At 71.6% G+C, this 54,409-nt stretch carries 56 protein-coding genes and 1 tRNA gene (2 of these 57 cut by a window edge); 35 read left to right on the forward strand and 22 right to left on the reverse strand.

Going from position 1 to position 54,409, the window contains the following annotated elements:
• Both ACWGJY_RS03745 and ACWGJY_RS03750 read right to left on the reverse strand, forming a co-directional pair.
• Nucleotides 1–591, reverse strand: the 5' portion of a protein-coding gene (locus ACWGJY_RS03745) for a serine hydrolase domain-containing protein (protein ID WP_453259155.1). It extends 585 nt beyond the left edge of the window; 591 of the gene's 1,176 nt are visible here — the first part of the coding sequence; the start codon lies at nucleotides 589–591; its stop codon lies off the left edge, out of view.
• Nucleotides 592–653: 62 nt separating this feature from the next.
• Nucleotides 654–1,865, reverse strand: coding sequence for a serine hydrolase domain-containing protein (locus ACWGJY_RS03750; RefSeq protein WP_453259156.1), 1,212 nt, complete (start codon nucleotides 1,863–1,865; stop codon nucleotides 654–656).
• A 140-nt stretch (nucleotides 1,866–2,005) separates the two neighbouring features.
• Between ACWGJY_RS03750 and ACWGJY_RS03755 the strand changes: the two genes are divergently transcribed.
• Nucleotides 2,006–3,247 carry a sensor histidine kinase gene (locus ACWGJY_RS03755; RefSeq protein WP_453259157.1) on the forward strand — a complete coding sequence of 414 codons (1,242 nt, stop codon included), beginning with the start codon at nucleotides 2,006–2,008 and terminating at the stop codon, nucleotides 3,245–3,247.
• Between the two features lie 82 nt (nucleotides 3,248–3,329).
• Entirely contained in the window at nucleotides 3,330–4,010 is a 681-nt protein-coding gene (locus ACWGJY_RS03760) for a response regulator transcription factor (RefSeq protein WP_030989748.1), read from the forward strand.
• 636 nt (nucleotides 4,011–4,646) lie between these two features.
• Here ACWGJY_RS03760 and ACWGJY_RS03765 read toward each other — a convergent pair.
• Entirely contained in the window at nucleotides 4,647–5,552 is a 906-nt protein-coding gene (locus tag ACWGJY_RS03765) for a SagB/ThcOx family dehydrogenase (RefSeq protein ID WP_453259158.1), read from the reverse strand.
• Between the two features lie 186 nt (nucleotides 5,553–5,738).
• On the reverse strand, nucleotides 5,739–6,077 hold the full coding sequence (locus tag ACWGJY_RS03770; protein WP_453259159.1) for an SPASM domain-containing protein: 339 nt from the start codon (nucleotides 6,075–6,077) through the stop codon (nucleotides 5,739–5,741).
• Nucleotides 6,078–6,650: 573 nt separating this feature from the next.
• On the opposite strand from ACWGJY_RS03770, the gene ACWGJY_RS03775 reads away from it, so the two are divergent.
• From ACWGJY_RS03775 to ACWGJY_RS03785, 3 genes are read left to right on the forward strand one after another with little or no spacing between them, the layout of a single operon-like run.
• Nucleotides 6,651–6,980: a type VII secretion target gene (locus tag ACWGJY_RS03775; protein WP_453259160.1), complete on the forward strand. Its 330-nt coding sequence runs from the start codon at nucleotides 6,651–6,653 to the stop codon at nucleotides 6,978–6,980.
• A gap of 1 nt (nucleotide 6,981) precedes the next feature.
• Nucleotides 6,982–8,118 (forward strand): WXG100-like domain-containing protein, encoded by a 1,137-nt coding sequence (locus ACWGJY_RS03780; RefSeq protein WP_453259161.1) that lies wholly within the window; start codon nucleotides 6,982–6,984, stop codon nucleotides 8,116–8,118.
• Between the two features lie 3 nt (nucleotides 8,119–8,121).
• Nucleotides 8,122–8,385, forward strand: coding sequence for a hypothetical protein (locus ACWGJY_RS03785; RefSeq protein WP_453259162.1), 264 nt, complete (start codon nucleotides 8,122–8,124; stop codon nucleotides 8,383–8,385).
• Nucleotides 8,386–8,556: 171 nt separating this feature from the next.
• On the opposite strand, the gene ACWGJY_RS03790 is transcribed toward ACWGJY_RS03785, so the two are convergent.
• The 7 genes from ACWGJY_RS03790 to ACWGJY_RS03820 all read right to left on the reverse strand — a co-directional run bounded on the left by ACWGJY_RS03790 (nucleotide 8,557) and on the right by ACWGJY_RS03820 (nucleotide 18,701).
• Entirely contained in the window at nucleotides 8,557–9,654 is a 1,098-nt protein-coding gene (locus ACWGJY_RS03790; protein ID WP_453259163.1) for a chitinase, read from the reverse strand.
• A gap of 690 nt (nucleotides 9,655–10,344) precedes the next feature.
• Nucleotides 10,345–12,000 carry an APC family permease gene (locus ACWGJY_RS03795; protein ID WP_453259164.1) on the reverse strand — a complete coding sequence of 552 codons (1,656 nt, stop codon included), beginning with the start codon at nucleotides 11,998–12,000 and terminating at the stop codon, nucleotides 10,345–10,347.
• Nucleotides 12,001–12,317: 317 nt separating this feature from the next.
• Complete coding sequence (locus ACWGJY_RS03800) at nucleotides 12,318–14,165, reverse strand: ABC transporter ATP-binding protein (RefSeq protein WP_453259165.1); 1,848 nt, start codon at nucleotides 14,163–14,165, stop codon at nucleotides 12,318–12,320.
• An 822-nt stretch (nucleotides 14,166–14,987) separates the two neighbouring features.
• Nucleotides 14,988–16,184 carry an ABC transporter permease gene (locus ACWGJY_RS03805; RefSeq protein ID WP_453259166.1) on the reverse strand — a complete coding sequence of 399 codons (1,197 nt, stop codon included), beginning with the start codon at nucleotides 16,182–16,184 and terminating at the stop codon, nucleotides 14,988–14,990.
• Nucleotides 16,181–16,963, reverse strand: a complete 783-nt coding sequence (locus ACWGJY_RS03810) for an ABC transporter ATP-binding protein (RefSeq protein WP_453259167.1) — start codon at nucleotides 16,961–16,963, stop codon at nucleotides 16,181–16,183. Before ACWGJY_RS03810 ends, ACWGJY_RS03805 begins: the two co-directional genes overlap by 4 nt.
• The gene (locus tag ACWGJY_RS03815; RefSeq protein ID WP_453259168.1) at nucleotides 16,960–18,066 is read right to left on the reverse strand and encodes a peptidoglycan-binding protein; all 1,107 of its coding nucleotides are present in this window, start codon (nucleotides 18,064–18,066) and stop codon (nucleotides 16,960–16,962) included. Before ACWGJY_RS03815 ends, ACWGJY_RS03810 begins: the two co-directional genes overlap by 4 nt.
• Entirely contained in the window at nucleotides 18,063–18,701 is a 639-nt protein-coding gene (locus ACWGJY_RS03820; protein ID WP_453259169.1) for a hypothetical protein, read from the reverse strand. Before ACWGJY_RS03820 ends, ACWGJY_RS03815 begins: the two co-directional genes overlap by 4 nt.
• A 133-nt stretch (nucleotides 18,702–18,834) precedes the next feature.
• Here ACWGJY_RS03820 and ACWGJY_RS03825 point away from each other — a divergent pair, with 133 nt between their 5' ends.
• The 3 genes from ACWGJY_RS03825 (at nucleotide 18,835) to ACWGJY_RS03835 (ending at nucleotide 21,597) form a co-directional block, all read left to right on the forward strand.
• Entirely contained in the window at nucleotides 18,835–19,521 is a 687-nt protein-coding gene (locus ACWGJY_RS03825; protein ID WP_453259170.1) for a winged helix-turn-helix domain-containing protein, read from the forward strand.
• Nucleotides 19,522–19,660: 139 nt separating this feature from the next.
• Complete coding sequence (locus ACWGJY_RS03830; RefSeq protein WP_453259171.1) at nucleotides 19,661–21,106, forward strand: ATP-binding protein; 1,446 nt, start codon at nucleotides 19,661–19,663, stop codon at nucleotides 21,104–21,106.
• Entirely contained in the window at nucleotides 21,103–21,597 is a 495-nt protein-coding gene (locus ACWGJY_RS03835) for a GerMN domain-containing protein (protein WP_453259172.1), read from the forward strand. Before ACWGJY_RS03830 ends, ACWGJY_RS03835 begins: the two co-directional genes overlap by 4 nt.
• 16 nt (nucleotides 21,598–21,613) lie before the next feature.
• Here ACWGJY_RS03835 and ACWGJY_RS03840 read toward each other — a convergent pair whose 3' ends face one another.
• Nucleotides 21,614–22,516, reverse strand: a complete 903-nt coding sequence (locus ACWGJY_RS03840) for an MBL fold metallo-hydrolase (RefSeq protein WP_453259173.1) — start codon at nucleotides 22,514–22,516, stop codon at nucleotides 21,614–21,616.
• A 127-nt stretch (nucleotides 22,517–22,643) separates the two neighbouring features.
• Between ACWGJY_RS03840 and ACWGJY_RS03845 the strand changes: the two genes are divergently transcribed.
• Nucleotides 22,644–23,216: a TetR/AcrR family transcriptional regulator gene (locus ACWGJY_RS03845; RefSeq protein ID WP_453259174.1), complete on the forward strand. Its 573-nt coding sequence runs from the start codon at nucleotides 22,644–22,646 to the stop codon at nucleotides 23,214–23,216.
• Between the two features lie 140 nt (nucleotides 23,217–23,356).
• Nucleotides 23,357–24,607, forward strand: coding sequence for an arsenic transporter (locus tag ACWGJY_RS03850; protein WP_453259175.1), 1,251 nt, complete (start codon nucleotides 23,357–23,359; stop codon nucleotides 24,605–24,607).
• 290 nt (nucleotides 24,608–24,897) lie between these two features.
• Here the strand turns inward: ACWGJY_RS03850 and ACWGJY_RS03855 are convergent, their stop codons facing one another.
• From ACWGJY_RS03855 to ACWGJY_RS03870, 4 genes are all read right to left on the reverse strand, one after another.
• Nucleotides 24,898–25,476, reverse strand: coding sequence for a chitin-binding protein (locus tag ACWGJY_RS03855; protein ID WP_453259176.1), 579 nt, complete (start codon nucleotides 25,474–25,476; stop codon nucleotides 24,898–24,900).
• A 304-nt stretch (nucleotides 25,477–25,780) separates the two neighbouring features.
• Complete coding sequence (locus ACWGJY_RS03860; RefSeq protein WP_453259177.1) at nucleotides 25,781–28,018, reverse strand: family 2 encapsulin nanocompartment cargo protein terpene cyclase; 2,238 nt, start codon at nucleotides 28,016–28,018, stop codon at nucleotides 25,781–25,783.
• A gap of 155 nt (nucleotides 28,019–28,173) precedes the next feature.
• Nucleotides 28,174–29,022, reverse strand: a complete 849-nt coding sequence (locus ACWGJY_RS03865) for an ATP-grasp domain-containing protein (protein ID WP_453259178.1) — start codon at nucleotides 29,020–29,022, stop codon at nucleotides 28,174–28,176.
• Nucleotides 29,019–30,089 carry an ATP-grasp domain-containing protein gene (locus ACWGJY_RS03870; protein ID WP_453259179.1) on the reverse strand — a complete coding sequence of 357 codons (1,071 nt, stop codon included), beginning with the start codon at nucleotides 30,087–30,089 and terminating at the stop codon, nucleotides 29,019–29,021. The genes ACWGJY_RS03865 and ACWGJY_RS03870 overlap by 4 nt, the downstream gene beginning before the upstream one ends.
• 436 nt (nucleotides 30,090–30,525) lie before the next feature.
• On the opposite strand from ACWGJY_RS03870, the gene ACWGJY_RS03875 reads away from it, so the two are divergent.
• The 3 genes from ACWGJY_RS03875 to rocD all read left to right on the forward strand — a co-directional run bounded on the left by ACWGJY_RS03875 (nucleotide 30,526) and on the right by rocD (nucleotide 33,350).
• Complete coding sequence (locus ACWGJY_RS03875; protein WP_453259180.1) at nucleotides 30,526–31,020, forward strand: Lrp/AsnC family transcriptional regulator; 495 nt, start codon at nucleotides 30,526–30,528, stop codon at nucleotides 31,018–31,020.
• Between the two features lie 270 nt (nucleotides 31,021–31,290).
• Complete coding sequence (gene ddaH / locus ACWGJY_RS03880) at nucleotides 31,291–32,112, forward strand: dimethylargininase (protein ID WP_453259225.1); 822 nt, start codon at nucleotides 31,291–31,293, stop codon at nucleotides 32,110–32,112.
• Nucleotides 32,112–33,350 carry an ornithine--oxo-acid transaminase gene (gene rocD / locus ACWGJY_RS03885; RefSeq protein WP_453259181.1) on the forward strand — a complete coding sequence of 413 codons (1,239 nt, stop codon included), beginning with the start codon at nucleotides 32,112–32,114 and terminating at the stop codon, nucleotides 33,348–33,350. Before ddaH ends, rocD begins: the two co-directional genes overlap by 1 nt.
• A 226-nt stretch (nucleotides 33,351–33,576) precedes the next feature.
• On the opposite strand, the gene ACWGJY_RS03890 is transcribed toward rocD, so the two are convergent.
• The gene (locus ACWGJY_RS03890) at nucleotides 33,577–34,119 is read right to left on the reverse strand and encodes a CGNR zinc finger domain-containing protein (protein WP_453259182.1); all 543 of its coding nucleotides are present in this window, start codon (nucleotides 34,117–34,119) and stop codon (nucleotides 33,577–33,579) included.
• 144 nt (nucleotides 34,120–34,263) lie between these two features.
• Between ACWGJY_RS03890 and ACWGJY_RS03895 the strand changes: the two genes are divergently transcribed.
• The 6 genes from ACWGJY_RS03895 to ACWGJY_RS03920 all read left to right on the forward strand — a co-directional run bounded on the left by ACWGJY_RS03895 (nucleotide 34,264) and on the right by ACWGJY_RS03920 (nucleotide 39,878).
• Entirely contained in the window at nucleotides 34,264–34,719 is a 456-nt protein-coding gene (locus ACWGJY_RS03895) for a VOC family protein (protein ID WP_453259183.1), read from the forward strand.
• Between the two features lie 12 nt (nucleotides 34,720–34,731).
• The gene (locus ACWGJY_RS03900) at nucleotides 34,732–35,616 is read left to right on the forward strand and encodes a pyridoxamine 5'-phosphate oxidase family protein (protein WP_453259184.1); all 885 of its coding nucleotides are present in this window, start codon (nucleotides 34,732–34,734) and stop codon (nucleotides 35,614–35,616) included.
• A gap of 124 nt (nucleotides 35,617–35,740) precedes the next feature.
• A complete protein-coding gene (locus ACWGJY_RS03905) occupies nucleotides 35,741–36,199 on the forward strand; it encodes a nuclear transport factor 2 family protein (protein ID WP_453259185.1) in 459 nt (152 codons plus the stop codon).
• Nucleotides 36,200–36,557: 358 nt separating this feature from the next.
• A complete protein-coding gene (locus tag ACWGJY_RS03910) occupies nucleotides 36,558–38,126 on the forward strand; it encodes an IPT/TIG domain-containing protein (RefSeq protein ID WP_453259186.1) in 1,569 nt (522 codons plus the stop codon).
• A 328-nt stretch (nucleotides 38,127–38,454) separates the two neighbouring features.
• Nucleotides 38,455–38,706 (forward strand): hypothetical protein, encoded by a 252-nt coding sequence (locus ACWGJY_RS03915; RefSeq protein ID WP_453259187.1) that lies wholly within the window; start codon nucleotides 38,455–38,457, stop codon nucleotides 38,704–38,706.
• 11 nt (nucleotides 38,707–38,717) lie between these two features.
• Entirely contained in the window at nucleotides 38,718–39,878 is a 1,161-nt protein-coding gene (locus ACWGJY_RS03920) for a flotillin family protein (RefSeq protein ID WP_453259188.1), read from the forward strand.
• A gap of 54 nt (nucleotides 39,879–39,932) precedes the next feature.
• Here ACWGJY_RS03920 and ACWGJY_RS03925 read toward each other — a convergent pair whose 3' ends face one another.
• Entirely contained in the window at nucleotides 39,933–40,430 is a 498-nt protein-coding gene (locus tag ACWGJY_RS03925) for a MarR family winged helix-turn-helix transcriptional regulator (RefSeq protein ID WP_453259189.1), read from the reverse strand.
• Between the two features lie 309 nt (nucleotides 40,431–40,739).
• Between ACWGJY_RS03925 and ACWGJY_RS03930 the strand changes: the two genes are divergently transcribed.
• On the forward strand, nucleotides 40,740–41,978 hold the full coding sequence (locus ACWGJY_RS03930) for a cytochrome P450 (RefSeq protein ID WP_453259190.1): 1,239 nt from the start codon (nucleotides 40,740–40,742) through the stop codon (nucleotides 41,976–41,978).
• Nucleotides 41,979–42,097: 119 nt separating this feature from the next.
• On the forward strand, nucleotides 42,098–42,304 hold the full coding sequence (locus ACWGJY_RS03935) for a ferredoxin (protein WP_453259191.1): 207 nt from the start codon (nucleotides 42,098–42,100) through the stop codon (nucleotides 42,302–42,304).
• A gap of 71 nt (nucleotides 42,305–42,375) precedes the next feature.
• On the opposite strand, the gene ACWGJY_RS03940 is transcribed toward ACWGJY_RS03935, so the two are convergent.
• Nucleotides 42,376–42,807 (reverse strand): nuclear transport factor 2 family protein, encoded by a 432-nt coding sequence (locus ACWGJY_RS03940; protein ID WP_453259192.1) that lies wholly within the window; start codon nucleotides 42,805–42,807, stop codon nucleotides 42,376–42,378.
• Nucleotides 42,808–42,908: 101 nt separating this feature from the next.
• On the opposite strand from ACWGJY_RS03940, the gene ACWGJY_RS03945 reads away from it, so the two are divergent.
• Complete coding sequence (locus ACWGJY_RS03945; RefSeq protein WP_453259193.1) at nucleotides 42,909–43,478, forward strand: PadR family transcriptional regulator; 570 nt, start codon at nucleotides 42,909–42,911, stop codon at nucleotides 43,476–43,478.
• A gap of 217 nt (nucleotides 43,479–43,695) precedes the next feature.
• Nucleotides 43,696–44,043 carry a hypothetical protein gene (locus ACWGJY_RS03950; RefSeq protein ID WP_453259194.1) on the forward strand — a complete coding sequence of 116 codons (348 nt, stop codon included), beginning with the start codon at nucleotides 43,696–43,698 and terminating at the stop codon, nucleotides 44,041–44,043.
• Here the strand turns inward: ACWGJY_RS03950 and ACWGJY_RS03955 are convergent.
• Entirely contained in the window at nucleotides 43,998–44,897 is a 900-nt protein-coding gene (locus ACWGJY_RS03955; protein ID WP_453259195.1) for a helix-turn-helix domain-containing protein, read from the reverse strand. The two genes, ACWGJY_RS03950 and ACWGJY_RS03955, sit on opposite strands and share 46 nt — an antisense overlap.
• A gap of 118 nt (nucleotides 44,898–45,015) precedes the next feature.
• Here ACWGJY_RS03955 and ACWGJY_RS03960 point away from each other — a divergent pair, with 118 nt between their 5' ends.
• The 8 genes from ACWGJY_RS03960 (at nucleotide 45,016) to ACWGJY_RS03995 (ending at nucleotide 51,050) form a co-directional block, all read left to right on the forward strand.
• Entirely contained in the window at nucleotides 45,016–46,071 is a 1,056-nt protein-coding gene (locus ACWGJY_RS03960) for an NAD(P)-dependent alcohol dehydrogenase (protein WP_453259196.1), read from the forward strand.
• Nucleotides 46,072–46,248: 177 nt separating this feature from the next.
• The gene (gene rpmF / locus ACWGJY_RS03965; protein ID WP_453259197.1) at nucleotides 46,249–46,419 is read left to right on the forward strand and encodes a 50S ribosomal protein L32; all 171 of its coding nucleotides are present in this window, start codon (nucleotides 46,249–46,251) and stop codon (nucleotides 46,417–46,419) included.
• Between the two features lie 460 nt (nucleotides 46,420–46,879).
• Nucleotides 46,880–47,443 carry an LPXTG cell wall anchor domain-containing protein gene (locus ACWGJY_RS03970; protein WP_453259198.1) on the forward strand — a complete coding sequence of 188 codons (564 nt, stop codon included), beginning with the start codon at nucleotides 46,880–46,882 and terminating at the stop codon, nucleotides 47,441–47,443.
• Nucleotides 47,444–47,476: 33 nt separating this feature from the next.
• Nucleotides 47,477–48,181, forward strand: a complete 705-nt coding sequence (locus ACWGJY_RS03975) for an RNA polymerase sigma factor (RefSeq protein ID WP_453259199.1) — start codon at nucleotides 47,477–47,479, stop codon at nucleotides 48,179–48,181.
• On the forward strand, nucleotides 48,178–48,927 hold the full coding sequence (locus ACWGJY_RS03980; protein WP_453259200.1) for a hypothetical protein: 750 nt from the start codon (nucleotides 48,178–48,180) through the stop codon (nucleotides 48,925–48,927). The genes ACWGJY_RS03975 and ACWGJY_RS03980 overlap by 4 nt, the downstream gene beginning before the upstream one ends.
• A gap of 194 nt (nucleotides 48,928–49,121) precedes the next feature.
• Entirely contained in the window at nucleotides 49,122–49,736 is a 615-nt protein-coding gene (locus tag ACWGJY_RS03985; protein ID WP_453259201.1) for a DUF4232 domain-containing protein, read from the forward strand.
• A gap of 218 nt (nucleotides 49,737–49,954) precedes the next feature.
• Nucleotides 49,955–50,251 (forward strand): type II toxin-antitoxin system VapB family antitoxin, encoded by a 297-nt coding sequence (locus tag ACWGJY_RS03990; protein ID WP_030084955.1) that lies wholly within the window; start codon nucleotides 49,955–49,957, stop codon nucleotides 50,249–50,251.
• A gap of 151 nt (nucleotides 50,252–50,402) precedes the next feature.
• A complete protein-coding gene (locus ACWGJY_RS03995; RefSeq protein WP_453259202.1) occupies nucleotides 50,403–51,050 on the forward strand; it encodes a LytR C-terminal domain-containing protein in 648 nt (215 codons plus the stop codon).
• Between the two features lie 79 nt (nucleotides 51,051–51,129).
• Here ACWGJY_RS03995 and upp read toward each other — a convergent pair whose 3' ends face one another.
• Complete coding sequence (upp, locus tag ACWGJY_RS04000) at nucleotides 51,130–51,765, reverse strand: uracil phosphoribosyltransferase (protein WP_453259203.1); 636 nt, start codon at nucleotides 51,763–51,765, stop codon at nucleotides 51,130–51,132.
• Between the two features lie 174 nt (nucleotides 51,766–51,939).
• Between upp and ACWGJY_RS04005 the strand changes: the two genes are divergently transcribed.
• The 4 genes from ACWGJY_RS04005 to ACWGJY_RS04020 all read left to right on the forward strand — a co-directional run bounded on the left by ACWGJY_RS04005 (nucleotide 51,940) and on the right by ACWGJY_RS04020 (nucleotide 53,710).
• Nucleotides 51,940–52,158: a hypothetical protein gene (locus tag ACWGJY_RS04005; RefSeq protein ID WP_453259204.1), complete on the forward strand. Its 219-nt coding sequence runs from the start codon at nucleotides 51,940–51,942 to the stop codon at nucleotides 52,156–52,158.
• A 188-nt stretch (nucleotides 52,159–52,346) separates the two neighbouring features.
• Nucleotides 52,347–52,892 carry a tRNA adenosine deaminase-associated protein gene (locus ACWGJY_RS04010; RefSeq protein ID WP_453259226.1) on the forward strand — a complete coding sequence of 182 codons (546 nt, stop codon included), beginning with the start codon at nucleotides 52,347–52,349 and terminating at the stop codon, nucleotides 52,890–52,892.
• 70 nt (nucleotides 52,893–52,962) lie between these two features.
• A complete protein-coding gene (locus ACWGJY_RS04015; protein ID WP_453259205.1) occupies nucleotides 52,963–53,544 on the forward strand; it encodes a nucleoside deaminase in 582 nt (193 codons plus the stop codon).
• A gap of 79 nt (nucleotides 53,545–53,623) precedes the next feature.
• A tRNA-Ser gene (locus ACWGJY_RS04020) sits at nucleotides 53,624–53,710 on the forward strand.
• A 119-nt stretch (nucleotides 53,711–53,829) separates the two neighbouring features.
• Here the strand turns inward: ACWGJY_RS04020 and ACWGJY_RS04025 are convergent.
• Nucleotides 53,830–54,409, reverse strand: partial view of a hypothetical protein gene (locus tag ACWGJY_RS04025; protein ID WP_453259206.1) — the 3' portion only. Its footprint extends 206 nt past the window's final position; the window shows 580 of its 786 coding nt (coding positions 207–786); the start codon falls outside the window, past its right edge; its stop codon occupies nucleotides 53,830–53,832.

Raw genomic sequence — 54,409 nt, forward strand, 5'->3', positions numbered from 1 at the left:
CGTCCCGGGGGCGAAGTCGGCCGGGTGCTGGAGGGCTGTGGCGAGCAGTTCGCGGGGGGTGTAGTACCGGACGTCGTCCCCGAGGTGGTTGCTGTAGTTGGGGAGTCCGCTGGTCTGCTGGAGGAGCTGGCGGACGGTGACGCGGCGCCCGTCGATCCCCTTTCCGCGAACGAGGCCGGGCAGGTAGGTGTCGACGGAGGCGTCCAGGGCCACCCTCCGCTCCGCGACGAGTTGGAGGACGACGACCGCGACGAAGGTCTTGGTGTTGCTGCCGATCCGTACCTGGCCGTCCCTGGGCACCTTCGAGCCGGTGGTCAGGTCGCCCACTCCTGCGGTGTAGGTGCGGATGCGGCCGTCACGGCCCTGGACGCTCGCCAGCGCGGCGGGCATCCCGTCGTCGCGCACCAGCGCGTTCAGGCTCTGCTGGACGGCGTCCGGCCTGGCGGCGGCAGCAGCGGAGGCGGCGGGCGGGGCGAGGGCGCCCAGTGTCATGACGCCGATGGCCACCGCGACCGCGGCGGGCAGGGCCCGTCGCCGCGTGCCCTGCTGCCGGCCCGGCGGGCGAAGCCCTTGCCGTGTCTGTCCACGCATGAGTCAACTCCTGAGGAATCGTTGGACCGTTGTTCGGGTTGCCGGGTTGCCGGGTGCGTGATTCAGCCGCACAGGGCCCTGTCCACGGCGTCCTTCACGTGCTGCGTGGCTGCCTTGTCCGTCGGGACGCTGGTGACCGCGACGTTGGCGGCGCGGCCGTCATCGGTGACACCGCCCCGGGTCTCGTACCCCGCGATGTCGCCGCCGTGGCCCCAGTAGACGCCGCCGCACGACAGCGGCCTGCTCGTGAGCCCCAGCCCGTAGCGGAGGCCGGAGGTCCCGGCGGGGACGGTCGTGCGCATCTCGGCGAGCTGGGCCGCCGGGAGGAGGCGGCCGGCGAGGAGCGCGGTGAAGAAGCGGTTGAGGTCGGAGTTGGTGGAGATCAACTGGCCTGCGGCCCAGCCTGCGGAGGGGTCCATCTCCGTGAAGTCGCGCAGCGGTGTGTTCGCCGGGTTGCGGTGGTAACCGTGGGGGTGCGGCTCTCGGATGGTCATCTCGCCGGGGGTGGGGAAGTAGGTGTGGCGCAGCCCGATGCGCTTGATGATGCGCCGGTCGATCTCCTCGGCGAGGGGGCGGCCGGTGACCTTCTGGACGATCAGGCCGGCCAGGACGTAGTTGGTGTTGCTGTACCCCCAGGTCGTCCCCGGAGCCGCGTCGGCCTTGTACCGGAGGGCGATGTCGAGCAGCTCGCGGGGCTCGAAGTACCGGTTCCTGATCTCGTCGTCGTCGACGTGGATGCCGTACTCGGGGAGTCCGCTGGTGTGCTGGAGGAGCTGGCGGACGGTGATGCGGCGCCCGTCGATCCCCTTTCCGCGGACGAGGCCGGGCAGGTAGGTGTCGACGGTGGCGTCGAGGCCGATCTTCCCTTCGCCGACCAGTTGCAGGACCACGACCGCCGTGAACGCCTTGGTGTTGCTGCCGATCCGTACCTGGCCGTCCCTGGGCACCTTCGAGCCGGTGGTCAGGTCGCCCACTCCTGCGGTGTAGGTGCGGATGCGGCCGTCACGGCCCTGGACGCTCGCCAGCGCGGCGGGCATCCCGTCGTCGCGCACCAGCGTGTTCAGGGCCTGCTGGACGGCGTCCGGCCTGGCGGCGGCAGCAGCGGAGGCGGCAGAATCCGAGGCGGAGGCGGAGGCGGCGGGCGGGGCGAGGGCGCCCAGCGTCATGACGCCGATGGCCACCGCGACCGCGACCGCGGCCGACACGGCTCGTCGCCGTCTGCCGCCCTGCTGCCGGGTCGAGGAACGAAGGCCCTGCCGGGTCTGAGCACACATAAGTCAACTCCTGGGGAATCGTTTCGTCGAGGCACGATCCTGGTTTCCAGGGCCCGCTGACCGCATCGCGGGAAGGCGGGAGAAATCGCTCCCCCGATCGGGGGAGGCTGCCGGGGGGCTGCCCGGCGATACTGGCGCCCATGATCAGGGGAATTCGGCCGCTGCTGCGCGGCTCCACGTATGCGGGTGTGCTGTTCGCCTATTGCGGCGCGCTGGCGAGCCTTCCGCTGCTGCCTTTCGCCCTGTTGCCGGCGCTGTCGTGGCGATCCGCTTCGGAGAGCGTGCAGATCGTCCTGGTCCTGCTGGTCTGGGCGGTACTGGTCGGCGTGGTCGGCCTGGCGCGCCCCGTACGACGGGCGCTGGTCGTGTCGGCCCGCCGGCTGCTGCGGGTGCCGCTGCCGAATCCGGTGGCCGGTCGCCGGCCCTCCGGTTCACTCGGCCTCGACCGCTGGCGGACCCCGCTCTGGCTGGTGCTGCACGTGGCCGTCGGTTGGACGGGGGCGCTGGCGAGCGGGGTGCTGTTCATCATGGGCCTCTCCCTGCCGGGGAACTGGCTCGGCGCCGAGGCGCGGGCGAGTCTGTTCGGCACGTCGGTCCGGGTGTCGGGCGGCTGGAGCTGGGTGGTGGCGGCCGTGTGCATCCTGCTGGCGGTAGCCATCTGCGTACTGGTGACGAAGGCCCTGCGGTGGGCGGCGCCACGGCTGCTGGGGCCGTCGGCGGCCGAACGGCTCGCGCTGGCCGCCGAGCGGGAACAGCTGCTGGCCGAACGCAACCGGATTGCCCACGAGTTGCACGACTCGATCGGGCACACGCTGACGGCGGCCACCATCCAGGCGGCGGTGGCGGGCGAGGCGCTCTCCGCCGACCCGGCGACGGCGCGGGCCGCCATGCGCAGCATCGAGGAGTCGACGCGGGCCGCGCTGGAGGACCTGGACTACGTGCTCGGAGTGCTGCGCGAGGAACAGTCGGGGACGGCGCCGACCCGGACCCTGGCCGACCTCCCCGAGCTGCTGGACCGCCTGCGGCACGCGGGCGCGGTGGTGGAACCGGAACTGTCGGGCGACCTGGCGCAGGTGCAGGGGACGCTCTCCCGGGCGGCGTACCGGATCCTCCAGGAGGGGCTGACGAACGCGCTGCGCCACGGAGCGGGCGGCCCGATCGTGGCCCGGGTGGCGGCCGGGCCGGGCGGACTGGATCTCACGGTGGTCAACCGGACCGGGGTACGGACGGACCCGGGCCCGGGGGTCTTCCCGACCTCCGGCCACGGTCTGCCCGGACTGGCCGAGCGCGTCCGGCTGCTGCACGGTGAGTTCCAGGCCGGCCCGGAGGGGACGCAGCACTGGCGGCTGGCCGTCCGGCTGCCGGTACGGGTGTCGGCGTGAGCGGATCCGACGCGGGCAAAGGCATGCCCCTCCGGCTGCCGGTACGGGTGTCGGCGTGAGCGGATCCGACGCGGGCAAAGGCATGCCCCTTCCCCCCGTCACCAGCCCCGCCGTCACCCTCCTGATCGCGGACGACGAGGAGGTGACCCGCAGCGGCCTGCGCATGCTGCTCGCCGCACAGCCGGGCATCACGGTGGTCGGCGAGGCCGCCGACGGCGTCGAGGCGGTCGAACGGGCGCAGAGCCTGCGGCCGGACGTGGTCCTGATGGACGTACGGATGCCGCGTCGCAACGGGATCGAGGCCACCCGCCAACTGCTGGCCGAAGCGGCCGACCCGCCGAAGGTCGTGGTGATCACCACCTTCGAGAACGACGGCTACGTCACCGCCGCCCTCAGCGCGGGCGCCAGCGGCTTCGTCCTCAAGCGCCTCCCGGTCCGTCAGATCGCTGAGGCGGTCCGGGTGGTGGCGGCGGGCGAAGCGGTCCTCTTCCCGGCCGCACTGGGCCGCATGGTCGCCGCCCGCCCACTGGGCTCCGCCGAGGCCCTGCCGCACGCCGCCCTGACCGGCCGGGAGGAGGAGGTGCTGCGCCTGATGGCCACCGGGCTCTCCAATCCGGAGATCGCGGAGTCCCTCACGGTGAGCCTGGAGACGGTCAAGACCCACGTCGGAAACGTGCTGACCAAGCTCGGCGCGCAGAACCGGACCCATGCGGTGGTGATCGCGTACGAGTCCGGCCTGGTGGTCCCGGGCTTCGCCGGCTGACCGGCTTCCGCCCCTCTGCGCGGTCGCCCGCAGGCTGCTCAGTACCGGCCGCGACGTAACTCCACAGCTACTCGTATCCTCCGCCCGGCCTCACCGGGCTGAACGAAGGCCCCGACCGGGAAACCTGTCCGGGCCTTCGTCGTCTCGTGGTGTGGGAGCCCGGCCACCCCGGACCGGCCATGCTCTGCCGGCAGGGCGTCAATGCTGCGAAGCATGGCGCGATCACCGGGCCTGCGGCCGGTCTCCTCAGCAGACCTCAGCAGAGTGAGGCCCCGCGGCGACCTCCTCCAGGCGGGCGAGGGCGGCCGGCGTTTCTGTCACGTCCCCGTGCGCGCTGTCGATGTGCAGGAGGTTGATCTGGACCTCCAGCGCCCACCAAGGGGCGTCGCAGCGCCCGGCCGACGCGCGCTGCAGGAGGGTGAACGCGAGCTCGACGCGGCAGAGCTGACGGGCCTCACCGACCCCCCGAGCCGGAAGAGCGCGAGTGCCAGGAGGTTGGCTGCCCGTGGGAGGTCCACGGGGGCGGCGTCCGGATCGGCGAGCAGGCCATGACACCGCGCATCAGGGCGAGTTCGTCCTCCAGAACCCGGCTGTCGTCGGCGAGGAACGCCAGGTGTCGCGGAGCAGTCGGTGCGTTCAACTCAGCGGCCAGGGCTCAGTGGGGAAATCGGAGTCGAGCGGCATGCCGTCGGCCCTGGTCCGAGGAGTGCCGCAGACCATAACAAAGGTGGCGAACTCTGAGCCTGGGTCGAGCCCGAGCGCCTGATCGACCAAGTCGTCCTGGAAGGCGCCGGTGATAGCAGCACCCAGACCCAGTGCGGTAGCCGTCATGGACACCACCTGTGCCACGTGGCCGACATCCTGCATGAGGAAACGATAGGCCCGTGCATGCCGGTACTTCCAGGACATCCGCTCAGCCACTGCGACGGTGATCAGGGCAAAGCTGCCTGTGGTGAAAAATCCCTGCCGCGACGTCAGCCCTTCCCAGGATTCCCGGTCGACTCGGGCATCGACGGGGAGGAGGCCGTGGCGGATCGCGTCATACCGGTAGAGGCCGGGTGAGACGTCCTGGACGTCGAAGACGGCCACGTAGGCGTCAGTCTCGTGCCGAGCGCCGCCCGTGGCCGCGGCCCGCAACTGGGTGACGCCCAGATCGCCGCAGTCGGAGAACCGGAGCGGGGCGAAGGAGTAGTGGAGCAATGTCGCGAGGGCGTCGAGCGACACCGGCTGATCCGTGAAGGTGCGATGGGTGCGCCGTTGTTCCAGCACGTCCTGGAAAGACATGGTCATCGGCTGGCGAACCCGGGGAAGCAGGAGCACCGGAGTCTCCGGGCCGGGGTGTGCGTAACCGCTCGGCCGGGGCCGGGTGTGCAACTCGCTCCGGAAGTCCCTGACCTCCTCCTCCGGGAGGAAGGCCACGTTCCTGGTGCGCTGGTGGAACCACCAAGCGACGGGCCCCCAGGCATCCCACGGGCTCGGGGCCGCCGGAACGGGTTCGTCGTCCGCCTTGACCAGAAAGCCCAGCGCGAGCAGCTGCTCCACCGCTGCCCGTAGGGAGGACGTGGTGCCGGACTCAGCCTCGGGGACAGACAGCGGGGTCCGCGCACTGATCAGGAGCTCGGCGGTTTCGGGCCCTACCCGGAGCCGGGCGGGCACCAGCGGGCTCGATACCTGGATCCCGGTGGCATCGGGTTGGATGAACAGCGGGTTTACCGCGCGAACCAGCATTCAGAGCTCCATTGTCGACTGAGGGATCGAAAACCCGACGCTCCGGCCGGTGGGTTGCAGCCCCATCCTGCGGGCGCCCAGGGAGAGCCGCTGGGGCAGATTGGCCTTCATGGAGGGGCAGGCGATCTCCCCGTCGCTCCAGCGCTTCGGGCAGTGACCGCCGCAGACCGGCAGCAGCCAGCACTTGGAGCACTGCACGGCCCCGTCACCCACGCGCTGCGCCCAGTCGTGGAACTGCCCGGCCGGCCGGAGTGCACTCTTTGCGAGGGACGTGAACGGGATGAGCGTCGCGTGCTCCTCGTGCTCCCAGGGCGACGGCACGAATGCTTCGACTGTCACCGGGGCTCCCGCCAGATCTGCGCATCAGGGCGGCTCGGGGCCGGTACCAGCCCCGCGCCGCAGTGCTGATGACGGTTGGTCAGCAGGGGTTGTTCTTGTTCAGCTGCAGGAGGAACTCGTCGTCGATGTCGATGACCTCGATCAGGAAGGTGTCCTGGTCCTGGCTGTTGGTCCGGTCTGCAGTGATCTCGGTGTGCATGGCCAGCCTCCTTGGTTTCTCGGTGCAAGGCCACCCGAGTGGTGGACCTGGCCAGAGTCAACTCGGTGGCGCGTGTTGGGGGCAACCCCTCACGAGTCCCCTCTCGTATCCTCCGCCGGTGCCTCATCGGGCACAACGTGGAAGGGAAATGCCATCCGCTGTCGTCTGCCATCGCCTTGCCCCGGGCCCTCGCGCCGACCGGGGCCGCTTTCCGCAACGATCGTGTCCAGATTTGGCCATGCCCAAGGTCGGATAGGCCCATGGAGGCAAAGCGCCCGCCAATCCTGTGTGCTGAACTCGTTAAGGTCCTTTCTGGCGGCCGCTCCCCGACGTACTACTCGAAGTCTTGTACGTATCTGAACGGGGGAAGCGGGATGAGTGGGCAGTTCGGTGTCGATCCCACGGCGCTGACGGATCTGGCGGGCACATTCGACCGGGAAGCGAAGGAACTGGCCACCCCGATCCATGCGTTCGCGGCGACATCGTCGGAGGTCGGAGAGGCCTTTGGCGTCCTCGGTGCCTGCGACGGCGCGATGGAGAAGTACCAGAAGCTGCTGAGCAGCACCATCAAGGCGCTGGGGCGCCTTCCCGAGGTGCTCACCAGCGACGCTGACCGGCTGCGGATCAACGCCTCCCACTACAAGGACGCGGACCAGGTCGCCCTCGGCCACCTGCAGTCCGTGACCCGGCGCCGGGAGGCGTGACGTGAGCATCAACAGCTGGATCGACGGCAAGGTCCTGGAGATCCTTGAGGCATTCGGCGTGGATCTCCCCGGCGGCAACGGCGACACGCTCCGCTCGATCGCCCGTGGTTGGGACTCCATGGGCACCGAATTGAGCAAGGTCGTACGGGCCATCGACTACGCCGTCGACGGTGTCGACAAGCAGGGCTGGCACGGTGCGGCCCGCGATGCCTTCGAGAAGCACTGGCAGGACCAGAAGAAGACCATTACCGACGCCGCGACCAACTTCCACCATGTCGCAGGCGGGTTGCGGGAATTCGCCGACGAGATCGACAAGATCAACGAAGAGATCATCGACATCTGCGTCGAGATCGCCGAGATGGAGGTGCTCGGTGCCACGCTGTCCGTCTTCACCGGCTTCCTCTCCGACCTCGTCGCCAATACGGCCGTGGCCGCGAAGGTCGCCAAGATCGTGGACCTGGTCAAGCTGTTCACCTCGGCGGCCGAGAAGGTGGCGGCCCTGCTGGAGCGCTTCGCCGGGGTGAGCGCCGAAACTGCGGCGACAGTGGAGAAGATGCTCTCTGCGGTGGCCCGGTTCAGCGCCAAGTTCCTCACGAAGGGTGCGGAGAGCTTCGCCACGAACTTCGTCGCCGACTCGGGCAGCCAGATGCTCAACCAGGCTCTCACCGGGCAACCGGTGACGGTGGGTGTCGATTTCGACACCGCCAGCAAGGAAGCTTTGGGCACGGCAGCGTTCACAGCGGGCGGAGCAGGCACCCACCTGCCAGGCGCTGTCGGCAGGATGCTCAGAGGCGAAGGCCGGGCGGGCAACGCCGTCAATGGTGCGCTCGGCAACATCGCGGGCGGCGCTACCGCGGACGTGTGGAACGACAAGGACGGCGAGACCATCGCATGGGACGCCGGGACGAACGCCGTCACCGGTGCCCTCGGGAACACTGCCGGCGACGGCGCCTTCCGGCACATGGAGGAACACGGCAGCCTCGGCGGCGAGAACCTCAGTGATCGGGGTAAGTTCGCCGACGCGGCGCACAAGAGCGCCTTCGGCACCGGCCTCAACACGACGATCTACGCAGGGGGCGCCGGAATCGAGTCGGATATGCAAGACCTGGCCAAGGAAGCCCAGAAGGGGGACGAGTGACCTGTGCCCGGTGAGCCCGGCGGCGTGATCCTGGCGGGGGTCGCGCACAGCAACCCGAATGTCCCCCCCGATTGGCCCGGCTTCTTCATGGTGGTCCTCGGGATCTTCGGGTGCCCGATCGTCTATGCCGGTGTCGCCCTGACCATCGCCCTCTTGCGTGTCAACGGCGAGAAGAACTGGGCCAACTACGTGATCGGGCCGGTGATTCTCCTCGTCGGCCTCGCCATCACCGTCGCTGGTTTCGGCTTCGGCTTCCGGCTGCTGTGACGTGGCGCATCGCCAGGGGGTGTCCGGCCCGGACGAAGCGGCCCCCTCGGGCGCCCCGCGCAGCGGAAGCGCGGCCGGCCCCGGCGGTATGGCGTGGCTCGTGGATCCGCCCGGGACGGACGCCGCTGTGTCCGCCCCGGGCTCTGGCGGGGTGCTTCCTTCCGTTCGTGCTCAGCCGGTGAAAGCTTTGGCGAACTCGTTCGTTGCCTTTCCGGTGCTGGAACAGGTCGCCATCGCCTTGGAGTTCACGCCTTGCGGGCAGGCCTTGTCGCGGGTGACCGACCACATCGAGAGCCGGCCGAGCCCCTTGTCCTCGGCGAACTTCTTGAGTTCGGCCGCGTCGTCGGGCCTGAAGACCTCGCCCTTGACGTCGTTCACGCCGATCATCGGCGTGACCGCGACGGTCTTCCAGGCTCGGGCCTCGTCCCGGATGCCCAGCGCCGCCTTGACCTGTTTGTGGGTGGCGGTGGCGGCTGCGATGGCGTACCTGCCCATGTCGCCGTCGTAGTAGGTGCCGTAGTCCATGGCCATGATGTTCACGGCGGAGATCCGGGCGCCGTTTTTCCTGGCGCTCTCCAACGCCGCGACGGCGTGCCGGTTCAGGCCCGAAGGGAGCACCGGGAGGGTGAAGGAGACGTCCAGACCGGTGCGCTGCTGCTGGAGCCGGGCGAGCGCACGGGCGCGGAGGTCGTTGGCCTTGGTGTCGGTCAGGGCGGGGCCCTCGATGTCGAAGTCGACCTTCGTCGCGTCGTAGGCGTCGATGACCTTGCGGTACGCGTTCACCAGTTTGTCCACCGAGCCACAGACCCTGGCCAGTTCGTTGCCGCTCTGTCCGCCGAAGGAGATCCGCACGTCGCCACCCTTGGCGCGCAGCGCGTCCGCCTGCCGCGCCACCGGGTTGTCGCCCAGCTCCTGCCTGCCGCCCCACTTGGGTACGCAGCCGCCTCCCGGGGAGACGAAGGCCAGGTTGTACTCCTTCACTCCGGTCTCCTCGGCGCCTTTGAGGAGGTCGTAGGAGGGCGTGAGCGAGGTGTCCACGTACGGCGAGAAGGCGCGTGATTCCGCAGAAGGGCCGGCAGAGGGGGCGGGGGAAGAGGCGTCGCCCTTGGGTTGCGAGGTCCTCACCGGGCCCGGAGTCCCGGGCCCCTTCTGTTCCCCGGTCGAGCAGCCGGCGAGCAATGAGGCCGCCATCGCGGCGGCCGCCGCGATGGCGGCCGGCGGCAGCTTGCGGCTGTTCCGGGAAAGGCGCACTTCTGCGGGGTTCGTCATTGCGGGGCTGCCTCCAGGGGTGGGGGGCGGGCAGTGGTGTGTGTGGGGGCGGGCAGTGGTGTGTGTGGGGGCGGGCAGTGGTGTGGTGGAGGGGCAGTGGTGCGGCAGGTTCAGCGTGTGGGGCAGGTGTTCTGCGATGTGTCGCAAGGGAAGAGGGCGACACCGGCTCGGTCGATCAGCATGTTGCGTACCGGGGCGGAGGACAAGGGCCGCAAGAGGGGAGGGGAGGGACCCGGCAGGGGAACATGCCAGGTCGGGGCCTTTGCCGCGGGCAGCGGGGCGCCGGCGGGCGTCCGCAGGAGTCGGAAAGATCACATCAAGTAGCGTGCGGCGGCGGGCTGTTGGGACGACCCTTTGGCCGACGCCCCGTTCTGCAAAGCCGCGCGGGGCTCTCCGGCACGGGGCGCCATGGCCCGTGTGAGCAGCACGAGAGCGGGTGGTCGCGCATTGCCCGGGGTCGGTGACGGGACTGTTCTGCTGCCTGGTGCGTTCACCGCCAGGCCTCTGCGTGCCTCAGCCGTCGGCTCGTGGTCGTCGGCTCGTGGTCATGGGCCCGTGGTCGTGGGCCCATGGTCGTCGGCTCGTGACCGTGGGCCCGTGGCCGTCGGCTCGTGACCGTGGGCCCGTGGCCGTCGGCTCGTGACCGTCGGCTCGTGACCTGGGCTCGTGGCCGTCGGCTCGTAGCCGTCGTTACCGTGTGGAGGCGGCGGGCGGTGGGACGGATTCGCCCGACTCCTCGTGCTGGACGGCCGCTTCCACGGCTTCGGGTGGCATGGCCAGCCGTACGGCGGTGTAGTGCACGACGAGGCTGAAGACGATCACGATGACCAGGTCCCACCAGGCGGGGAGCGCGCGGGTCCCGCCGTAGCGGCCGAAACGGCCGATGAGGATCATGCCGGCGAGCCAGGGCCACACCCAGACGGCCGACCTGGCGCGCAGTCCGCTGCGTTCGGCCGCGGGGACTCCGCGGCGGGTGAGCGCGAGCACCGCGAAGCCGAGCAGGGCGGCGATGCCGAGCTTCCAGTCCGCCTCGTAGCCGGACCAGTAGAAGATCAAGTTGGCGAAGACGAAGCCGGCGGGCGCCAGTACCGTTCCGGCGGGCAGCCGGTAGGGGCGGTTGCGGCTGCCGTCCCGTACGCGCAGGGCGTGCAGTGCCACCGGCGCGAACGCGTACATGATGGCCGCCGCCGAGGTGACCAGGCCCACCAGCGCCTGCCAGCTGGGAAACGGCAGGAACGCGATCTCGCCGACCACGAAGGCGAGGAGGATCGAGACCACGGGTACGCGGCTGCGGCCGACCTGGGTGAGGGCCTTGGGCAGCACCCGCTCCCGGCCCATGGCGTAGGAGAGGCGCGCGGCACCGGCCATGTAGACCAGGCCGGTGCCGGCCGGGGAGATGACCGCGTCGACGTAGAGGACGGTCGCCAGCCAGCCGGCTCCGACGGCGGTGGCGAGGGTGGCGTACGGCCCGAAATTGCCCTTGCCCACCGGGTTGGCCCAGCCGTTGGCCACGGCCGTGGGATCCAGGGCGGCGATAAAGGCGATCTGCAGCAGGAGGTAGAGCGCGGTACCGACCGCCATGGCCACGATCACCGCCCGGGAGACATCGCGCTGGGGATCGCGCGCCTCACCCGCCAGCTGGATGGCCTGCTCGAAGCCCAGCAACGCGAACACCACACCGGCGGGCAGGGCCGCGAAGACGCCGTGCGCCCCGTGGGGTGCGAAGCCGCCGCCCGCGGTGAAGTTCGAGCCGTGGAAGGCCAGGGTCATCAAGACCACCACGGTCAGCAGGGGTACGGCCGTCTTCACCACCGCGGTGACCGAGTTGATCCCGGACAGCAGCCGTACGCCGAGCACGTTGATGATCGTGAAGAGCAGCATGAAGCAGCTCGCGATCACCAGGCCGGCCACCGTGAGAGTGCCGTTGGGGTGCAGGACGTGCACCCGGTCGTGGACCCAGCCGATGCGGTCCATGTACGAGAGCGTGGCCTCGACCTCGATCGGCGAGATCAGGACCGACCGCAGCCAGGACATCCAGCCCGCGGTGAAGCCGACCAGCGGGCCGAAGGCGAAGAAGGGGAACCGGGCGGTGCCGCCCGCGATCGGGTACGTGGCGCCCAGCTCCGCGTGAGCCAGCGCGAGCACGGCCAGCATCGTCGCCGCGAGCACCCAGGAGACCAGCGACGCCGGGCCGGCGATGACTGCGGTGGTCAGGGCGCCCAGCAGCCAGCCGGAGCCGATGATCGATCCCAGGGAGATGAACATCAGTCCCCAGAAACCGACCGCCCGGTGGAGGTGGTGGGCTCCGGCGGTGCCGGCACTCCCCGCTGCGGATGTCTCGCTCACGCGCGCTCCTGGTTCACGGGACCATCTTGGTCCCGGGAAGCGGGCCAGGCGCGCATACGCCTTGCGTGTCGCCGCGTGTACTGAGAGTGAGTGGGGTGATGCCGCCACTACGGGGTCCCTTCGGTGCCGGGACCGGGAGTGGGAGTGGGAGCGGGACCTGGAGTGGGAGCGGGACCTGGAGTGGGAGCGGGACCGGGAGTGAGGCCGGGGCCAGGACCGGGAGTGGGGCCGCGTACGGCGTGCGCGTAGGGCCTACGGCGTTCCGTACGGCGTACGGCAGGCCTCTTGGGGGTGCGGGCACCAGCCTCGGCTACCGGCTACCGCCAGTGACTGCCCGACGGGCGGGCAAGGGGGTGCTCGGCGCCGTTGCGGGGCGGCGGGTGGGTGTGGAAGAGGGTGGAGTACAGGCCGTTCCGGGCGAGGAGTTGGGCGTGCTTGCCCGACTCCACCAGACGTCCCCCGTCCAGGACCAGGATGCGGTCGGCGTCCGTGGCGAGGTCCAGATCGTGGGTGATCACGAGGGTGGTGCGGCCTTCGGCGAGGCGCCGCAGCGGGGCGATGATGCGCTGGGTGGCCAGGGTGTCCAGGCCGGTGGTGGGCTCGTCGAGGATGAGTACGGGGGCGTTGCGCAGCATGGCGCGGGCGATCGCGATGCGCTGCAGCTGGCCGCCGGAGAGCCGGGAGGTGCCGGGGGCGATGACGGTGTCGTAGCCCTCGGGGAGTGCGTCGATGAATACCTCGGCGTCGGCGGCCTGCGCGGCGCGGACGACGTCGGGGTGGGTCACGCCGTCGCGTCCGCAGGCGATGTTCTCCTCCACGGTGTCGTGCAGGACGAGGGTGTCCTGGGGCAGCAGCGTGATGTTCCGGCGGAGCTGGGCGAGCGGCAGCCGGTTCACGGGGATGCCGTCCAGGCGGATGCTGCCGGTGTCGGGGTCGTAGAACCTCAGCAGCAGGGCGGCCAGGGTCGACTTGCCCGCGCCGCTGGGACCGGTGATGACCACCAGTTCCCCGGGCACCGCGGTGAACGAGAAGTCATGGAGCACCTCCTCCTTGCCGCCCGGGTAGCGGAAGCCGACCCGGCACGCTTCCACCGCGCCGACAGCGCGGCTCGGCGCCGCAACGACGGCCGAGGGCTCCGGGTCGGTGACGGCGGGCGGGGCGTCGAGGATCTCCAGCAGCCGTTCGGCCCCGGCGGTGGCTTCGGTGACCGTCAGTCCGAGCTGGCCGAGGTCGCGGATCGGCGGGTAGAGGTAGCCGACGAACGCGGCGAAGGCCAGGAGCTGCCCCAGCGTCATCCGCCCCGCGGAGATCTCCCACGCGCCCAGGCCGATGATCGCCAGGACACAGAACGTTTCGAGGACCTCGACCAGCTGGCCGTACAGCTCGTTGAGGCGGGCGCTGGTGACCGAGGCCCGCAGCCAGCTGTGTGCCTCGCGCCGGAGCCGCTCCTGTTCGTCGCGCTGCCGGTTGTAGGCCTGGGTCAGGACGACATTGACCAGCCCCTCCTCGACCACCGAGGTGATGGCGCCGTCCGCCGCCCGCTGCCGGCGGGACACCTCCTTGACCCGGCCGGTGAAACGGCTGGTGGCGAGCCAGAACAGCGGGGCCAGGGCGAAGGTGGCGAGTGCCAGGTCCCAGCGCAGCCAGAGCGCCGCTCCGGCGTAGAAGATGACGCCGAACCCTGCCGTGGCCGCCTGGACGAGGCCGGAGACCACGAGCTGTTCGATGGCGTCGACGTCGCCGGTCAGCCGCTCGACCAGGTCGCCGCGGCGGTTGCGCTGGAAGAAGTGCGGCGGCAGCGTCTGGAGGTGGGCGAAGATCCGGGCCCGTAGCCGCATCACGAAGCGTTCGGCCGTCCACGCGGCGAGGGAGTTGCCCAGATACCCCACGATCGCGCCGGCGACGGCCACGCCGAGCCACACCCCGGCCGGCGCCCAGAAGGCGCTGACCGAGCCCTTCTGCAGGGCGTTGTCGGTGAGTTGGGCGAAGACCAGGATGGCCACGGTCTCCGCGAGTGCGGCGAAGACGGCGCTCAGACAGACGAGGGCGATCCAGCGGCGGTCGCCCCGGGTCAGTGGCCAAAAGCGCCGTACGGCCTCCTGGAAGCCCACGCGCCGGGTGCGGATCGAGGTGTCCGCGATGAGCCCCCGGAACACCCGGTCCATGGCGGGGTCCGGGGGCGGCGGCGAGGTCGCCCGCGCATCGGCAGCGGCCGGAGCGGTGGAAGCGTCGGCGGCCCGGCCCGGCAGGCCGGAAGTCCGTTCAACGGGCGGCGGTTCGACGCCTCGTTGAGGCGACGCTTCGGGGCGCTCTCGGCGCCGGCGTGAGCTGCGCAGGTGCATGGTCGCTACGTCACCTCGTCGTTGCTCGGGACGTCATCTCGTCGCTGCTACGGGCGGTGGAGCGGGACCACGTGGCACGGCCCACCAAACCGACGAGGCGGACCCGCGGGGTACGCGAGCCTGCCTCGAACTCAGAGGTTTGCGTCAGTAGCCACGTCCGCGGCCACGTCCGCGGCCATTCCCGCGACCCCTGCGGTCACGGTCGCGGTCGCGACGGTCACGGTCATGGTCGTGGCGGTCGTGGTCGCGCCTACGCCTTGTGGGGAAGACCTTGCGGAAGCTCATTCTCGCCTCCCAGTTGATTTTTCCTTGTGGTCGAGCCGTACCGGCTACGACAACTCCCAAGCTACGACGCTCACCTGCCTCCAACAAGGAAAATTGCGTGAAAATTCAGACATAAGCCAATATTCTTCTCAATCGTGTCGGGGAGTGGTGAGTGGTGACCCTCCGGATACCTTTCGGACGGAGCCTGCGTGCCAGCTCTGCGGACGGACAGGCGCCGGCAAACAGGCACGGGGATCTGCCGCAGTCGCCCCTTCGGGGGAGCGCCCCGGTCCGCTCGTGGCGCCGGCGCCCCGCCGGAGTGCGCCGAATCGGCGCTGACCGGTATGCCGGCACCGCCCCGCCGGGTGTTCCGCGGGCGGGTCAGGTGGCGCTGAGCGCCACCGTCGGGTGCAGCCGCGAGGCGCGTACGGCCGGGTAGAGGCCCGCGATGACGCCGATGACCAGGGTGGCGCCCAGGCCCCCGGCCAGTGACCAGGGTGGTACGACGGCGGTCCACCCCTGGGCGTGTGCGAAGGCGGCCGTGGCGGCGGCGCCCAGTGCCGCGCCCGCCAGCCCGCCGAGCGCCGACAACAGCAGGGACTCGGTGAGGAATTGGACCCGGATCGAGCCCCGTGTCGCGCCGAGGGCGCGGCGCAGACCGATCTCCTGGCGGCGCTCCAGCACCGAGATCACCATGGTGTTCGCCACGCCCACACCCCCGACGAGCAGCGCCACCGCCCCCAGGCCCAGCATCAGGCTGGTCAGCCCCTTGTCGGTGGCGGCCTTGGCCGCCAGCGCATCGGACGGACGGGAGACCCGCACCGAGCCTTCGTCGCCGGGACTGACCGTACGGGCCAGGACGTCCCGGACCGCCTCCACCGAGGCGTCCGTGGAGCGCTCGAAGACGGTGGTCGGGTGGCCGTCGAAGCCCAAGTAGCGCTCGGCGGAGGAGTATCCGACCAGGGCGATACGGTCCAGGGTCGGCACCAGCTCGATGGGGGCGAGGATTCCCGTGACGACGTACCACCGGTCGTTCAGCAGGATCTTTGCGCCGGGTGCGCTGATCCCGAGGCGGTCGGCGGCCACCGAGCCCAGCACGACGGTGGGCAGCCGTTCGTCGGCGCGGTTCAGCCACCGCCCCTGGCTCGTCCGGGCGTTGAGGGCGTCGAGCAGGTCGGGGCGGGCGGCCTGGACCGTGACGCCGGCCGCCAGCTCCTCCGGTACGGCATCGCTGCGGCGCACCCGGGCGTCGACCGCGCCGGTGGCGGTGGCGTGCTGGACCGGGCCGATCCGCTCGACCATCGACACGGCGTTCTTGGGGAGTTTGACGTCGTTGCCGAGGGCGTCCTTGCCCGCCTCGGCGGTGAGCAGGTTGGTGCCGAGCCGGTCCATGCGGGCGAGCAGGTCGGCGCGGCTGGAGGTGGACAGCCCGATGACCGCCACCATCGTGGCGATGCCGATCGCGATGCCGAGTGCGGACAGCACGACACGGGTACGGCGGCTGCGCAGGCCCTCGGCGCCGACCCGCAGCACATCGGCCGGGGAGAGCCGGGCCGCCCGGAGTGCGGGGCCGCTCATCGGGTCACCTCCTCGGTGGGCTCGGTGGGCTCGGTGGGCTCGGTGGGCTCGGTGGGCTCGGTGGGCTCGGTGGGCTCGGCGAGGGAGCCGGGCGCGGCCGCAGCGGCACCGGAGTCGTCGACGATCTCGCCGTCGCGGAAGCGGATACGGCGGGGCAGCGAGTCGGCGATGTCGTTGTCGTGGGTGATGACACAGACGGTCGTGCCGGCCGCATGGAGTGTGCGGATGAGGTTCATGACCAGCTCACCGGAGGCGGTGTCCAGCGCGCCGGTCGGCTCGTCGGCGAGCAGCAGATCGGGGTCGCCGACCAGCGCGCGGGCGATGGCCACCCGCTGCTTTTCGCCGCCCGACAGCTGGTGGGCCAGGTGGCCGATGCGGTGTCCGAGCCCCACTTCCTCCAGGGCCGTACGGGCGCGGGCGCGGCGCTCACGCAGGCTCGTTCCGCCGTACAGCAGGCCGTCCGCGACATTGTCCTGCGCGCTGCGGCCGGGGGCGAGAGGGAAGTGCTGGAAGACGAAGCCGATGTGCCGGGCGCGCAGCGCGGAGAGCTGGGCGTCGGACAGCCGGCTGACGTCGTGCCCGGCCACCCGGACCTCGCCCGAGGTGGCCCGGTCCAGGGTGCCGAGCAGGTTGAGCAGGGTGGATTTGCCGGAGCCGGACGGGCCGACGATGGCGACGAGTTCACCGCGGGCGACCCGGAGGTCGACGCCCCGCAGGGCGTGCACCCCGCCCGGGTACGCCTTGGCGGCCGCCCGCAGTTCGATCACGGCTGGGGTCATTGCTCGGCCGCTCCGACCTTCATACCCTCGGCCAGACCGGAACCGCTGACCTCGATCCGGCCGTCGGCCGTCAGACCGGTCTCGACCCGCACCATGCGCGTCTTGGCGCCCTGGACCAGCTCCAGCCCGTAGCCGCCCTCGCGCAGTGCGACGATCGCTTCGACCGGAACCGTCAGCACGTTCTTGCGGCTTTCACTGACGAACTTGACGCTGAGGGTGGCCTGCCGGTCCTCCGCCCGGAGCTTGGCGCCGCGGTCGAGCGTGATGTCGACCTCGATGCCGTCGCCCTTGGACGAGCCACCGGATCCGGCGGCCCCGCCCTCGGCGGAATCGGAGCCCTCGGGGGCCGCCACGCCGCTGACCTTGCCGTGCTGGGTGCCGCCACCGGGCATGGCGATCTCCACCTTGGTGCCGTTGGCGGCCAGCGCCCGGTCGGCCGCGTCGAGCGAGGCCCGTACGACCGGCTTGGTGGAGGCGACGGTCAGGACCTTTTTGTCCGGGCCGATGCTGTCGGCGAGGGCGGCGTCGGCGGACACCACCCGCACGGGGCCGCGCTGGAAGACGACGTCCCCCCGGCCGACCTCGCCGTCGGGGGTCATATCGAGGGACCTCTGCCATGCCTTGACGGCGGCCTCGGTCGCCGCGTCATAGCGGACGTCCACATACAGCCCCGCCCCGAAGCCCAGGTCTCGGAGGTTGCGCTCCAGTTGGAGGACGTCCGGGCCGCGGCTGCCGGTCTTCATCGTGCGGAACATCGGTGTCGGGCCGTAGAGGAGGACCACCGGCCGGGCGTCACGCTCGTACAGGGGCTGCCCGAGCGACACGGTCTTCCCGGGCTGGGCGGCCTTGGTGATCGTGCCCTCCACGGGGGACTTCACCGCCCGGCGCTGCGCGTAGTCCAGGTGCCCGTCGACGGTCTTGCTCTGGACGAGGTCGGTGCGGGTGATCTCGGTCGTGGTGGGCGGCCCCTTCGGCTTGCGGCCGTCGGCCGAGGCGTCCTGGCCGGTGGTGGTGAGGAGCATGACGCCGGCGGTCAGCGCGGTCGCGGTGGCCGCGGCCGCCAGGGCGACGAGCCCCCGGCGGCGCTTTGGTGCGGAGCTCACTGCATGCCGTCCAGTCCGTCGAGGAGCTTGTCCTTGCAGGCCTGTTCGGCCTGCTGGTAGGCGGGCGAGTCCCGCCCGATCTCGGGCGAGGCGGGGTTCGGGTCTCCGCCGGGGATGACATTGCCGTCCTTCAGCTCCGGATTGGTGAACTTCGATACGCCATGGGCACGCATGCACTTGGCGTGCGCGAGCATCGACTCGTAGTCCTTCTGGGTGTCGCGGGGCGGCTCCAGGCTCATGGCCTTCCGCATCTCGGACACACAAGCGCCGCCCCGGCCGGCCTTGGCGACGTCGTCGTTGCCCATCTCGTCCTGGAGTTTGTTGATCTTCGTCCAGTCGAGATAGCCGCTCAGCTTGGGATCGGGGTAGTCCTTGCTGATTTTCTTGCGCATGCACTGGACGAACTTCATCTGTGCGTCGTAATACGCACTCTTGCCCTGGGCGCCACCGCCCTTGGACGAGTCGGCGCCGTCCTTGCCCTGGCCGGTGGCGGGCGCGTCGCTGACGGAGGCAACCCCTTCGCCGGACGACGCGGCGCCGCCGCAGGCGGTGGTCAGGGCGAGGGCGGGGACGGCGATCAGCAGCGCGAGGCGCGCGGTACGGGACCGGGACCGGGAGCATGTGTTCTGCGTCATGCGGCCAATGTCGGGGCCGCACTTGGTGGTCGTTCCATGGCCGCATGATGAGAACGTAACAATGCCGCGGGACCGCGCTTTCGCCCTGTGGATAACTCCTGAGCTGCACAAACCCTCGCCCATAATCGGCGGCATGCCGCATGTGCTGCTGATCGAGGACGACATGTCCGTACGCGACGGAATGGAGCTGGTGCTGCGCCGGCACGGCCATGAGGTCGACGGCGTCGCCACCGGTGAAGCCGGCCTGGAGCTGCTGTCCCGCCCGCGCGGTGGCGGCATCGAGATCGCGGTGGTCGATCTGATGCTGCCCGGGATCGACGGCTTCGAGGTCTGCCGCCGCATCCGCGGCCGGAGCCAGCTGCCGATCATCATGCTCACCTCCCGCGGCGACGATCTGGACGTGGTCAGCGGGCTGGAGGCGGGCGCCGACGACTATGTGGTCAAGCCGATCACCGGCCGGGTGCTGGAGGCCCGCATCCGGGCCGCGCTGCGGCGGGCCGGTCCCGCGACCCGTACGGACACCGCCGACTTCGCCGGGCTCGTCATCGACCGGGCCGGTCTGACCGTCACCAAGCGCGGCGCCCCCGTCCCCCTCCCGCCCACCGAGCTGCGGCTGCTGCTGGAGCTGTCGGCCGCCCCCGGCCGGGTCTTCAGCCGGGAACAGCTCCTTCAGCTCGTCTGGGAGCACGACTTCCTGGGCGACTCCCGGCTGGTGGACGCGGCGGTGGGACGGCTGCGCGCCAAGCTGGAGGATCTCCCCGCCAAGCCGCGCTACATCCAGACGGTGCGCGGCTTCGGCTACCGCTTCGGGCCGCTGTGAGCGCGCGATGAGGATCACGAAGCGGGCCACGGAAGGGACCACGAGGGCGAGCACGGAAGGAAACACGGAAAGGAGCACGGGGAGGACCGCGGCCCGGTCCGCTCCGGGGGCGGCCGCGAGAAGCGCGCTGCGGGCCCGTATGCGGCTCTCCCGCCTTGACGGGCTTCGCGGGCGGCTGATCATCACCGTCGTCGTGGTCGCCCTGATCACTGCGGTCACCGCCACCGGACTGGCGTACCGGGAATCGCGGGACGCGGTCCTCAAGCGGGCCCGGAACGCCGCCGTCGAAGACTTCCGCAACCGCGTCGAGCGGCTCGCGACGGAGCTCGATGTGCCCACCGACCCCCGGTCCATGGCCCGGTTCGCCACCGATGTCTCGTCCGGTCTGCGCGGCTCACTGGTCGTCGTCCGGTACCGCGACTACACCGCCTCCTCCGACCCGTCCGCGGACCGCACCCGGATCACTCCCGAACTGCGCACGGCCGTGCGCACCCGCACCCGGGTCTCGCTCCAGCGGGTGGCGTACGGCGGGAAGCCCTGGCTGGTCCTCGGCGCCCCGGTCGGCCTGGACGCACCGGCCGGTCGCGGCGGCTCCGGGCAGCTGTCCGGAGTCGAGATCTTCGCGGTCGTCTCGCTGGCGGAGGAGGAGCGCGACACCGCCGACCTGGTGCGCACGGTGCAGACGGGCCTGGTGCCCGTGGTGCTGCTGGCCGCCCTCCTGGCGCTGCTCGCGGCCCGTACGGTGCTGCGGCCGGTGCGCCGGCTGGCGCGGGCCACCCGCCGGCTGGCCGCCGGCGAGCTGAGCATCCGGGTCGAGGAGAAGGGCCGCGACGAACTCGCCGAACTCGCCCACACCTTCAACGAAACGGCCGGCGCGCTGGAGCACACCGTCGGGGAGCTGCGCGAACAGGAGGCCCTGGCCCGCCGCTTCGTCGCCGATGTCTCCCATGAGCTGCGCACCCCGCTCGCCGCCATGACCATGGTCTCCAGCGTCCTGGAGGAGGACGCCGGTCAGCTCACCCCCGACACCGCGCATGCGGCCCGTACGGTCAGCGCCGAAACCGCCAAGCTGGCCCGGCTGGTCGACGACCTCATCGAGATATCCCGCTTCGACGCCCGCGCCGTGGCACTGACGGTGCACGAACTGGATGTGGCCGAGGCGGTGCGCGGCACGCTCGCGGCCCGCGGCTGGACCGACCGGGTCACGGCCGATCTGCCCCCGGGCATACGGGCCCGGCTCGACCGCCGCCGGCTCGACGTCATCGTCGCCAATCTCGTCGGCAACGCCCTGCGGCACGGCGCGCCGCCGGTGACCGTCACGGTGCGGACGGCAAACGGCCGGCTGACCGTCTCGGTCGCCGACCACGGCCCCGGCCTGTCCCCCGACGTCGCCCGTCATGTCTTCGACCGCTTCTACAAGGCCGACAGCGCCCGCACCCGCTCCGAGGGCAGCGGCCTGGGGATGGCCATCGCCCTGGAGAACGCCCGTCTGCACGGCGGCACCATCGCGCTCGCGCCCCCGGCGCCGGGCGTCGGCGCGGTCTTCACCCTCCGCCTCCCCCTCCGTACGGAATCCGCCTCATGAAGCGTTCCCGCACCGCCGTCGCCGGCTGTCTGCTGGCCCTCGCCGCCGCGGGCTGCGGCATCCGTCCCACCGGCGTCACGGACGGCGGCACCGCCCCGTCCGGGATCTCGCAGGGCATGCGGATCTACTTCGCCTCCGACAGCGGACCACGCGGGGTGCCGCGGCCCGGGGCGACGATCGACCAGCTCGACGACGCTTTCAAGCTGTTGGCCGGCGGCCCGACGGCGGCCGAGCGGGCCGACGGGCTGGGGAATCTCATCCCCGCGGAGAAGGGCTTCACCGCCACCTCCCGCCGTGGCAGTGTCACCGTCGACGCGCCCGGATACGCCGCCGCCTCGCCGCAGGATCCCGCCACCGGCCAGCTGGTCTGCACCCTCGCCCGCGCCGAGGTCCTCCTCCACGGCACCCGCCCGGACAAGGTCCAGGTGACCATCGCCGGGGCGGACGGGCGCGCCGGGCCGTATCAGTGCCAGCAGTTCCTGCCGCGCTGAGCGCCCCTCCCCCGGGTCACCCCTGGTCCGGGCCTACCGGCGAGAGCCGGTAGGTGTCGCCCTCGGCGACGACCCGGCCTGCCGTGGGCGGCGGGAAGTGGCTGCCCAGGAGCAGGGTGTCGGTGCCGGCGAGCGAGGCGAGCAGGGCGCGGCGGGTGTGCGTGGCCTGCGCGGGGTCGATGTCCACGCAGCTGGAGATGCCGGGGCGCGACAGCTGGACCGGGTGGTGGATGCAGTCGCCGGTGATCAGGGCCGTCTGCCCGGCGCTGCGCAGCTCCACGGCGAACTGGCCGGGCGTGTGTCCGGGGGTGGGCAGGAGGCGGACGCCGGGCACGATTTCGGTGCCCTCGCCGGGCACCTCGACCAGGTCGAACAGTCCGGCGTCGCGGACGGGGTGGATGGAATCGCGGAACATCTGGCGGCGGGCCTCGTCCACCTCCGCTCCCGACCAGTGGTCCCACTCCGTACGGGACGTGAGGTAGCGGGCGCGGGGGAAGGTGGGTATCCAGTCGCCTTGGTCGGCGCGGGTGTTCCAGCCGACGTGGTCGGTGTGCAGATGGGTGAGGAGGACCAGGTCCACCGTCTCGGGAGCGAAGCCGGCCGCCGTCAGATGCCGGAGGTAGTCGCTGTCCAGGCGGTCCCAGGCGGGGTTGGTCCGGGGTTTGCCATTGCCGATTCCGGTGTCGACGAGGAGGCGCAGTCCCTCCACCTCCAGCGCGAAGCTGTGCGTGGCCAGGCGCAGGGCGCCCTCCTGGTCGGCGAAATCCGGCCGCAGCCAAGGGGCCTGGTCCACCACCTCAGGACCGGCCTCGGGCAGCAGCCATCGCCCGGTCTGCGCGGGGAGCGCCATCTCGTCGATACGGCGCACGGTGATCTCGCCCACCGTCCAGGCGGGGGCGGCGTCCCTGACGGCATCCATGAGCTGTCCTCTCACGAACCAAAGGCGAAGTGTTTGCGTTAAGCTCACACTACCTCACCCTCCGCACTAACGCAAACAATTTGCTTTTATGTCGCCCCGTGACGCCCCGAGCCCTTAAGGTGGAGCCATGAGCCCCAGGCCGATGACCCGCCCCGGGGGACGCAGTGCCCGCGTCCAGGAATCGGTGCACGCCGCCGTGCGCGCACTCGAAGCCGAACAGGGCCGCGCAGCGCTGACGGTCCCTCTGGTCGCCGCGCGCGCCGGTGTCACACCCTCGACGATCTACCGCCGGTGGGGAGACCTCCAGGAACTGCTGTCCGACGTGGCCGTCGAACGCCTCCGCCCGGAGGGACCGCCCGCCGACCACGGCGCGCTGCGCACGGACCTGGAGGCCTGGGCCGAACAGTTCCTGGAGGAGATGTCCGCACCCCCGGGGCGCGCCTACATCCGTGATGCGCTCGCCGGCGATCCGGACGGCAGCAATGCGGGTCAGTGCTCGGCCTACGCCGCCGAGCAGGTGGGCGTCATCCTCGCCCGCGCCGCCGACCGCGGTGAGCCGGTCCCGGACACCGAACTCGTCATGGACCACATCGTCGCCCCGATGATGTACCGGCTGGTCTTCCGGCCGGGCCCGCTGGAGGCCACGTATGCGCGCGGCCTCGTGGAGGCGACTCTTTCCGGGCTGATGCCTCCGCGCTGACCCCGTTCGCCATGCCCGCACACCGGCGAGGCGCGTGGCACCCGTCGCGGCGCTCCGGGTGGCATGGCCCATGAGCCCCGGGTGAGCGTTCTCGCCCGCCCGCCCGTCACGGCCACTGCACGAAAGGGATCAGCCGACGCATGGTGCTTGCCGAGTCCCTGTCCCTTGCCATGCTGTTCGTCGTCCTGGCGTGTGCCGTGATCCGGCCGTTCCGGCTGCCGGAGGCCGTCTTCGCGGTGCCGGCCGCCGCCGTGGTGATCGTGGCCGGGGTGATCCCGCCGGCCCATGTCCGCGACGAGGCCGAGCAGCTGGGACCGGTGATCGGCTTTCTCGCCGCGGTGCTGGTCCTCGCCAAACTCTGCGACGACGAAGGGCTCTTCCACGCCTGCGGCACCTGGATGGCGCGCTGGTCCGCGGGACGGCCCGCCCGTCTCCTGGGCGCGGTCTTCGCCCTCGCGTCGGTCATCACGGCCGTCCTGAGCCTGGACGCCACCGTCGTCCTGCTGACTCCCGTGGTGTTCGCCACCGCCGCGCACATGGGCGCCCGTCCCACACCCCATGTGTACGCCTGCACCCATCTGTCGAACACCGCGTCGCTGCTGCTGCCCGTCTCCAATCTGACGAACCTGCTGGCCTTCACGGCGAGCGGGCTGAGCTTCACCCGGTTCGGTGCGCTGATGGCGCTGCCGTGGCTGGTCGCGATCGGTGTCGAATACGCGGTCTTCCGCCGCTTCTTCGCCACGGACCTGACCGCCGCGGCCCCCGGCCCGAGCACCGCCGAGCCGCCCGAACTCCCGCTGTTCGCGCTGGTGACGGTGGCCTGTACGCTCGCCGGTTTCGCCCTGACCTCCGCACTGGGCGTCAACCCGGCCTGGGCCGCCGCGGCCGGTGCGCTCGTCATGGCGGTCCGTGCGCTCGGCCGGCGGGACACCACCCCGGCCGCCGTCGTCCGGGCCGCCGGGCTGCCGTTCCTCGCCTTCGTGTTGGCGCTGGGCATCGTCGTGCGCGCGGTCGTCGACAACGGGCTCGCCGATGCGCTCGGGAAGCTGCTGCCCGACGGCACCTCGCTCCCCGCCCTGCTCGGCATCGCCACTCTGGCCGCCGTGCTCGCCAACGTGATCAACAACCTGCCCGCCGTGCTGGTGCTGGTGCCCCTGGCCGCGCCGAGCGGCCCCGGTGCCGTCCTCGCCGTGCTCCTCGGCGTGAACATCGGCCCCAACCTCACCTACGCCGGGTCCCTGGCCACCCTGCTGTGGCGGCGCATCGTCCACCATCACGAACACGACGTCCGCCTCAAGGAATTCACCCGGCTCGGCCTGCTCACCGTCCCCACCGCCCTGGCCCTGTCGACGGTGGCGCTGTGGGGCGCCCTCCAGCTGATCGGCAGCTGAGCCGTATCCGGCCGGGCTTCAAGGCCCGTCGGACACCGGACCTCCGTCGGACGGCGGACCTCCGTGGGACGTCAGAACCCGTGGGACAGCAGAACCCCGTAGGACACCGGACCTCCGTCGGACGCCGCCCCCGTGAGACGTCAGGCCCCGTGGCTTCCCCGGCCCGACGGCCGCGAGCCCGCGACGGACCCGCTCCCCACGGGTGGCGCCCACCATCGTGCCCCGGCTCACCGCCCTCGGACGCCCCGTCAGGGCCGTCGGCCGCCGAGGGCCTGGGCCGGGTGTGGACCTCAGCCGGCCGTTCCCCGGCGCGCCGGGCTCTCCGGGCTCCTCTGCCCCCGCGGGTTCACGGGGTCGGCGGCATTCACCGGGTCAGCGGGACGCTCCGGGCCCGCCGACTGGTCCGGGCTGTCCGAGTTCCCCGAACCGTCCGAGTTCCCGGGGCCGTCCGAGTTCCCGTGGCTGTCCGAGTTCCCGGGGCCGTCCGGGTTGTCCGAGGGCGCGGGGCTGTCCGCGTCATCGGGGTTGTCCGACGGCTCCGGCTCCTGCGGGTACCGCGGTCCGTCCGCGCTCAGGCGCAGGCTCCCGAACCGCGCGTTGAGCCAGGAGCCGCTGCGCACGACGGTCACCACGGATCCGGTGCAGTCGCGGCCGTTGTACAGGACAAGGTCGGTGGGGGTGTCGTTGTCCACCTCGCCGTATCCGTCACCCACTCCGTAGCAGTGGTCGTCGCCGGGATCCTCGATCCGGTACATCCGGTTGCCCTGCCGGATGTGGTACGTGATGACGCCGGTGACGGCCTCTGCGTCGATGGGGCCGAACGCGGCGGATGCCCCCGTGATGGCCACAGCGCCAAGCAAAGCGATCATGCGTCGCACAGTCGGAACTCCTCGTCAGCCATGGGCAGTGGTCCGGCCCTCGGTCACACCCCGTGCGGGACGTCGCCATGTGAGGTTCCCGACGACATATCAGGATATTCACCCTGAACGGGATATTCACCAGCCAGCAGGACCCCGCGGAAGGCTCCGCGGGGTCCTGCACCGCTGTTCGGGGGACGGCGGCGCACCCGTGGTCCGGCGCCCGGTCCCGCCCGCCGGACGGCCGGACGGCCGGACGGCCGGGCAGGCGGGCAGGCGGACGGGCGGACAGGCGGAGAGGTCCGGGTGAGCTCCCCTATCCCACGCTCGCGACCGACGACCGGAAGGCGCGGGCCGCCGACGTGCCCAGCCCGGTCGGCGCGCCCAGCCACCCCGGCGAACCCGCCGGGTGACGCAGTTCGGGCTCGACGTAACGGAGGCATCCCCGGTGCCAGGTGAGGATGCCGGCCAGCCAGTTCTCCAGCTCGTGGACATAGCCGTCGAGCGCCTCGCGGGCCTCGGGCGAGAGCCTGAAGTCGTCGTAGACGACGGGGAGTTCATGAGCGGCGACATGCTGGAACTCGTGCATACGCGAGGTCATGAGGTCGTTGATGATGTTCAGCGCGGCCGGGTAGTCGCAGCCGAAGAAGTTCTGGACGACCAGGATGCCGTTGTGGACCTCGCCCTCGTACTCGATCTCCTTCTGGTAGGAGAAGACATCGTTCAGCAGACAGGCGTAGTCGGCGGCGGCGTTCTCCAGTGAGCGCAGCGGGCCCGAGCGGTAGACCTCCGGCGGGACCTGCCGGCCGTGGCCGATGCGGCTCAGGCTCATGGTGAGGTCGGAGCCGAACGTCGCGCGGCGCATCTCGATGTAGTCGACCGGATCGGGGATGCGGTTCAGGATCTGGTTGTCGATCTCCCAGAGCCAGCTGGCCGTCATCGAGTCGATGGCCGCACGGAACGTCCGTCGCGCTTCGGGGGTCATCGGTCCCGCGGTACGCGTCCACAGGTCCCCCAGCGCCCGTTCCATGGCGTTGACCGGCTCCGGGGCGGCGGCCGACGGGTCGAGCGGCATGAAGGCGGACAGCCGCTCGGTGCACACCTTGGCCGCGGCGATGTCCCGGGGCCGGCCGAAGACCTGGGGGTAGTAGTCGTCGGCGTAGGTGCCCCAGGCCAGCCAGGCCGTGCCCAGGTCAAGTTGCTCCGGGGTGGCGTCCGGGTGGAGGCCGGCCGCGCACAGCGCCAGGTCGTAGCGGACCATCGCGGGCTCGTCCCAGACGTCGGACAGCGGCACCCCGGGCTGCGGGCTGAGGATGCCCATGCGGTGGGCCCATTCGATGACCCGGCGGCGGGCGCCCTCCAGGTGCGGGCTGAGGGTCGTGGTGAACGGCATGTAGAGGTCGGGGATGCGCGAGGGGCCGACCTTGTCGTGCGGAACGTGGGTGGAGCTGCGGAAGCGCCGCACGGCGGCCGCGGCCGGCGCGGTCCGCAGATCCGCCGCCGACGTGCCGAGACCGCCGAAGGAGAAGGGCGACCAGGGCTGCGAGGTGCCGGCCGCGGACCCGCCGCCGTTCATATAGCGGCTGGAGCGCATGTGCCATTCATGGCCGCCGGACTGCCAGTCCTGGAGCCCCTTGGCGTACGCCAGCACGTCCGCGCAGGACTTCGGGTCCAGCCCCTGTTCCAGGAAGAGCACGGGGAGTTCGGTGGCCACGGTGTTCTCGAACTGCTGCAGCCGCGAGGTGATCAGATCGTTGACGGCATCCGCGGCCTGCTGCGTGGTGCAGTCCAAGAAGGTCTCCAGCACCAGGACGCCATTGCTCAGCTCGCCCTCCTCCTCGGTCTCCCGCTGGTAGGAGAAGAGGTCGTTGCGCAGATGCACCCCGTCGGAGAAGGTGTCGCGCAGCACCCGCAGCGGCCGGGTGCCGGCGACGGCCGCGGGCACCTCGGCACCGGTCGCGTACTCCACCAGGCCCGCCGACCAGGGCGCGCCACCGACCTTGCGGCGCATCTCGATGTACTCGACGGGGTTGGGCACCCGGTGGATGTTGATGTTGGACAGTTCCCACAGGGATTCGTTGAGCAGATGCTCGGTGCTCTCGGCGAACCGCTGCCGCCATGCCGTGGACATGTGGGGCACCGTGCGCGCCCACAGGTCGGCAAGTCCCGCCTCGACGGGGTTCGTCGGCCCGGGGACGGGCGCGGTCAGATCCATCGGCATGAAGGCGGGCAGCCGGTCGAGGTACTCCTTGCCGCCCTCCCGGTCGAGCGTCCGCTTGAACTTCTCCAGGAAGTGGTCGTCGAAGAAGAAGACCCAGACATACCAGTCGGTCACCAGCGAGAGCGCATCCGCGTCGCAGTCCGGGTGGGTGTAGGAGCACAGCAGGGCGTAGTCGTGGGCGTCGAGGTCCCGCTCCTCCCAGATGCCGGAGCCCTCCAGCATCCCCATGTCGCGGGCCCACTTCTTGGCGTGCGTACGCGCCGTCTCCAGATGCGGGTTCAACCGCGCAGGGTAGGGCGTATAGAAGTTGGGCAATTCGAAGGGCTGTGTCACCGTTGCTGGCCTCTCCCCATGCGTGCGGAAGGAAGGCGCGTCGCACCACGCCTTCCCGACGGGGCAGCGCTACCCCAGGGTCCGACGCCTTAGGCCTTATGGAGGAGGAGCTTCCGCCTCCGTACCGCTTCGGTTCGGTGGGCTCCGAAAAGGGTTTATTTCTCGCTGCCTTCTGACGCTTTCCTTTCGTGGCCAGCGTGGCTCCGGCCTGTCACCGCGGTGCGCAGGGCGAGCTGCGCCAGCGCCTCCGGGGCGCCGGCCTGGCCACGGATACCGGGGAAGGCATTGATGTCCACGATGAGGGGCCTGCCGCCGCCGGCGTCGAGGAGGTCCACGCCGTAGACGTCCAGGCCGAAGACCTCGCCGGCCCGGAGCGCGACGGCGGCCCAGCCCGCGGGCAGGTCGCCGGCCGGCAGCGGCAGTGTCGGCCCGCGGCCCTCCGGGGCCAGCTCCGAGCGGCGCAGCCCGGCGAAGAGCTGACCGTCGACCACCCACAGCTTGTGGTCCCAGCCGCTGTTCGGGGTGAACTCCTGGACCACCACCGGCTCAGCGGGCCGGCCGGCGGCCAGTTCCCGCAGCCGCGCGGCGCTGTCGGCACGGGCCACGAGGTCATGGCGCCGGCTGTACCGGCTCTTGATCACCAGCGGGCCGCCCGGTTCGCCGGCCGCGGCCAGCTGCCCGAGCGTGGCCACGGAGGTGGTGGCCGCGAACGGCAGTCCGGCCGCGCGGGCCACGGCGGCCATCTCGACGCGGTCCTGGCACCGCGCCGTCGCCGCCGCGGAGTTGAGCACCGGGGCGCCGTGCTCCTCCAGGAGAGCGGCGAGCGCCAGCGCCCGGGGCGTGCGTGCCTTGAGGAGATAGACATCGGCGGGCGAGGAGGGGTCCGGCCCGTGCGTCTCGCTGCCCGGATCCAGCCAGGCGACCTGGTGCTCCGGGGTCAGCAGCCCGGTGACCGCCGCCAGCAGCGGATGGCCGGGATTCGCGGTGATCAGGCCGATTCTCATCGGCCACCACCGATCGAGGCCGCCGGCCGGTGGGGACGCGGCACGGACGGGGCGCTGAACGGGGACGCCGTGGCGGGCGCCCCCGTGGCGGGCGCCCCCGTGGCGGGCGCCGTCCTCGGCTGTCCGGACACCGGCTGACCGGGGGCCGGCCGGCCGGGCATCGGCTGCCCGGTGGCGGACCCGGCCGCCTGCCCGGTATGAGGTCCGGTCCCCCCTCCGGCGTCCTGCCCTGCCGTCCCGTTACGGGCGAGTTCCAGGACGGCGGCGGACACCCGGGCGACCGCGTCCGGCACCTGACGGAAGCTCGGGAAGTCGTTGATGTCGACGACCACCGGGCCGTCGGGTCCGAGCAGAATGTCGACGCCGTAGAGATCGAGGCCGAAGACCGTGCCGATCTCGGCGGTGATCCGGGCGATTTCGGGGGTGAGCGGAACCTGACGTTCGCGTACGGCGTGCGCGGGGTGCAGCGGCGAGCACCGCTCGGTCGCGTACAGCTCGCCGGCCACGCTGTACACCTTCAGATCCGTACCGGAGTTGGGCACATAGGGCTGGGCGATGAGCAGCCCGCCGCCCGGCCCGCCCAGGTCACCGGCATCGTCCGGCGCCACGGGATCCAGCAGCCGGTCCGGCGTCGCCACCAGCCGGACGGCCCGCCCGGAACTGCCGTCCGCGGGCTTCACCACCAGGGGGAAATCCGCCTCGGGGATCTGAGCGAACTCCTCCGCACGGGCGGCCGCATACGTCACCGGGACGGGCAGCCCACTGCTGCGGGCGATCACCGCGGCCAGGGCCTTGTCGCGTACGCCACGGATCGCCCGGACATCGTTCACGGTCGTCAGCCCGACGGAAGCGGCGGCTTCCAGCAGCGTCAGCCCCGGGCCACCGGAGACGGTCTTGAGGACCCAGGCGTCGTGGCTGCCGGCCCGGATCGCCTCGGATATGGGGAGCAGCGAGCGACCGGGCCACAGCACGTCCACCTGGTGCCCCCAGGTACCGAGTTGGCGGATCACATCCAGCGGCATGCCGTCATGGCGGTACTGCTCCTCCACCAGGAAGCAGAGTCTCATCGGTGCACCCTCGTCATCGCCGCACGTCCACCGTCCGTCCGGCAGATCCATGACACACCAGGATCCCATGTGGATTCCGGCGAGGAGCGTGGACCCACGCACCCGGCTCCGGCCCACCGTCAGAAGACCGCCGACCTGCGCGCGGAAGCCGGCGCGGTGCTGCAGACCCGCCTGAACGGGCTTCTCGCCTCCGCGGAAAACCCGTTGAAGAGTGCCGGCCGCCGCCCCCTGGAACATCCGCACCCCGCTCCGCACCCCGTCTGCACCCCACCGGCGCGCTCGGCCGCACCCCCTGGGCGTGCACGCCGCCCTCCTCCCCCTTCACGCAGCGCGTCCACGCCGGCCGCGGTCTCCCCCTTCCTCACCCGGTATCGCTACCGTGAGCCGATCACGACGAAGACGGACCGGTAGGGACCGTGAGGAACCGGGAGACCCTGTGACCAACAAGGCCGCGCCCTTCGACGACCTCGACCGCAAGATCGTTGCGGCGTTGATCGACAACGGCCGGGCGAGCTTTGCGGAGATCGGTACGGCGGTCGGGCTGTCGTCCACCGCGGTGAAGCGGCGGGTGGACCGGATGCGCGAGAACGACGTGATCACGGGGTTCACCGCCACCGTCCGGCCGGCCGCGCTGGGCTGGCTGACCGAGGCGTACGTCGAGGTGTACTGCGACAGCGCGGCGCCGCCCCGCCGGCTCGCGGAGGTCGTGCGCAACCATCCGGAGATCGCGGCGGCGATGACCGTGACCGGCGGCGCCGATGCGCTGCTGCACGTACGGGCGACCGATGTCGGGCACTTCGAGGAGGTGCTCGAACGGATCAGGGCCGAGCCGTTCATCCGCAAGACGATCAGTTACCTGGTGCTGTCCCATCTGCTGCCGGACAGCCCGGAGGCGGGCGCCGGCCAGGCCACCGGAGGATCCGCCCACTGACGCGGGGACACCGGACAGCGGGCGGCGGCGGACCCCGGGCAGGACCGGGTCCGCCCGCCGATGCGGAGGCGCCGGAGCAAGATCGGCCAACGCCCACGCACTTATCCAGCGGTCAACGGCCACTTCACGCAGCATTCCTGCGCAGGTGAGCAGCATTTGTTGCTTGTGGCCCGAATCCGTCGCTCCTTACCGTGGAAGCACCCCGGGTGACCCTCAGTGACATCCGGGGGCCCGCCTGTCCCGCAGGAGCGAAGGGATCCTCCCGTGCCGATGAGTCGTGTGCCGCGCCCCCGGCGCTATCTGGTCTGCGAGCCCAGACACTTCGATGTGCGTTACGCGATCAATCCGTGGATGCGTGCGGACGCCCGGGTGGATACCGCCCTTGCGGGGCGCCAGTGGGAGGCGCTGATGGACGCCTACCGCAACCACGGGCACACGGTGGAGACCGTGCCGCCGGTGGCCGGGCTGCCCGACATGGTGTTCGCCGCGAACTCCGCGCTCGTCGTGGGCGGCAAGGTCTTCGGCTCGTACTTCCACGCGCCGCAGCGGCAGCCGGAGTCGGCGGAGTACGAGACCTGGTTCAAGGCTGCCGGCTACGACGTCTACCGGCCGGAGTCGCTGTGCGAGGGCGAGGGCGACCTCGTACCGGCCGGCCGCTACATCCTGGCGGGCACGGGCTTTCGCACCACGCCGGCCGCGCACCGCGAGGTGCAGGAGTTCTTCGGCGTACCGACCATCGGCCTGCAGCTGGTGGACCCGTACTTCTACCACCTGGACACCGCGCTGTTCGTCCTCGAAGAGCCGGCGGAGACGGGCGAGGCGAATATCGCCTACTACCCCGGGGCGTTCTCGAGGGGCAGTCGCGAGGTGCTGCGGCGGCTGTTCCCCGAGGCGGTGCTCGCCACCCGGGAGGACGCCATGGCCTTCGGCCTCAACTCCGTCTCCGACGGCCGCCAGGTGTTCATCGCCCCGCAGGCGGCCGGCCTCATCGACCAGCTCACCGCCCAGGGCTATGTCCCCGTCCCCGTCGACCTGTCCGAGTTCCACAAGGCCGGCGGCGGCATCAAGTGCTGCACCCAGGAGATCCGCTGATGACCGCTCCCACCCGTACCGCCCCTGTGCCCGCGCCCCGCTCGTCGGCGGAGCTGATCCGGGCCGAGGGCCCGGTCCTCGCGCACAATTACCACCCGCTGCCCGTGGTGGTCGCGCGCGCCGAGGGCGTCTGGGTCGAGGACGTCGAGGGGCGCCGCTACCTCGACATGCTGGCCGGCTACTCGGCACTCAACTTCGGCCACCGGCACCCGGCCCTGATCGAGGCCGCGCACCGCCAGCTCGACCAACTCACCCTCACCTCCCGCGCGTTCCACAACGACCGGCTCGCCGGTTTCGCCGAGGGCCTGGCCGAGCTGACCGGCCTGGACATGGTGCTGCCGATGAACACCGGCGCCGAGGCGGTGGAGAGCGGCATCAAGGTCGCGCGCAAGTGGGCGTACGACGTCAAGGGCGTCCCGGCCAACCGGGCCACGATCGTGGTGGCCGGCGGCAACTTCCACGGCCGGACGACCACCATCGTCGGCTTCTCCGACGACGCCGACGCCCGCGACGGCTTCGGCCCCTTTGCCCCCGGCTTCCGTACCGTCCCCTACAACGATCTCGCCGCGCTCGAAGCGGCCGTGGACGAGACGACGGCCGCCGTACTGATCGAGCCCATCCAGGGCGAGGCGGGCGTCCTCATCCCCGACGACGGCTATCTCACCGGCGTACGCGAACTGACCCGGCGGGCCGGGTGCCTGTTCATCGCCGACGAGATCCAGTCCGGTCTGGGCCGCACCGGCACCACCCTGGCGGTCGAACACGAGTCCGTGGTGCCGGACGTACTGCTGCTGGGCAAGGCGCTCGGCGGCGGCATCGTCCCGGTCTCCGCGGTCGTCGCCCGCCGCGAGGTGCTCGGTGTGCTGGGCCCCGGCCAGCACGGCTCGACCTTCGGCGGCAACCCGCTCGCCGCCGCGGTCGGTTCGGCCGTCATCGGCCTGCTCGCCACCGGAGAGTTCCAGCGCCGCGCCGCCGAGCTGGGCCGGCAGCTCCGCACCGGCCTGTCCGCGCTGGCCGGCAAGGGCGTGACCGGCTTCCGCGCCCGCGGTCTGTGGGCCGGTGTCGACATCGACCCCGCGCTCGGCACCGGCCGGGAGATCAGCGAACGCCTGCTGGCGGAAGGCGTCCTGGTCAAGGACACCCATGGCTCCACGATCCGGCTCGCGCCGCCGCTGACCATCACCGCGGAGGAACTGGCGTCGGCGCTGGGGTGCTTGGAGCGGGCGCTGATCCGGTGACCTGACACGGCGGGTGCGGCCCCGGCGGGGTCTCACCACGCCCCGGACCAGCACCTCTCCACGCGAACGGCCCTCGACCTGGTGGGTATCCCCTGGTCGGGGGCCGCTTCCGTGAGCGATCCCGCGGGCGATCCCGCGAGCGATCCCGCCGACCGGCCGGAAGCCGGAAGCCGGCGCACGGTGAACGGCGCACGGCGCAGGGTGAACGGCGCAGGGTGAACGGCGCTCAGGCCTCGCGCGTTTTGGCGTAGTGCCGTGAGGCCTTCGCCCGGTTGCCGCAGGCCGCCATCGAGCACCAACGGCGGGTGCCGTTCCGCGAGGTGTCGAAGAAGTGCAGGATGCACGCCTCGTGCGCGCAGCGCCGGATCCGGCCGGGAGCGGCGCGCAGCAGGTCCAGGTAGTCGCGGGCCGCGGTCCAGGCCGCACCCCAGGACGGATCCTCGAACTCCGCTTCCTCGCCGGGACCTTCAGCGGTCAGGGTGGCGCGGATCCGGCCGTGGCCGAGTACGGCATTGACGCGCGCGATGCCGGCTTTGCCGCCGGCCCCGTCGACGGCGGCGGCGAGTGCCTCGCGGGCGAGCAGCACATGCTCCCGTGCGGCGTCGTCGGCGGGAAAGCGGTGGTCGAGACCGTTGCTCGCGAGCCAGATGCGCAGCCCCGCGGGGTCGGCGAGCAGATCCTGGCGCACCCCGTCGTGCATCCAGCGGGTGTTCAGCAGATCCAGCGAGACGGGCTCTCCGGTCAGGGGACGCGGGTCGGTCGCGGTCATTCCTGCCTCCCTCTCCTGTCCGTGCCCCTTCGGGCTAACCACTCAAGAGTACGTGACCAGTTGACCCGTAAGCTTCTAACCCTTAAAGTCATATTCAATAGTTAGATCGACAGGATCGATCGACCCCACGGAGAGGTGTCCGCCATGACGGCGACCAGCACACTGCGGCCCGGCCACACCGGCCTGAACGTCACCGACCTCGACCGCTCCCTCGCCTTCTACGGGGAGGTGCTCGGCTTCGACGTGCTCGGCGAGGGCAACGAGGACGGCCGGCGCTTCGCCTTCCTGGGGCAGGACGGACAGCTCACGCTCACCCTCTGGCAGCAGGCGGACGGCGCATACGCCCCGCACCTGGCCGGACTGCACCACCTGGCATGGCAGGCCGGGACGATCGACGAGGTCACGGCGTTCGAGGCCCGGCTCCGCGAGCGGGGTGTCGACTTCGCGTACGACGGCATCGCCGCCCACCACGAGGGCGCAGCCTCCGGCGGGATCTTCTTCCACGACCCGGACGGCACCCGGCTGGAGATCTCCGTACCCACCGGCGCACAAGGTGCGCCCGCCCCGGCAGCGGCCGCACCGGCCTGCGGTTTCTTCTGAGGGCCGGGGACCGTGGATCCGTACCACGAGGGCTCGCGCGCCGTGCAGGACCGCCTCGGCGTACGCACCGCGGCCGACCACATCGGCCGCTCCATCGGGCAGGACATCCGCGAGGTGGCCGCGGCCTTCCTCGGCCGCCAGCCGATGCTGGTGGCCGGCGCGGCGGACCGGGCCGGCCGGATGTGGAGCTCGCTGCTCACCGGTGAGCCCGGTTTAGTACGTGCCACCGGCCCGCGCCGGATCACGGTCACGGGCGGCCTGCCGGAGTCCGATCCGCTCGCCGCGGCCCTCGCGACCGAGGGGACCGAGGTCGGCACCCTCGCCCTGGACCCGCGTACCCGCCGCCGTATGCGCCTCAACGGCACGGCCGCGCCGACGGCCCGCGGGTTCGCGGTGGAGGCCGGGCAGGTCTTCGCCAACTGCCCGCGGTATCTGCAAAAGCGCCGGCTCCGCGCGTCCGTCCCCGTCCGGACCGGTGCCATGCGGCGGGGCCGGGCCCTCACCCCCGGCCAGCTGCGGTTCGTCCGCGCCGCCGACACCTTCTTCCTCGCCACCACGGCGGCCGACGGTGCCGATGCCGGCCACCGCGGCGGCAACCCCGGCTTCGTCCGGGTGGCCTCACCCACCGAACTCACCTGGCAGGACTACCCGGGCAACTCGATGTTCCTGACCCTGGGCAACCTCGAAACCGATCCGCGCGCCGGGCTGTTGTTCCTCGACTGGGGCACCGGCACCACCCTCCAGCTCACCGGCACCGCAGAAACCACCTTCGGCGCCCGTGGCCGCACCACCCGCTTCACGCTCGCCGAGGCGGTGGAGACCCCGTACGCCAGCCCCCTGCGCTGGTCCGCCCCCGAGTACTCGCCCGCCAACCCGCCCCTGGCACACAGCGCATGACCGCCGGTGAAGAGCGGCGGGCCTCCCGCGCGAAGCTGCTCACCCAGGCCGTGCCCGGTGCCGAAGCTCTACTGACCAGCAGGGAGAACGACCGTTTCTCCCGTACCGAGAGAAGGAGTCCGCCATGGCCCCACGCCCACCGTTCCCACCGTTCGACGAGCCGGGCGCACTGCGGAAGGTGCAGGCCGCCGAGGACGCCTGGAACACCCGCGACCCGGAGCGGGTGGCCCTCGCGTACACCGAGGACTCGGTCTGGCGGAACCGGGACACCTTCGTCACCGGCCGCGGCGCGATCGTCGCCTTTCTGCGCCAGAAGTGGGCCAGGGAACTGGACTACGCACTGCGCAAGGAACTCTGGTCCCACAGCGGCAACCGCATCGCCGTGCGCTTCCAGTACGAGTCCCGTGACACGGACGGCCAGTGGTGGCGCAGCTACGGCAACGAGCTGTGGGAGTTCGACGCGGACGGCCTGATGCGCCGCCGGGAGGCCGGCATTCACGACGTCGCGATCACGGCGGCGGAACGGCGGATCTTCGGACCGCGCCCGGAGGAGGAGCAGGGGCGGCCTCTTCCGTTCCGCTGACCGGCCGGAGGCGCGGAGCCAGTCGACTCCCTCCTGGCGTCCGGTCTGCGGGCCGCGGGCCGCGCCTGCTGCCGTGGACCGGGCACCGGGCACCGGGCACCGGGCACCGGGATTCCACGCCGTACCCCGCTCCGCATTTCTGTCCAAACACGTGCAGAGGTTTCACCTCCCCTCAGCATGGGAAAAGAGGCCATTACCGAACCAACTGGGCTGCCCATCCCTCCTCGGGGGTGCGCAGCCCGCGTTTTTTGCGACGCGTGGCCCGTTGTTGTGGTGCCCCGGAGCGGGATCTCTGGACCTGTGCTTTCCCCACGCGGGGGTTTGCCGGGCCGGGGCGGCCCCCACCGAAGGGGTCCACATGAGTACGACAGTTCAGTCACCGCGGCAGGAACTGCCGCAGATTCTTTCCCTCCTCGGCCAGGTCTCGCCGACTGCCGAGGCGGTGGAGGTGAGCCGGGCGGTGGCACAGGCGACCACGTTCCTGGCCGTCACGTCGATCCCCGTCGGCAACAACCCGGTCGGGCTGGCGTTCGCCCCCAACGGCAACCTCTACGTCGCCAACTCCGGATCGGCCAATGTGTCGGTGATCGACCCCGCCACGGACACCGTGACCGGCGCCCCGATCGGCGTCGGCGGTACGCCGGTCTGGCTGACGGTCGCCCCCAACGGCAACGCCTACGTCCCCAACAGCGGGTCGAACACCGTGTCGGTGATCGACACCACCACCAACACCATCGTCGGCGCCCCGATCGCCGTCGGCAACCAGCCGGCCGTGGTAGCGGCCGTCCCCGGCGGCAGGGTCTACGTGACCAACTTCGCCGCAAACACCGTGACGGTGATCGACACCACCACCAACACCGTCGTCGGCGCCCCGATCGCCGTCGGCGCCCAGCCGGTCGGGATCGCGGCCGCCCCCAACGGCAACGCCTACGTCGCCAACCGGGGATCGAACACCGTGACGGTGATCAACACCGCCACCAACACCGTCATCGGCGCCCCGATCCCCGTCGGCAATCAGCCGAACTTCGTGGCGATCGCGCCCAACGGCAACGCCTACGTCGCCAACATCGGGTCGAACACCGTGACGGTGATCGACACCACCACCAACACCGTCATCGGCGCCCCGATCCCCGTCGGCAACCAGCCGTGGGGAATCGCCGTCGGCGCCGACGGGAACGCCTACACGGCCAACCGGGCAGCGAACACCGTGACGGTGATCGACACCGCCACCAACACCGTCATCGGCGCCCCGATCCCCGTCGGCGCCGGACCGATCGCCGTGGCGGTCGCCCCCAACGGCAAGGTCTACGTCACCAACATCAACGGGAACAACGTCAGCGTCATCCAATTCGACCCCACGCTGGCCACCATCAACCCCACCCAAGGGCCCATCGCGGGCGGCACGGTCGTGACGATCACCGGCACCAACCTGACCGGGGCGAGTGTCACGATCGGCGGCAACCCCGCCACCGGGGTGAGCGTCAACGCCGACGGTACGCAGCTCACCGCCACCACCCCGCCCGGGGCGGCCGGTCCGGCGACCGTCACCGTCACCACCCCCGGTGGCAGCGCCGACCTGGTGGACGGCTTCACCTACATCCGGCCCGTGCACGCCACCTCGCTGACCGCGACCCCGGCGCTGTCGAAGCTGTTCCCGCCGCACGTGTACTTCCCGTTCCTGACCGCCACACTGACGGACCAGGTCACCGGTCTGCCCGTGCCCGGCCAGACCCTCATCTTCAAAATCGGCAGCAACCTCCTGGGCATCGCCACCACCGATGCCCAAGGCACCGCTCGGCTGAACGAGACGCTCCTCCTGACGATCATCCTCGCCAACGGCGGGTATGACGTCTCCTTCGCCGGCGGGGTCACCCCGTCGGCCATCCTGTCCCCGTCCGACGCCCACGGAGGGATCATCGAACCCTGACCCCGCCCGGCCATCAGCCGGCCCGGCGGCACCGACGGGCACACCCGAGCACCACGCCCGACCGCCGCCGGGCCACCACGGCCCCGCTCACCCACCGGCCGCGTCCGGCGCCGCCGGCTTCACCTGGCCGACGGTCGGCGCCCCGGCCTTCGGCACCTGCGCACCGCACCTGCGTACGGGACTGACGCACCGCATTTGCGGATGTCTTCACGGGACATTGACGGCCGCGACCCGGTGCCCCAACTCGCCGCCATCCCCCCATAGGCCCTCGTGTGCGGGAGCGCTATGGTCGGATTTCCAGGAACGTAACGGGGGAGGGCAGCCGCCGATGGCACAGGACGATGCCGTGATCGGCTGTACGGGAGTACTGCTGATCGGCACGCGTGGGGCTGCCGGTCCCGGTGAGGTCCTGGTACGGATCAGGGGTGGAACCGAGGCCTTTCTCGCCTGGTCCGCCGAGCCCCTTCCGGTAGGGGCGACCGTGCTCGTGACCGAGTCCCGTGGCAGTCGCCAGGTCGACGTCATGGAGTGGGCCGATCCATTGGATGCGTTGTCCGGCACTGCCGGCGACGCCGGTTGAGGAGACGAAGGATGTTCGGTTACCGCGTTCCTGCCCCCGATCAAGCCATGCTGATCTCGGGAGGCAGGCGTGGACAGGGGGGCGCGCCATTCCGAGTGGTGACCGGGCACGGCAAGTTCGTGCTGCCGGTCTTCCGCAAGGTCCGCTTTCTGACGCTGGCGATGTGTGAGGCGGAGGTCGCCGAGACCTGCGTGACCCGGCAGGGCATTGCGCTGACGGTGCGGGCCGTGATCGCGTTCAAGGTCGGCAACGACACCGAGAGCGTGGTCAACGCGGGTCAGCGATTCCTGTCCGACCAGGACCAGATGTCGGTGCTGACCGGCCGGATCTTCGCCGGTCATCTGCGTTCCATCATCGGTTCGATGACGGTCGAGGAGATCGTCACCGAGCGGCAGAAGCTGGCCACCGAGGTCCTGGAGACGTCCAAGACCGAAATGGCGAAGATCGGCCTGATCGTCGACTCGTTGCAGATCCAGTCGATCGACGACGGCGAAACGGGCTATATCGAGGCGATGTCCGCCCCGCACAAGGCGGCCATCCAGCAGCAGGCGCAGATCGCCCAGGCCCATGCCACCCAGGCATCGGTCGAGGCACAGCAGGAGGCCGCGCGTAATCAGGCCGAATACTCCCGGCAGACCGCGGTGGTCCAGGCCGAGTACTCCGCCGAGGTGGACCGTGCCGAGGCGCGTGCCGCGCAGGCCGGCCCGCTCGCCCAGGCCCATGCACAGCAGGAAGTCCTCGCCGCCAGGACCGAACTCGCCGAGCGTGCGGCCCAGCTGCGCCAGCAGGAGCTGGTGGCCGAGGTCGTCAAGCCGGCCGAGGCGGAGGCCGAGCGCATCCGGCTGCTGGCCCTGGCCGAGGCCGAGCGGATGAAGATCCAGGCCGAGGCCGCCGCCTCGCACGACCGGGTGGCGCTGGACCGGATGCTCATCGACCAGCTGCCGCAGATCGTCAAGGAGGCCTCCGCGGGCCTGGCCAACGCCAATGTCAATGTCCTCAACGGCACCGACGGCCTGGGCGAGATCGCCGCCGGTCTGGTCGGTCAGGGCCTGACCATCCTCGACTCGGTCCGCCGCAACCTCGGCACCCCCGACGGCCAGGACAACAAGGCCGGAAAGAACGGCGGCACCGCCTCGCCCCAGGGCCACAGCGGCCGGGTCGAGATCGAGTAGTGGCACCGGACGGGGTGGGGCCCGGGGCGGACGGCCGCCCGTGCCCCGCCCCGTTCACACCCCGCGCCCCCGCAGCCGTTCTTCCGCTGCTTGCTTGCTGCGGGCGTACGCCACCAGATGGTTGAGCACGGCGACGGTGGTGGCGATATCGGCGTCGTCGAAGCCGGCGAGGGCCTCGTGAAGTCCGGCTTGGCTGGTTTGCTGGAGGCGGTTGAGGACGGCCTTGCCATGGGGCGTGATCGCTACCTGGCGGGCCCGGCGGTCGAGGGAGTCCGGGGTGCGTTCGACCAGATCCTGGGATTCCAACTGGCTGATCTGGCGCGTGACATGAGGCGGTTCGACCATCAGCAGGGCGGCCAGATCGCCGACCCTGCTGACGCCTCCGCTGTCCTCCAGGGCCATCAGCAGCCACAGGTCGGAGCGTGCCGCCGTGACGCCCGCCTGCGCCGCCTGGCGTTCGTGCGCCCGGGAGCGGGTGAGCAGGTAGGACAACGTGGCCAGCACTCTTTGCAGCGCGGCGGTGGGGTCCTGGTCACTTCCGGGGTCCGGCATGCAGGCACTTTAGCGGCCCTTGGGGCGCCGGAAACCCCACTCCGGGACGCCGGCCCGAGGGCGAGGCCCGCTCAGTTTGAGCCAACCTCGCGCATGCCTTGATCTCCTCTTCCCTCCCCCGTTCAGGGTGAGTTAACGTATCAACAACTTAGTTGCTTAAGTTAGGTAATTAGGCGTCGCCGGCCGTGACGCCCCTGGCCACAGCGGCCATGAGCTGATTGCCGAGTCCGCAGAGCCCGTCAAGGAGAAGCGCTACCCGCACCGTTCGCCACGGCAGTGCCGTGTCCCGTACGTGGAAGGACCAGCCGCATGACGACTGCAGAGCACATTGAGGTGGAGCACGGCACCGGACCGGGCGAGGGCCTCGCCCCCCTCGCCGTCCCGGCCGCGCGGGCCGCCGGCTGCCCGTTCGACCCCGCACCCGGCGTCGAACGGGCCCGCCGGGAGGAGCCGGTCACCCGGGCCACCCTGTGGGACGGTTCCTCCTGCTGGCTGGTGACCCGGTACGAGGACGTCCGGGCGGTGCTCGGCGATCCGCGGTTCAGCGCCGATGCGACCCGTCCGGGCTTCCCCTTCCTCAGCGTCGGCGTCCGGGAACTCGCCACGTCCAAACCGACCTTCATCCGCCGGGACGACCCCGAGCATGCGCGGCTGCGGCGGATGCTCACCGCCGACTTCATGGTGAAGAAGGTGGAGGCGATGCGCCCCGAGGTGCAGCGCATCACCGATGACCTGCTCGACCGGATGACCGCGGGCCGCAACTCGGCGGATCTGGTCGCCGAGTTCGCGCTGCCGCTGCCGTCCCTGGTGATCTGTCTGCTGCTCGGCGTCCCGTATGACGACCACGAGTTCTTCCAGGACCACAGCCGTCGCCTGCTCAGCCTCCGGTCGACGGCCGAGGAGGTGCGCACCGCACAGGACGAGCTGCTCTGCTATCTGAGCCGGCTCGCCGAGACCAAACGGCGCGAGCCGGACGACGGCATCATCAGCCGGCTGGTCGCCCGCGGCGAACTCGACAACGAGGAAATCGCCTCCATGGGGCGGCTGTTGCTGATCGCGGGCCATGAAACCACCGCCAACATGACCGCCCTGTCCACCCTCGCCCTGCTGCGCAACCCGGACCAGCTGGCGCGGCTGCGCGCGGAACCCTCGTTGATCAAGGGGGCCGTCGAGGAGCTGCTGCGCTATCTGACGATCATCCACAACGGTCTGCCGCGGGTCGCCGACGAGGACGTCACCCTCGGCGGCCGCACCATCCGCGCCGGCGAGGGCGTGCTGTGCATCCTCAACTCCGCCAACCGTGACGAGGACGCCTTCTCCGGGGGCGACGCGCTCGACGTCGGGCGCGACGCCCGCCGTCACGTCGCCTTCGGTTTCGGCGTCCACCAGTGCCTGGGCCAGCCACTCGCCCGGGTGGAACTGCAGATCGCCGTCGAGACGCTGCTGCGCCGGCTGCCGGACCTGCGGCTCGACATCCCCTTCGAGGACGTCCCGTTCCGTCACGACATGGGGATCTACGGGGTCCATGCGCTGCCGGTCGCATGGTGAGCCCCCGCTCCGGCACCGAGACCCCGGCCTTTCCCGTCAACCCGTTCCAGCCCGTCAACCCGTTCCAGCCCGTCCGCCCACGGCCATGAGAAGCCGGGCGGCCCATCGTGGGGAGAACCATGCGCGTGCACATCGACCAGGACAAGTGCTGCGGCGCCGGAAGCTGTGTGCTGTCCGCGCCGGAGGTGTTCGACCAGCGCGAGGAGGACGGCATCGTCGTGCTGCTCGATGCCGAACCGCCGGCCGCACTCCATGACGCGGTCCACGAGGCGGTGGCCATCTGCCCGGCCGCCGCGATCTCGGTGGAGCAGGTGGAGCGGGTCTAGGTCCGGGGCCGGGGTCCGGCGGGCCCGGCCCCGGCCCCCGGCCTCCGGCCCGGCCGGGGCACCAGCTGCCGTTACGGCCTGGGCACCAGCCCGTCCTCGACCAGCCCGGCCAGCACCGCCTCCCCCAGCGCCTGCACCGCGGACTGCGGCCGCACCATCACCGTGAACTCCTTGATCCGGCCCGCCTCGTCGCACTGCAGCAGATCGATGCCGTGGATCTGCTTGCCGTTCACCGTGGCCCGGAAGACCAGGATCGTCGAGTCCGCGGAGCCGCCGTCCTCCCCTGCCGCCGTCTCCGCGCTGCCCGCCAGCTCGCCGACGTAACGGAAGTCCTTGAAGGTGCGCAGCAGCACGCCGAACAGGCCGAGCACCATCGGCCGCCCCTCGAAGGGCGTGAACTTCACCGGGCTGTAGAGGCGGACGTCCTCGGTGAACAGCCCCTCCAGCGCGTCCAGTTCCCGTGCCTCCACCGCTGCCTTGAAGCGGTCCGCCGTCGTCCCCATGGCTCCTCCTCCTCGCCCGGCCGGGCGTCCCGGCCCCGGTGTCTCATAGTCGCGAATATGATTAGTCATATTCTTGAGTATGGGAAGGGGTGGCCGGGGACATGACTCTCAAGCACGCGGTACTGGCGGCGCTGCTGGACGGCGAGTACAGCGGCTATCAGCTGGCCAAGGCGTTCGATGCCGGTGTCGCCAACTTCTGGCATGCGCTGCCGCAGCAGCTCTACGCGGAGCTGACCCGGCTGGAGGCTGAGGGGATGGTCGCCGGCCGCCAGGTGGTCCAGGAGACCCGGCCCAACAAGCGGCTGTTCCACGTCACCGACGAGGGCCTGGCCGAGCTGGAGCGGTTCGCTGCGGCCGCTTCCAAACCGTCGTTCATCCGCGACGATCTGCTGGTCAAGGTGCAGGCCGTGGACCGGATCGACGCCACTGCGGTGATCGAGCAGCTGACGGAGCGGGCGCGGATCGCCGCCGCCAAGGTCGAGATCTTCGACCAGCTGCTGGCGCGGCTGCGCGGCGGCATGGACGAGGCGGAGTTCCTCGCCCACGGCGAGCGGCTCGGTCCGTATCTGACCTGTCTGCGCGGCCTCGGCTTCGAACGGGAGACCCGCGACTGGTGCGAGCGGATCGCCGGGGTCCTGCGGGAGCGGAGCGGCGTGCACCCCCGCCCGTAGCGCGGCGCGACCCGGACGACCCGGACCCGGACGCGCCGAATCTCAGGACGGCCCCACCCCGGGCGCCCCGACATCAGGACGGCTCCGACCCCGGGCGCCCCGAACAGCGATCGAGGGAACGTTTCGCCGGAACTCCTTCGTGTGACGGCGGACATCACCGGGCGTATGCCTGGGAAGCTCACATTCCGCACGGAACCGGAATGGAAGGAATATCCCCATGCGTCTTCGCCACACCGTCGCCACCGCCGTCGGCGCGCTCGCGCTCGCCCTGTCCCTGCCCACCGCCCCGGCCGGCGCGGCCACCGGCCCCTTCACCTATGTGTACAGCGACTCGACCGGCACGCCGCATGTGGGCCTGCTCGCCGATCCGCCGAGCCGGGCGTGCCTCAGCCTCTCCGAGGTGACCGACCCGTCCGTCCCGCCCGCCCACACCCCGAAGAACTACACCTCATCCGTCGCCACGGTCTTCGCAGGCCCGAACTGCACCGGCGACTACTTCAGCCTCCGGCCGAACGGCGGTCATGGCTCGGAGCGACTGAAGGTCCGTTCGGTGGTCTTCTCCTGATCCGACGCCAGCAGCCGCAGCGCTTCGGCCGACCGCGACCCCGGTTCGGCGTGGTAGGTGATCACCTGCTGGTCGGGGTCGGCGGGCAGGGTCAGCGTCTCGTACGCCAAGGCCAGCCGCCCGGCCAGCGGATGGTGCAGGACCTTGCTGCCGAAGCCCTTGTCCTGCACGTCGTGGGCGGCCCACAACCGCCGGAACTCGGCGCTCCCGGACGAGAGCCGGCCGATCAGCGAGGCCATCTCGGGATCGTCCGGATAGCGGCCGGCATCGCGACGTAGATAACCGACCACAGCGGTGGCCTTGGAGTCCCAGTCCTCGTACAGCTCGCGCGCGGCCGGATCCAGGAACACCTGCACGGCCAGATTGCGGCGCTCGGGCGGCAGCGCGGTGAAGTCGCCGAGCAGGGCGCAGGCGAGCCGGTTCCAGCCGATGATGTCCAGCCGCCGGCCGATGACGTAGGCCGGGATGTACTCCATCGTGTCGATCAGCTGCTGGAGCGCGGGGCGCACCCTCCCCCGGGTTTCCGCACAGCGGGCCGGCCCCCCGGAGCGGGCGGCCTGGCGCAGCCGGCGGGAGGCCGGGCGGGCGAGATGGTTGAGGTGGTCGCGCTCGGCGGGCGTCAGCCGCAGCGCGTTGCCGATGGCGTCCAGCACCGCGGACGAGACATTGTGGCCGCGGCCCTGTTCGACGCGGATGTAGTACGCCACACTCACTCCGGCCAGCTGCGCCAGCTCCTCCCGGCGCAGCCCCGGCACCCGGCGCCGCCCGCCGAACTCCGGCAGCCCGACGTCCTGCGGCCGCAGCCGGGCCCGCCGCGAGCGCAGGAACTCGCTCAGCTCCGTTTGCCGGTCCATGACCACGTTCTGCGGCCGCGGACCGGACCGGAGGGTGGTTCCGTCAGTAGTAGGCACGCCATGCATACGTTCAAGGATGCACTGGTTACGGTCGGCGAACCGATCCATTCTCGGTGGCATGACCCACACCTCTGTCTTCGCGTATGCCGCACCCGCCCCGAAAGCACCGCTGGAGCGGATCACGATTCCGCGCCGCGAGCTGGGTGCCCACGACATCCTGATCGACATCAAGTACGCCGGCATCTGCCACTCCGACCTCCACACCGTGCGCGGTGAGTGGGGCGACGGCGGGAACTTCCCGATCGTCCCCGGCCATGAGATCGCCGGCGTGGTCGCCGAGGTCGGCGCCGAGGTCACCCGCTACCGGGCGGGGGACCGGGTCGGCGTCGGCTGCTTCGTCGACTCCTGCCGGGAGTGCGAGAACTGCCGGGCCGGCCTGCAGCAGTACTGCACCGGTGAGCTCGGCAACGTCGACACGTACAACGCGACCGGCCGGGACGGCGAGACCACCCAGGGCGGCTACTCCACCCACCTCGTCGTCGACGAGAACTACGTGCTGCGCATACCCGAGAGCATCCCGCTGGACGCCGCGGCCCCGCTGCTGTGCGCCGGCATCACCCTCTACTCGCCGCTCGCCCACTGGAAGGCCGGCCCCGGCAGGAAGGTCGCCATCGTCGGCCTGGGCGGCCTCGGCCACATGGGTGTCAAGATCGCGCATGCGATGGGCGCGGAGGTCACCGTGCTGAGCCAGTCGCTGCGCAAGAAGGACGACGGGCTGCGGCTGGGCGCGGACCACTACCACGCGACCTCCGACCCGGCCACGTTCGAGGAGCTGGCGGGCACCTTCGACCTGATCGTCAACACCGTCTCCGCCGGCCTCGACCTGAACGCCTACCTCGGACTGCTGCGCACCGACGGCACCCTGGTCCAGCTCGGCGCCCCGGAGAACCCGCTGCCGGTCGCGCCGTTCGCGCTGATCCCGGGGCGCAGGTCGCTCGCCGGCTCGATGATCGGCGGCATCCCCGAGACGCAGGAGATGCTCGACTTCTGCGGGGCGCACGGGCTGGCCTCGGACATCGAGGTGATCAGCGCGGAGCAGATCAACGAGGCGTACGAGCGGGTGCTGGCGAGCGATGTCCGCTACCGCTTCGTGATCGACACCTCGACGATCTGATCCACGGCCCGTTTCCCCGCCCGGTTTCCCGGATGCGGGAAGCCCGCCCGGGGCTGCCTGACGCAGGCGGCCCCGGGCGGGCGCGCGTCATACCCCCCCAGCCAATTGAAAACGGCATCCATTTTCATATAACCTCGGACCTCCTCTCGCCCGCCCGCCCGAAGGAGGCCCCGCCCCATGGCCGTGCCCAAGCGCAAGCTCTCCCGCAGCAACACCCGCCACCGCCGCGCCCAGTGGAAGGCCACCGCCCCGCAGCTGGTGCCCGTCACCGTCGACGGTTCCGTCCACCGGGTCCCGCGCCGCCTCGCGAAGGCGTACCGGCTCGGCCTGATCGACCCGAAGGACTGACCGGCCCCGGCACACCCCCGGCTGCCGGTCGCGCGCTCCCCGGCTTCCTCGGCACGGGCGGGCCCGCCGGGAGGCTCACGACGCCGAGGACCGCTGGGCGCAGGAGGACGGGGCGGCGCGGCGTCGGCCAACTCGGGTGCCCGGGAGCCAAGTTGGCGAAGCGTCACCCGCCTCCCGCCCCCGGCCCCAGCCCCGTCCCCGCCTTCCCCACGGCCCTCCCGACGGAGCCGGCCCGCCGCCCCGCGCCCCGGGCCGGGCCGGGGAAAGGCCGCCGCCCGGCATGGGCGAGGGAGGGTGGGCCGGCGGGCAGTGCGGGCCCGCGGACGGTGCGGACCGGCGAGCGGCGCGGGCCCGCGGAAGATTTTTCGTACCGCCCGGCAACCTCCGCCCCCGCCGCACGTCGTCACGGTTGAGGGCGCCATCAGGCGCCGCCCCGTCGAAGAACGTGGAGCAGCCGACCGTGAAGTCCACCCGTACCTCCCGCACCTCCGCCGGTTCCCGGCCGTCCGCCGCCCGCCCCCGACTGCGCGGTGCGGCCGGCGCCGGGCTGGTCGCGGCGCTCGCGCTGACCGCGCTGTCCGTCGCCGGCACCGCACACGCCGCTAACCACACGCCCCAGCCGCAGCGGCCGCACACCGGCCACGCGGCCTCGGCGCCCACCCCGCAGCCGGCCGACGGCAGCGCCCGGCCCACGCCCACACCGGCCACCAGCGTCACCCCGGTGCCCTCCTCCCGGCCCACCGTCCCCGGCACCCCCCGACCCTCCGCCACCCCCAGCCGCCCGGGTCCGCAGCGGACCAGCGCCGCACCCCGCCCCAGCGTCAGCCCGGCCTCACCCGGCAAGGGCGGTGAACGTCCCACGTCGGGCGCCCGCCCCGCCCCCGCCAAGGGATCCGGCAGCGGCCCGGAACTCGCCCACACCGGAGCCTCCTCCACGACCACCCTGGCGCTCGGTGGCGCCGCCGCGGCCCTGATCGCCGTGGGCGGCGGCACCGTCTACACGGTCCGCCGCAAGCGCGGCTGAGCCACCGCGCCCGGCCGCCCGCCCGAGGATTCGATGGAGTACTCCACCGGCCCGCAGTACGCCCCGGTACGGTTCGCCCTGCCGGGGCCCCGGCCTGCCCTGTGGCGGTGGCTGCTGCGCAGCGCCCGCCCGGCGGCGGCCCACCGCGAAACACCGCGCCCCGGCCGTCCGCCCCGGCATCCCGCGTACGGCCGGCCGCCCGGCGCCGAGGCCCGGCTGCCGGACGGCGATCCCCCCGCACCGCCCGAGCCACGGCCGACGGTCAGCGAGCTCTACCACGCACACCGGCTGGCCATGGTCCGGCTGGCCGTCCTGCTCGTCGACGACCGGGCCACCGCGGAGGACGTCGTCCAGGACGCGTTCGCCGCGCTCTACAAGCGGCACGGCGAACAACTGGGCGACGTCGACAACGCGCTCGCCTATCTGCGCACCGCGGTCGTCAACGCCGCCCGCTCGGTGCTGCGGCGCCGGCGCACCGCGCGCGACTACACCCCGCCGTACGAGGCGGATGCGCCGTCCGCCGAGGAGCGGATCGTGCTGGACGAGGAGCACCGGGAGGTGTTCGCCGCGCTGAGCGGGCTGACCGCCCGCCGCCGGGAGGTGCTCGTCCTGCGCTACTGGGGCGATCTGACGGAGGCGCAGATCGCCACCACGCTGGGCATCAGCCGCGGCTCGGTGAAGTCGATCGCCAGCCGCGCACTGGACTCGCTGGAGAAGACCTTGGAGGAGCGGTCATGAACGGCCCCGGCACGGGTACCGGCCGCACCGGCAGCGGGCCCGGCGACGACACGGGCGGCAGCGGCATCGGCGACAGGGTGAACGGCAGCGGCATCGGCGACAGGGTGAACGGCAGCGGCATCGGCGACAGGGTGAACGGCAGCGGCTTCGGCGACAGGGTGAACGGCAGCGGCGCCGCGGCCGGGCGCCCCGTGGAAGACCGGCTGCGCCGGGCCTTCGCGGCGCGCGCCGAGAGCATCGCCCCCCGCGATCTGCGGCCCGCCGCGCCTCCGGGACCGTATGCCCGCCGTGGCCGGCTGCCCGCTGCGCAGCGGCCGTGGCTGCGCCGTTTCGGGCTGCCGCTGGCCGCCGCCGCTGCCGCCGTGGTGGCCGGCTGTCTGGCGACCGCCCCCGGCAGCGCGCCGGACCGGCCCCTCCCCGCGACGCCCCCGAGCCCCGTCCGCCCTGCCCCGTCCCCGCCCCCTACGGGACCGCCCCCGGGGCCGTCCCCGGACAACCCGTCAGCGGGCCCCCGCCACACCCTCGGCCCCGCCGGCTCCCGGCCACCCGGCCCCCGCCCTTCGCGGCCGCCGCGCCGCCCCCGCCCGGACAGCGCCACCCCCCGCCCGGCCGAGCAGCCGAGCGGCCGTCCGTCCACGACCACCCGACCGCCCTCCGCGACCCCATCCGCCACCCCCACCCCCCGGAGCAGCAACCGCGCGGCACCCGGCGGCAGGAGCAACTCCCCTTCCCCCTCGGACAGTTGACAGACGCACCCCTCGGCGCGGACGGTCCCTCCCCCGGCGTGGCACGCGCCCCACACCCCGGCCGCGCGAGCCCCCCGCCCCGATCGCGGCGGGCGGTGCGCCGCAGCCTCCGGCATGCGTTAGCCGTGCGTTAGCGGATCACCAACACCGGAGCCGAAGGTCGTGAACACGCCACCGTTCCGGGGGAGCCCGCCATGCCGTTCACCGTCACCACCGCCTGCCGGACCCTCGCCGCAGGACTCCTCGCCACCGCCGCGCTGTGCCTGACCACCGCCTGCCACGACATCTCCGGCAGCCGCGCCGACACCTCCGTGGCCGTCTCGCCGGCCCCCGCCCCGTTCGACGACGGCGGCTCCTCCCCGGGGTCCGGCGGCCGGGTCGCCTGCACCCCCGAGATGCTCGGATTCCACGCCGGCGCGATGCCCCGGCGGCACCGTCGCATGCTGCTGACGGTCACCAACTCCTCCGGCCGGACCTGTGACTTCGCCGTCCAGCGATACCCGTTGCTGCGGTTCGGCGACGGCCGGCGGGCCGCCCTCCCCGTGATCGGGGCGAGCCGGCCGCGCGCCGTGGTCACGCTGGCGCCCCACGACACCGCCTACGCCACGATCATCACCTCCGCCGGCGACGGGCCCGACGGCAGGGACGGCCACCGGGGCCGCAGGATCTCCCAGTTCGGCGTCGCGCTGACCGGCCGCGCCACCCCCGCCCAGGTCGGCCTGGACGGCCGCGCCCCGGTCCATGTCGACCCGCGCACCGCCACGGTCACGTACTGGCAGCCGACCCTGGCGGCCGCCCGCGCGTGGTGAGGCCCGGCCGCAAACGGTCCGTACCGTGGCGAGAGGCAGGTGCGGCGAGGGGCGGACCGCCGCCCGCCGGAACCCGCCGGTCCGTAGTCCGTTCGGGTCGCATCCGGCCATATCCTTCGGCCCACCCCTCCCCAATGATCCAAATTTGCCGCCAATGATCCTTTTGCGTTGCCGCGACATGGCTGCGCCCGGTGCCGCTCGCCCGGTAGGCTTTCCGTGTGATCTTCAAGCGCATCGGAAATGGGCGGCCGTACCCGGACCACGGCCGGGAGAGCACCCGCCAGTGGGCGGACGTCGCCCCGCGCCCGGTACGCCTCGACCAGTTGGTGACGACCAAGCAGCAGCTCGATCTCGAAACGCTGCTCGCCGAGGACTCGACGTTCTACGGCGACCTCTTCGCACATGTCGTGAAGTGGGAGGGCGACCTCTACCTGGAGGACGGGCTGCACCGCGCGGTACGCGCCGCTCTTCAGCAGCGCCAGGTGCTGCACGCCCGCGTGCTCGAACTGGGCTGACGCACTCCCTGCCCAACTGGCCGAAAATCCCCCCCTTGGCGCCCGGCACCGCCCTGCCCGCCCTGCCCGTATTGACCCTTTTGGGTTGGGTCTTGCGCCACGCGTTGATCATTTAGTAGGCACGGCCCGCCTCCCGCACTACGCTGCGCCCATGAGCATGCTGACGCCCCCAGGCATGGGCGGTAAGAAGTACCGCATCACGGGCGACAGGTATCCGCGGATGCGCCGTCCCCGCCACCGTCGCCGGATCTTCCTCACCCTTGTCGCCACGGCCTGCGCCCTCGGGCTGGCCGGCTGGGGGACCCTGCAGCTCATCGACGTCTTCGGCGGCCGTGGCAGTACCGCCCAGGCCTCCCCGGGCAAGCAGCACTGCCCGGACAACGCCAAGCCGGACGCCGCCCAGGCCCGGACCGCCGCGCAGAAAGCGCCCGCGCCCGGCACGCTGACCGTCAATGTCTTCAACGCCACCCCGCGCTCCGGACTCGCCAAGCGCACCGCCGACGAACTCCAGAAGCGCGGCTTCAAGATCGGCAAGGTGGGCAACGCCCCTGCCGCCTACGACAAGAAGGTCAAGGGCACCGGGATACTGCTCGGCCCCAGGGCCGCCGACGGCCCGCTGAAGGTGCTGGCCACCCAGCTCGCGGGCGCCCAGCAGCAGTCCGACGACCGCAAGGGCGCCGACCTCGATCTGATCATCGGCGACACCTTCAAGGATCTGGCCCCCCAGCAGAGCGCGGCAAAGTCCCTGGCCCTGCTGACCCATCCGTCCCCGGCCCCCGCCGAAGCCGCCAAGTGCTGACCGCAGACGAACGGGCCCCGCACCACCGTGTGGCGCAGGGCCCGGACCGTGACCGGACGGGAAGGCTACGGCCCGTTGTTCAGCCGGCCGTGCCGTACATGCGGTCCCCCGCGTCGCCGAGGCCCGGCACGATGTAGCGGGCCTCGTTCAGCCGCTCGTCGACCGCCGCGGTGACCACCGTCACCGGCGTACCGGCCAGCTCCTTCTCCATGACCTCGACGCCTTCCGGCGCGGCCAGCAGACAGATCGCGGTGACATCGTCCGCACCGCGCGCGATCAGCTCACGGATCGCCGCGACCAGGGTGCCGCCGGTGGCGAGCATCGGGTCGACGACGTACACCTGACGGCCCGAGAGGTCGTCGGGCATCCGTGTGGCGTAGGTGTGCGCCTCGTACGTCTCCTCGTTGCGGACCATGCCCATGAAGCCGACCTCGGCGGTGGGCAGCAGCCGGACCATGCCGTCCAGCATGCCCAGACCGGCCCGCAGGATCGGCACGACCAGCGGGCGCGGGTGCGACAGCCGCACACCGGTGGTCGCCGTCACCGGCGTCTCGATGTCGACCTGCTCGGTGCGCACATCACGGGTGGCCTCGTAGGCGAGCAGGGTGACCAGCTCGTCGGCGAGCCGCCGGAAGGTGGGGGAATCGGTGCGCTTGTCGCGCAGTGTGGTGAGTTTGTGCGCCACCAGCGGGTGGTCGACGACGTGGATCCGCATGACATCGACAGTAACCGAGCCGGAAGGCACCGGCGCCCGCCGTGCGGCACCCGGCAGGCGCCGTCGGCAGCACGCGGAAACCGGCATCAAACCGCCGAAAGGAGGGAAAGTGGGCACATACGCCCGACCGGTCTCCCGAGGTCGGGCGAAGAACCCGCCCGAGGTGGTGTGCGTGTGGCCGACCGTCAGCGGACCGATGACACGGAAGACGCCGTCTCCGGCAGCGAGGAAGCGCCCCCGGACACCGGGGCACAGGCGGCACGCCGACGGCGCCGCGCACAATTTCTGCGGGAACTGCACGAGGCCAAGGAGCTGCGAAACCGCGTCCAGCCGCGCCGCGCACGGGCCGAACGGATGCGCCAGGCCATGCGGATGCGCACATTCCGCTGGTAGCGGAACCCCCTCACACCCCGCCTGCGCTGCGGCACGTGAGCGACATCTCGCACAACCTCCGCACGACGCAGCGCCGAAGACCCCGCGCGAACGCGTTGTTTCTGCCACGATTCCGAAGGGGCGGGACCAACGGCGTGCAGCGCCGCCCCGCCCGGCCCGGCACGCCTATGACCAGTGGGAGAGTCACGGTGTACTTCGCCGCACTGCTCGCGCGCACCGAAGACGGGTGGGAAGCGAGCGATACGGAGCTCGACGATGTGGAGACGCTGACCGATCTGGCCGATCTGGCCCGAGAGGCAGCGGTCGACGACGACACGGTGGTGGCCTTCATCGAGCAGGAGGACGCCTGGTTCGGCGTCGTCCGGGTGGACGGCGAGGACGACCCGCGGGTCTTCCTCTCCAACGCCGCCGCCGCCGCCAAAAGCTCGTACGGCGCGATGCTGACCGACGAGCTGCTCGGCCGCGAGGACGACGACGCGACCGACGACCTCGACAGCCTCGACCTGGACGGCACGGAGGACGGCGAACCCGAATCGGACGACAACGTGGATGACGACGACCCCCTGGAGGCGGTGAACGGCTCGGGCGGCCCGCCGCACGGCCCGCTCGGCGATGCCGCCCTGCTGGCCGACCTCGGGGTCAGCGAGAAGGAGCTGCTGACCCTCGACGGCGATGCACTGGGTACCATCGCCGACTCGCTGGGCTGCACGGAAGTCCTCGAAGCCGTGCGCTGAGCCGGCCGAGCCGGGCCCCTGCCCTCAGGGGCCCGGCCCCCGCCCCGGTCGTGTCCCCGACACTGGGGACATGACCGTCCCCCCCTCCGCCTCTCACCCCTCCCCCGCGCCCGACCCGCTGCGCGATCCGTGGATCGCCCCGATGCGGCAGGCGCTGGAGGAGGCCGCGCGCGCCCCCGGGACCGGTGACGTCCCGGTGGGCGCCGTAGTGCTGTCCGCGGACGGCACGGTCCTCGGCACCGGCCGCAACGAACGGGAGGCCACCGGCGATCCGACCGCCCACGCCGAGATCCTCGCGCTGCGGGCAGCGGCCCGAACCCTCCGGGAGGAGGCCTCGCGCCCGGGTTCCCGCCGGTCGGAGCCCGGGGACGACACCGCCCCGGGCGGCGGCGGGCGACGGCCGGGCGAGTGGCGGCTGACCGACTGCACGCTCGTCGTCACCCTCGAACCGTGCACGATGTGTGCCGGCGCGATCGTGCTCTCCCGCGTCGACCGCGTCGTCTACGGCGCCCGCGACGCCAAGGCCGGCGCGGCCGGGTCCCTCTGGGACGTCATCCGTGACCGGCGTCTCAACCACCGCCCCGAGGTCATCACCGGCGTCCTGGAATCCGACTGCGCGGCCCTGCTCACCGACTTCTTCCGCGACCGCTGACCGGCGGCCCGGCCCGGTGCCGGCCCCTGCCCGGAATCCGATTTCGGCGCACGGCCACCCGTGGGCTAAGCTCTCTCTCGGTAGCGTGTCCGAGCGGCCGAAGGAGCGCGCCTCGAAAGCGCGTGAGGGGGCAACTCCTCCGTGGGTTCAAATCCCACCGCTACCGCTCAAGGGAACCGCCCCTGACCTGGGAGACCAGGTCCGGGGCGGTTTTTCGGTATGCCTCCGGCCGCCACGAGGGCCGCACCACGGCGTCGACGGTCACCGCTGCGCCCTCGAAACCGGCTACTTCTTCACGGCCAGGGCGACGCCCAGCATGCGGGCGAAAACCCCGACCATGGTCACGTCGTCCTGATGCAGGTCCCCCGGCCTGAGGCAGTCGACCGCCAGGACCCCGAATGAGTCGTCTCCCGCCGTGACAGCGCAGGCGATATACGTCTTGTAGCTGTCACTGTCGGGCTTTAACGCGGCAGGCAATTGGTCCACATTTTCGACGAACGTGCTGGTGCCGTCATCGAGCAGCTTCAATAACTCCTTGCCGCGGAGGTCCGTTTCCCTGAACGTCGTCACGGGGGCCACATTCCGGCCCGACCAGAGGCTGTTACGGCACTTCACCTCACGCTGTCCCGCGAGCGTGCCGGGAACCTGCTCCAGAAAGCAGGCCCGCGCGTCCTGAGGGCCGATCAATGAAGCGGTGAGCGAGACGATCGCCTGCTTCGTCTGCTGCTGAAGTGCCATCCGATCGGCCTTGGTGGGGCTCGAAACAATCTGCCCGAGATTGGACGCAAGCGGAACGAGCACATCTTCAAAGGCGCGCCGCTGGTTCTTCGTCGCCGCCTTCGCGGCTTCGTTTGCCGTGGTCACC

The organism is Streptomyces sp. NPDC054765 (assembly GCF_053612065.1).

Bases quoted from the DNA above. Each gene is read 5' to 3' on its own strand.
- ACWGJY_RS03750 (WP_453259156.1), bottom strand. From the start codon at position 1,865: ATGTGTGCTCAGACCCGGCAGGGCCTTCGTTCCTCGACCCGGCAGCAG.
- ACWGJY_RS03755 (WP_453259157.1), top strand. From the start codon at position 2,006: ATGATCAGGGGAATTCGGCCGCTGCTGCGCGGCTCCACGTATGCGGGT.
- ACWGJY_RS03760 (WP_030989748.1), top strand. From the start codon at position 3,330: ATGCCCCTTCCCCCCGTCACCAGCCCCGCCGTCACCCTCCTGATCGCG.
- ACWGJY_RS03775 (WP_453259160.1), top strand. From the start codon at position 6,651: ATGAGTGGGCAGTTCGGTGTCGATCCCACGGCGCTGACGGATCTGGCG.
- ACWGJY_RS03790 (WP_453259163.1), bottom strand. From the start codon at position 9,654: ATGACGAACCCCGCAGAAGTGCGCCTTTCCCGGAACAGCCGCAAGCTG.
- ACWGJY_RS03800 (WP_453259165.1), bottom strand. From the start codon at position 14,165: ATGGACCGGGTGTTCCGGGGGCTCATCGCGGACACCTCGATCCGCACC.
- ACWGJY_RS03805 (WP_453259166.1), bottom strand. From the start codon at position 16,184: ATGAGCGGCCCCGCACTCCGGGCGGCCCGGCTCTCCCCGGCCGATGTG.
- ACWGJY_RS03810 (WP_453259167.1), bottom strand. From the start codon at position 16,963: ATGACCCCAGCCGTGATCGAACTGCGGGCGGCCGCCAAGGCGTACCCG.
- ACWGJY_RS03820 (WP_453259169.1), bottom strand. From the start codon at position 18,701: ATGACGCAGAACACATGCTCCCGGTCCCGGTCCCGTACCGCGCGCCTC.
- ACWGJY_RS03825 (WP_453259170.1), top strand. From the start codon at position 18,835: ATGCCGCATGTGCTGCTGATCGAGGACGACATGTCCGTACGCGACGGA.
- ACWGJY_RS03830 (WP_453259171.1), top strand. From the start codon at position 19,661: ATGCGGCTCTCCCGCCTTGACGGGCTTCGCGGGCGGCTGATCATCACC.
- ACWGJY_RS03835 (WP_453259172.1), top strand. From the start codon at position 21,103: ATGAAGCGTTCCCGCACCGCCGTCGCCGGCTGTCTGCTGGCCCTCGCC.
- ACWGJY_RS03840 (WP_453259173.1), bottom strand. From the start codon at position 22,516: ATGGATGCCGTCAGGGACGCCGCCCCCGCCTGGACGGTGGGCGAGATC.
- ACWGJY_RS03845 (WP_453259174.1), top strand. From the start codon at position 22,644: ATGAGCCCCAGGCCGATGACCCGCCCCGGGGGACGCAGTGCCCGCGTC.
- ACWGJY_RS03850 (WP_453259175.1), top strand. From the start codon at position 23,357: ATGGTGCTTGCCGAGTCCCTGTCCCTTGCCATGCTGTTCGTCGTCCTG.
- ACWGJY_RS03855 (WP_453259176.1), bottom strand. From the start codon at position 25,476: ATGATCGCTTTGCTTGGCGCTGTGGCCATCACGGGGGCATCCGCCGCG.
- ACWGJY_RS03865 (WP_453259178.1), bottom strand. From the start codon at position 29,022: ATGAGAATCGGCCTGATCACCGCGAATCCCGGCCATCCGCTGCTGGCG.
- ACWGJY_RS03870 (WP_453259179.1), bottom strand. From the start codon at position 30,089: ATGAGACTCTGCTTCCTGGTGGAGGAGCAGTACCGCCATGACGGCATG.
- ddaH (WP_453259225.1), top strand. From the start codon at position 31,291: ATGAGTCGTGTGCCGCGCCCCCGGCGCTATCTGGTCTGCGAGCCCAGA.
- rocD (WP_453259181.1), top strand. From the start codon at position 32,112: ATGACCGCTCCCACCCGTACCGCCCCTGTGCCCGCGCCCCGCTCGTCG.
- ACWGJY_RS03890 (WP_453259182.1), bottom strand. From the start codon at position 34,119: ATGACCGCGACCGACCCGCGTCCCCTGACCGGAGAGCCCGTCTCGCTG.
- ACWGJY_RS03895 (WP_453259183.1), top strand. From the start codon at position 34,264: ATGACGGCGACCAGCACACTGCGGCCCGGCCACACCGGCCTGAACGTC.
- ACWGJY_RS03905 (WP_453259185.1), top strand. From the start codon at position 35,741: ATGGCCCCACGCCCACCGTTCCCACCGTTCGACGAGCCGGGCGCACTG.
- ACWGJY_RS03910 (WP_453259186.1), top strand. From the start codon at position 36,558: ATGAGTACGACAGTTCAGTCACCGCGGCAGGAACTGCCGCAGATTCTT.
- ACWGJY_RS03915 (WP_453259187.1), top strand. From the start codon at position 38,455: ATGGCACAGGACGATGCCGTGATCGGCTGTACGGGAGTACTGCTGATC.
- ACWGJY_RS03920 (WP_453259188.1), top strand. From the start codon at position 38,718: ATGTTCGGTTACCGCGTTCCTGCCCCCGATCAAGCCATGCTGATCTCG.
- ACWGJY_RS03925 (WP_453259189.1), bottom strand. From the start codon at position 40,430: ATGCCGGACCCCGGAAGTGACCAGGACCCCACCGCCGCGCTGCAAAGA.
- ACWGJY_RS03930 (WP_453259190.1), top strand. From the start codon at position 40,740: ATGACGACTGCAGAGCACATTGAGGTGGAGCACGGCACCGGACCGGGC.
- ACWGJY_RS03935 (WP_453259191.1), top strand. From the start codon at position 42,098: ATGCGCGTGCACATCGACCAGGACAAGTGCTGCGGCGCCGGAAGCTGT.
- ACWGJY_RS03940 (WP_453259192.1), bottom strand. From the start codon at position 42,807: ATGGGGACGACGGCGGACCGCTTCAAGGCAGCGGTGGAGGCACGGGAA.
- ACWGJY_RS03945 (WP_453259193.1), top strand. From the start codon at position 42,909: ATGACTCTCAAGCACGCGGTACTGGCGGCGCTGCTGGACGGCGAGTAC.
- ACWGJY_RS03950 (WP_453259194.1), top strand. From the start codon at position 43,696: ATGCGTCTTCGCCACACCGTCGCCACCGCCGTCGGCGCGCTCGCGCTC.
- ACWGJY_RS03955 (WP_453259195.1), bottom strand. From the start codon at position 44,897: ATGGACCGGCAAACGGAGCTGAGCGAGTTCCTGCGCTCGCGGCGGGCC.
- ACWGJY_RS03960 (WP_453259196.1), top strand. From the start codon at position 45,016: ATGACCCACACCTCTGTCTTCGCGTATGCCGCACCCGCCCCGAAAGCA.
- rpmF (WP_453259197.1), top strand. From the start codon at position 46,249: ATGGCCGTGCCCAAGCGCAAGCTCTCCCGCAGCAACACCCGCCACCGC.
- ACWGJY_RS03975 (WP_453259199.1), top strand. From the start codon at position 47,477: ATGGAGTACTCCACCGGCCCGCAGTACGCCCCGGTACGGTTCGCCCTG.
- ACWGJY_RS03980 (WP_453259200.1), top strand. From the start codon at position 48,178: ATGAACGGCCCCGGCACGGGTACCGGCCGCACCGGCAGCGGGCCCGGC.
- ACWGJY_RS03985 (WP_453259201.1), top strand. From the start codon at position 49,122: ATGCCGTTCACCGTCACCACCGCCTGCCGGACCCTCGCCGCAGGACTC.
- ACWGJY_RS03995 (WP_453259202.1), top strand. From the start codon at position 50,403: ATGAGCATGCTGACGCCCCCAGGCATGGGCGGTAAGAAGTACCGCATC.
- upp (WP_453259203.1), bottom strand. From the start codon at position 51,765: ATGCGGATCCACGTCGTCGACCACCCGCTGGTGGCGCACAAACTCACC.
- ACWGJY_RS04015 (WP_453259205.1), top strand. From the start codon at position 52,963: ATGACCGTCCCCCCCTCCGCCTCTCACCCCTCCCCCGCGCCCGACCCG.